Consider the following 50,598-nt stretch of genomic DNA (forward strand, 5'->3'; position numbering starts at 1 on the left):
TTCATCCATGGTAATATGGGTGTAGGTCATGCATGATCACTCCTATGATTTCTTTTGTCGGAAAACCATTTTGAGTGTATCATGTGTGACCGTTTTATGTGTCTAGCTTAATTTTACAATCGGCGATACATGATTGGTATAGGGCTATATTGTATCCAATCAGTGCAATTTAACATCTAATATTTTTGTTATTTCTTAATTTTTTGCAATAAGAATTTAAGGTTTAAACTTTTTCAATACATTTACTATATAACGATCGATTTGTTGAGCAGACTAATTACATAACCGATAACAACATCTCATTATAAGAAATAAAATGAAAAAACTTTAATAATCTGATCGTAATATATATTTAATTAGAATTCTAAGGACATTGTCCACTGCTAGGAAAAGGACTATAACCCAAAATAATCCTCAGTTTCTTAGTATCACACTCCCTACCCATAATGAATGACGCCACCGTATTGGTGGTGTAAAATTAAAACAACAGATGATCTTTGATTCCATCAATCAAGGGGTGAGCATGATGATAGAAATAAATGGTCTGACTCAGGAGTTTTCCAATGGAAAAGGCATTTTCGATGTGACATTCAATGTCGAGGATGGTGAAGTGTTTGGCTTCCTCGGACCGAATGGCAGCGGGAAGTCCACGACGATCCGGCATCTGATGGGATATATGAAGGCACAGAAGGGCTATGCCAAGATCAAGGGGCTGGATGCATGGCATCAGCAATCGGCAGCACGCAGCCATATCGGCTACCTGCCGGGTGAAATTGCGTTTTTGGATGGCATGACGGGGCATCAGTTCCTGAATATGATGGCCGGACTCCAAGGCGTCCACAATAAGGCGCGGCGCGCGGACCTCATTGATAAGCTCCAATTTGATCCGAAGGATCCCATCCGGAAAATGTCGAAGGGGACGAAGCAGAAGGTCGGCATCGTGGCGACGTTCATGCATGACCCGGACATCTACATTTTGGACGAGCCGACATCGGGGCTCGATCCTTTGATGCAGAACCTTTTCATCGACCTGGTCATGGAAGAAAAGGCGCGTGGGAAAACATTTTTGATGTCTTCACACAGCTTCGCTGAGATTGAACGCACGTGCGACCGGGCGGCCATTATACGGAATGGCAAAATAGCCACAACCAAAAATATACATGAGCTCCAATCGATGCAGCGGAAGGCGTTCAATGTAACGTTGACGGAAAAGAAAGAAGTTGCCTCCCTCCTCGAATCCGAAATGCAGACGGAAAAAGTGGATGAGCTGACAGTGAAGATAGAATTGCAGGGCAATTATAGTGCCTTCATAGATACTCTGTCGGGTTACCACATTAAAAATATCAGTGCAGATGATCAAAGCTTGGAAGAGATCTTTATGGATTACTACAGCAGGGAGGAGGTGGAGTCATGAACATGTCCTTTTATACACAGATGATGAGGATCAACTTGAAGATGTTCCTCGGCTTCGGATTGGGCTCGGCCATATATGTCACCCTGATGACTTTAGTGTTCCCCCTGTTAAATGACAATATGGAAGAGTTCGACAAGATGATCGAACTCTTCCCGGAACCATTGCTCCGGGCACTGGGATTGGAGTCGCTGAGCAGCTATGGCCAATTCATATCAGCGGAATACTACGGACTTTTCTACTTGATCATTTTGGCCGTATTCAGTGTGATGAGCGCCATCCAACTGATAGCGAGACTCGTTGACCGCGGTTCGATGGCCTACCTGTTATCAACGCGCGTCTCCCGTACTCAGATCATTATGACGCAGATATTGGTTTTTGTAAGCGGACTCCTCCTCATCCACCTGATGACGTTCGCCGGTGGATATATCGCAGCAGAGTTTTTGGTTGATATCGAAAGCAACATCGCATTCGACCAGTTCTTCTTCATCAATTTTGTCGGATTCCTGCTCTTCTTTGCGGTGGGTGGCTATTCACTGCTCATTTCAGCGCTGTTCAATGACGAAAGAAACGCCTTTGCATTGGCAGGCGGCATCACCTTCCTCTTCTACGGCATGGATATGATCGGGAAGATAGTGACGGATATCGATTGGATCCGCAACTTCACTCCGTTCTCCCTCTATGAACCTGGCCGGATTGCGAATGGCGAGGCGGATATTCTGATGTCTTCGATCATCCTTGGATCAATCGGTGTAATCGCGTGCGTCCTGACACTCCTTATATTCAAAAAGAGGAATCTGCCGCTATAGGATTTCATGTAGCGGCAGATATTATCGCATGTGTTTTAGGCATCGATGCTTCTGCCAATTCGACACTGATGTCAATGCAGCGCTTATTCCTCTTTCGGTACATTCAAGTTCAAAAACAGATTGATTCCGAATAGAATGATGGCCAGCAGGAACATCGGTCCCCCGACAAACGTAAAGATATGCGCAACGCCAGGGTTCACCTGCACAAAAAATGTGCTGAACAGAAATAGCGGTACGCCAATGTGATACAGCCAGAACGTGGCGACACCGAGACCGTTTTTAGCGAGGTGCGGATAGATGGAGAGGACTGCGCCGATCCCAAGGGTCGACAACCATCCCACGACGTTGACGTGGGCATGGCCTGCCGCCCAGTTCAATTGAAGCGTCCATGACATGAACAATCCGACTGAAATGCCGATGACCAGATAGACTACGGACAATTTAATCCAAGTTTGTCCCATTTAATGACCTCCTTGATCCTTTCTCATCTAAAACATAACATCCATACAAATTATGTCAATTAAATATCTGAATAGTCAGATATATATAACCCAGTCAGATGTCCTGATTTCTCCAGGTCACTCAAAAGGTCTAGGACGCTGTGTATTGATGCTGCATTCATTTCATCCATTCATGGAAAATGCTATTCATTACCTGCTGTCCGGTCTAAAATAAATATATCTGACTGCGATCCGGCACTCATGGCATCGCCTTGTCCAGATCTGCATAATCGTTTAATCATAAGGGATATTCTCCTATCATGGTGAGTATCAGGAGGCTTTTTTATGTCTAACCGACTACATAGTTTTTTACATAATCATGCATGGGGCGCTTGGACCCTCGGCATACTCTTCACTTTCGCCATTGCCTTAGCCGGTTATCTGTTGGCATTGCTGCCTGGCTTCAACCAGATCGGACAACTGGCTTCCGCCATCATCATCGCTGTCATATACCGTCAATTTTTCGGCTATCCGGAAGCGATCCGTAGTGGCATTACCTTTTCGTCACAGAAACTACTACGATTGGCCATCATTTTGTATGGCTTGAAACTGAGCATCGATACGGTATTCCAGGACGGGCTGGGCCTACTTGCGCGGGATATCATCATCATCGCTTTTGCCGTGCTCTTTATGGTGTGGCTCGCCAAACTGCTGAAAGCGGATAAGATGATTTCCCTTCTGCTTGGCATCGGGACAGGCGTCTGCGGTGCAGCGGCCATCGCAGCCATCGCCCCGACCGTTAAGGCCAAAGATGAAGATACGGCCATCGGCGTCGGCATCATTGCCCTGATGGGCACGGTGTTTGCGATCGGCTATACCATCATCGGCCCGCTTCTGCCCATGTCCCCGGTGGACTACGGCGTCTGGTCCGGCACAAGCCTGCATGAACTGGCGCATGTCGCCATTGCTGCAGCGCCGGCTGGTGATGAAGCGCTCGCCATCGGGTTGCTGGCTAAATTGGGACGTGTATTTCTGCTGGTGCCGCTCGCTTTCATATTTATCTTCATCATGAAGCGTAAGAGTGATGGCAGCACCGGACAAAACAGCGTACCGTTCCCATGGTTTCTGATTGGCTTCATTTTAATGAGTGTCTTCGGCAGTTTTGTGCTGGGCAAATTTATTCCTGCACCGGCTGGCGTCATGGAGGGCATATATAGCGTGACGACATGGATCCTGACTGCTGCCATGGTCGGACTCGGATTGAATGTGAGTCTGCGGGATCTGCGGCACAGGGCAATGAAACCATTGCTCGCCATGACCCTCACATCTGTTTTTGTGTCCATCATCGCCTATCTGCTCATTTGATGGATCGTGAAGGAGTGTACCCATGAGCATGCTCGAAAAATATCAGACGGCCATCATCAACTTCATATGGTCGCCTATTTTGGCATGGGGTCTCGGCGCATTATTTCTCGCCGATCACCCTGCCCTATGGATCGGCTTCATCATGCTGATGGTCACGCCGTGTACCGACTGGTATTTGTTGTTCACTGCCATGGCTAAAGGCAATACTGCCCTCTCCACCACCATCCTGCCGGTCAATCTTATGCTGCAGATGGTACTTCTGCCCGTCTATCTGTATATATTCGCCGGTGCCATCCAGCCTGTCCCATTGTCGATTATCGGACAAAGCATGATAGTGGTCTTGGTCCTGCCCTTCGCCCTTGCCCACCTGACCCGCTATGCCTTGAGGAAGAAAGCACACTTACTTAATGACAGACTGATTCCATTTTTTACAAATGCGCAAATGATCTTCCTCTCTTTGGCGATTATGGCCATGTTCGCGTCACAGGGGAACCGTCTGCTCGATAACCTCGAAGTCATCTACATATTGATCCTGCCGATGGTGCTTTTCTTCTTCATCAATTTCATCCTTGCGCAAGTCATGGGGAGACACATGCAGTTCTCCTACGAGGATACGGCGAGTTTGAGCCTTACCATCATCGCACGCAACTCCCCTGTTGCCTTGGCGATTGCCGTCACAGCTTTCCCCGACGAACCGTTGATTGCATTGGCGCTGGTCATCGGGCCGCTCATCGAATTGCCCGTCCTGATGCTCGTCTCACAAATATTGCTTCTAGTGCGCAAAACTCATGTTGGCAGAGCATGATTATAACGAGGTGTCCGTTTAAGGGATGACACCATAAAAAGGCCTTGCTGAATACAGCAAGGCCTTTTTATCATTTCAACACTCTGTCGCTTCAATCCATCCGGTCGATGATCGTATGATACCCGTCACTTCCATAATCCAGGCACCGCTTCACCCGCGATACTGTCGCGCTGGAGGCACCTGTCTTATCCTGCACCTTGGAGTACGTCTGTCCTTCCTTTATCATCTTCGCCACCTGGAAACGCTGCTTAAGGGAAATCATTTCATTTGTCGTGCACAGATCATCAAAAAATTGATGGCACTCCTCCACCGTCTCAAGCTTTAATATCCCTTCGAACAGATCATCGAGTTCCTGACCCCTCAACTTGTCTATCTGCATATATTTCCCTCCATTTGAATACGTTCATCATATCAAAACACTTTAGTATTTTAAAGTGATGAACAAAATGTGCCCGAATCTCTTGTCACCCTCCATATATTTTGTTATTATCAGACTTATTGATTATTCTTTATTACGCTAAAGCATTAAAGGAGGCTTTGCATGCAAAATGATCTGGTCATAAGACGCTTGGAATTTGCCCTGGATTACACCCGGTTATTGGACGATGAAAAATATAGATTGGTGGACATGAACATGGTCGAGCCTTTCACCATCGAGGATAAACGCCATCATCCCTCCGCCATCATCCTCGAACGCAATGAGCAGCTGTTCTCCATACGGAGCGACTGGACGCGTTCATTGCTGAACTACAGCGAGAACTATCACCTTGATCAGCGCTTTTTCGGCTACTTCGGCCCAGTCGTGCGGGACTACGCTACAGTCCATCAGGCAGGAGTGGAACTGTACCGCCCTTCCAATGATGAAATTCTGGAGAGCATCGATATGCACCTGTCATTCATCACCGATAGATATGCGCAGTCGTTCCATTCCATCGTGGTCAACGATGATGCACTGCTCGACCTCTACCTCAGTAAATATGGACTGGACGGAGACATACGCCATCTTGTGCATGAGAAGAACCTATCCGAGCTGAGGAAATGTCTTGGAGTGGAGCATCCACTCTATGCACTCCTGTCTGCAAAAGTCAGCGATCAGATTGATCTGGTCAATGAAGAGTTTGCAGAACATGACATCATGCGCTTTATCGCGAGACTCAGGCAGACATTGGAGAAGTATGGAATGAAATTCATGCTGGACCTGTCGTTCCGCTCTCCCCAGTCCTACTACAACGGATTCTATTTCCAGGCATTCCTGGATCATGACCACCCGCTCCTAAGCGGCGGGGAATACAACAGCAGTGCTTTCGGCATTGCTGTAAACCTATCCGATGGAGGGTTATTATGATAACTGTGGCACTGACGAAAGGGCGCCTTTTCAAAGACTTCCTGAAATATATGAGTGAAAATGACCTCGCCGACTACAGCACTGCACTCGAAGATGAGACGCGTTCACTCTACACGATAGTGAACAATGTCAAATTCATCTTCGCCAAGGGACCGGATGTGCCGACTTATGTAGAGAGCGGTGTCGCGGACCTCGGCATCGTCGGCTCGGACATCATCACCGAGAATCCGTTCAACATATTGAATGTGTCGCAGCTGCCGTTTGGGGACTGCCATTTCTCTGTAGCAGCTCTGCCCGGCCAGGAAAGTTTCGGAGTGATCGCAACGAAATATACGAATATCGCAAAAGAGCACTTCAAAAACAAGAAGCAGGATATTTCCCTGATCCACTTGAATGGCTCGGTGGAACTCGCGCCGCTCCTTGGCCTGTCGGACGGCATCGTCGATATCGTCCAGACAGGCAGCACCTTGAAAGATAACGGCCTGGTCGAATATGAAAAAATCATGGATATCCATGCGCGCCTGATTGCGAACAAACGGACTTTCTATACAAAGGAAGATGAAATATATGGCTTCCTGACTGAGATTGGAGTGATTGAATGAATGCAGCGGCGTTTAAGGCCAACTTCAAAAAAGAACAGGAGACGGCCGGATTCGAAGGCTACAAAGGGGTCATGGAGATCATCGAACGCGTCCGTACAGAAGGGGATGCAGCGCTACTAAGCTATACCGAACAGTTCGACGGACAATCACCGGAGTCCTTCAAAGTGCCTAAAGAAAGGCTCGAGGAAAGTTATGATGCATTGTCATATGAGGAAAAAGAGGCGTTCGAAACAATCCGTCGGCGGATTGAGCAGTATCAGCTCAGCATCAAATATGAAGATAAAGCAGAGGGAGAATTCCAGTATGTCTATCACCCGCTTGAAAAGGTCGGGGTCTACATCCCGGGCGGCACTGCCCTTTATCCCTCAAGCGTACTGATGACAGTCGTGCCCGCGATTGCAGCGGGCGTTCAGGAGATCCATGCCGTCACCCCGACTTTCGAGTCGACCAACATCACGTTCGCCGCACTTTACGCATGTGGGGTAGAAAATGTCTATACGGCAGGCGGCGCCCAAGCGATTGCAGCACTCGCCTACGGTACCGAATCGATTCCAAAAGTCGACAAGATTGTAGGACCCGGCAATTACTATGTCGCACTCGCCAAACGCCTGCTGTTCGGCCAAGTCGGCATCGATATGATCGCCGGACCGAGTGAAATACTGATCTATGTGGACGATGCTGTGCATATCGATGCCATCGTGTATGATATTTTCGCCCAGGCGGAGCACGATGCCAACGCACGGACATTCCTCCTCAGTGAGGACCCGGCGGTCATCGATCGGATTGCAGAACGGATGGACGCGCTGATAGATCAGCAGTCACGCAGCAGCATCATCCACCAATCCATCGCCCACAACCACTACCGCATCGTCGATTCACGCGAGTCCCTAATCAGCCTGATCAATGATGTGGCCCCAGAGCACGTTTCAATCCAGCATAAAGATGCTGAGATGATCATATCGAACATCAAGTATGCCGGCGCCGTCTTCAATGGCTACTATTCACCTGAAGCGATCGGCGACTATGCGGCCGGACCTTCCCATGTACTTCCGACGGATGGCACAGGCCGCTTCAGCCATGGCTTGAACATCAATGATTTCCTGACGAGCCATGCTGTCATCTCCATCGAAAAAGACACTTACGGAACAATTGCACCACCGGCAAAAATCATAGCACAGCGCGAAGGCCTCGACGCCCATCACCAATCTTTGGATATCCGAATGGAGTGACGATATGATTCATATGGACCGCAACACGAGCCCCCTGCCACCGCTCAGCCATGAAGCCCTGATGGAAGCTGTAGGAGAAACTGCTTTAAATGAATATCCGAGCGTCGAGATAGGCCGCTTCAAGCGCCTCTACGCCGATTATTATGATATCGGCAGCGATACCGTCGAAGTCGCAAACGGCTCTGACGAATGGATCCAGAAGGCGATCATGACACTTGGCCAAGGCGGCGTCATGACGCTCGAACCTGATTTTGTCATGTATCACGAATACGCCCGTCAAATAGATGTACCTGTCCACACCATCCCGTGCGATGACGACTTCCTTTTCGATTTCTCGGCAGTCATAGGGGAAGTGGAGGCGAAACGGCCTTCCCTCTTCCTTATATCGGTGCCGCACAATCCGACCGGGCAGATGTTCAGCCCGGACGACCTGCAGCGGCTGTCGGACGCGATGGCGTCACATGGTGGTTACCTCATACTTGATGAAGCCTATTATGAATTCGCCTCGCCATATGTGCGCCCGACCGGCCAGCATGTACTGATCATCCGCACATTGAGCAAAATGTTCGGAGTGGCCGGACTGCGCATCGGCATCGCCATCGGCGAAGGGGAAGCATTCAGGAGGATTACACGGATCAACCACCCGTATCCCGTCAACGCGCTGTCTTTGAACATCGCCAGCCGCATTTTCGAAGATCGTGAGGCACTCGAGGCATTCATCGAGTACCAGTTGGAGTCAAAAAGACAGCTCGCGGCTGCCCTCGGCAATATTTCCGATGAAGTGGCCGTGCTCGAGTCCTCCACAAACTTCATCTTCACATACGGTGAGCATGCACGCGACCTCGGCCATTTCATGAAGACGCGCGGCTATCAGCCACGGATGTACGACACGGCACCACTCGATGAGGCGGTCAGATACTCCATCATAAAGCATGAAGACTATGACCGGTTCAACCAACTAATCAAAGAATGGAGCAATCGACATGATCAGCAAGGAACGCACGACAAAAGAAACGGCAATCTCAATAGCACTCGATGAGGAAAAGTCACCCGGCGCCTCTTCCATCAAAACAGGCTCCGGCTTCTTCGACCATATGCTGACCCTCCTCTCATTCCATTCGGGCCTTCATATGGAGATTTCAGCACAGGGTGACCTGGAAGTTGATGCACACCACACTGTGGAAGATGTCGGCATCATATTGGGGCAGCTCATCCGCGAATTGTATACGGCGAAGGCATCCTATCAGCGTTACGGCACCACGTATATTCCGATGGATGAATCGCTGGCCCGCGTGATACTCGACCTCTCCGGCCGCCCGCACCTCAATTTCCAGGCGGAGTTTTCAAAGTCGACAGTCGGAAACTTCGACACTGAGCTTGTGATGGAATTCTTTAATGCCGTCAGCATGAACAGCCGCATGACACTCCATATCGACCTATTGAAGGGCGGCAATACCCACCATGAAATCGAGGCCATCTTCAAGGCATTCGCCAGAAGCCTTGCCGCCGCACTGCAGCCGAGCAGCATGGGCGTCCCTTCATCAAAGGGTGTCATCGAATGATCGGCATCATCGACTATTCACTCGGCAATATACAAAACGTCAAAAACGCCCTTGATAAGTTGGACTACCCGAGCCTCTTTTCAAGCGACTACGTAGTGCTGAAGGAATGTGACACCATTCTGCTGCCCGGCGTCGGCCATTTCGGTCATGCCATGACACACATCGAGACTTCTGGCCTTAAGCCGACACTCCTTAAACTGGCTGAAAATAAGCCACTGATCGGGATATGCCTCGGCATGCAGCTCCTTTTCGAACACAGTACCGAAGGGAACGCCAACGGGCTGGGTCTGCTGCCTGGCGATATCGTGCGTATGGAGACAGAGCACCCGGTGCCGCACCTTGGCTGGAATACGCTATCCAGCCCTAACCAAGTCCTGGATGGCAAGGACGTCTATTTCATCCACAGTTATATCGCCACCCGGACCGATACCGTCATCGCAACATCAGAATACGGCATCGACATTCCGGCAGTCGTCAAAAAAGGGCACATCATCGGCATCCAGTTCCACCCGGAAAAGTCAGGACGCACAGGACTCGAAATCCTCAAACAAGCCATTGAAGGAGGCATATAGATGAACATCATCCCGGCAATCGACATCATCGATGGACAGAACGTCCGTCTCACACAAGGAGACTACGGCAAAAAGTCTGCGATGGCACGCACACCTGAAGCGGCCGTTAAATTCTACAGTGGTTTCAAGCAAGTTTCACGTATCCATATCATCGATCTGATGGGCGCTCTGAAGCAGGATGCCAAGGAAACGACCCTCGTCCAGAAGTTGAAACAAAAGACCCACCTGCCGATCCAGATCGGTGGCGGGCTCAGAAGCATTGACACGATTGAGCACTATGACGCGATCGGCATCGATCATTTCATCCTCGGCACCCGGGCCATCATGGATATGGAATGGCTCAAGTCGACAGTGGAGAAGTTCCCGGACAGGATCTTCGTCGGCATCGATGCCAGGCAGAACGACATCTATGTAAATGGCTGGACCGAAAACAGCGGCATCACGATCGATGATTACCTGACAGAAATTGAAGATCTGGCGCTTGCCGGCATCATCTATACGGATATCGCCAAAGACGGCATGGGCCAGGGTCCGAACCTTGAAAATACGGGCCGCATCAACGACTTGACGCACCACACCGTCATCGCAAGCGGCGGCATCCGGAACAAAGAAGACCTCGACGCGCTTGAGGCGATGGGCATCCATAACGCCATCGTCGGCAAGGCGAGCCACAATGATGACTTCTGGAGGGATATCACATGATTAAAAAACGTATCATCCCCTGTCTCGATGTGACAGAGAGACGGGTCGTCAAAGGGATAAACTTCGTCGGGCTGCGGGATATCGGGGACCCGGTTGAGCTCGCCACCCGTTACAATGAAGCCGGGGCCGATGAGCTCGTCTTCCTCGATATTTCAAAGACCCAGAAGGGCCATGATCTGATGCTTGACGTCATCAGGAATACAGCCGAAACACTCTTCATCCCCCTTACTATAGGCGGCGGCATTTCATCCGTTTCAGATATACGCGATCTTCTGAATGCAGGGGCCGACAAAGTCAGCATCAATTCCGCGGCAATCAAAAATCCGCAGCTGATAGAAGAAGCCAGCCGGATGTTCGGCAGCCAGTGCATCTGTGTCGCCGTCGATGTGAAATACGATGCTGAAGCTGGGGATTATTTCGTCCATACCCATGGAGGGTCCGTAAAGACTGAAATTCCGGCATTCGAGTGGATTGCGCAATGTGAATCACTCGGCGCCGGGGAACTGCTGATCACGAGCATCGACCATGACGGGGTGAAGGAAGGATTCGACATCGATTTTCTGACCAAGGCCAATGAATCAGTCCAGATCCCGATCATTGCGAGCGGAGGCGCCGGCAACCCGGAACATTTCATAGAACTCTTCAATGAGACGGATGTTTCTGCAGGGTTGGCCGCTTCCATCTTCCATAATGAAGAAGTAGAAATTGAAGATCTGAAACAAAAATTGAAGGCGAGCGATATAGAGGTGAGGATTATATGAAACCGGATTTCGAAAAGGGGGGCGGCCTCCTATCCGCCATTCTGCAGGACGCACATACAGGGCAGGTGCTGATGAATGGCTTTATGGACGAAACTGCATACCAGAAGACTCTCGAAGAAGGAATGGTCTGTTTCTACTCGAGGTCGAAGGGGCGCCTGTGGAAAAAAGGCGAGACGAGTGGCAATGTCCAGATTGTCAAAAGCATGGCACTCGATTGCGACTCGGATGCCCTGCTCATCCAGGTCGAACCAAAAGGGCCGACTTGCCACCTCGGCAGTCAAAGCTGCTTCGGGGATACGCATTTCAACCTGCAGACGCTGGATCGGATAGTTGGACGCAAGGTGGAAGCGCCTGAAGCAGGGTCATACACCAAATACCTCATTGAGGAAGGCACGGATAAGATCCTGAAGAAGTGTGGGGAAGAAATGACGGAAGTCGTCATCGCTGCAAAAAATAGCGATAGGGATGAGCTGATCGACGAGACGAGCGATCTGCTTTATCATACGCTTGTGCTTTTGAAAAATCAGGGTGTTTCCCTCAAAGAAGTGGAGGATAACCTGAAGCTCCGGCACGGCCAGGACCTCACCTATAAAGTGCGCGGGGAGATAGATGAATGGTAATGGAAAAAGCCTCTGACGAGAAGTCAGAGGCTTTTCCAGTGAGTAGGCACAGACCTTCAAATAAAGGGGCTGGTTCAAGTTTAAAAGCGCCGGAGACAAATCCTCCAACCCCTCTATACTTCTACGCTACGTGGCCCCAGATCGATTCTGGAAGGCAACATTCTACCATCCACGCTCCTGCATACGTTCTTCAGCGGACAGTTGCTTGATGTCGAGCCCTTTCATCGCTGTACCCAGTTCTTTTGAAAGCTGGCCGATCAGTTCATAATCCTGATAGTTTGCGGTCGCCTGCACAATGGCTCTGGCGAATTTCTCAGGCTGGTCCGATTTGAATATGCCGGAGCCGACAAATACGCCGTCTGCGCCCAGCTCCATCATCAGCGCAGCATCTTGAGGCGTGGCCACACCGCCGGCTGCGAAGTTGGTGACCGGCAGCCTGCCCGCCTCTTTTATCTGCTTAAGGATTTCATAGGGCGCACCGTGGTTCTTCGCTTCCGTCATCAGCTCATCATCACTCATGACGCTGATTTCACGGACTTGTCGGCTGACCATGCGCAGATGTCTGACGGCTTCTACAATGTTGCCGGTGCCCGGCTCACCCTTCGTCCTGAGCATCGAGGCACCTTCTCCGATACGCCTTGCGGCTTCTCCAATATCGCGGCAACCACATACGAACGGTACTGAATAATCATCTTTCTTCAAGTGGAACACTTCGTCTGCCGGCGTCAGTACTTCAGACTCGTCTATATAGTCGATCCCCATGGCTTCAAGGACCCTTGCTTCTGTGATATGGCCAATCCTGCACTTCGCCATTACCGGTATCGACACTGCATCGACGACTTGTTCGACGATCCCCGGGTCGCATGCCCTCGCTACGCCTCCGGCTGCACGGATATCGGACGGTACACGCTCTAGCGCCATAACCGCTACAGCGCCCGCGGCTTCGGCTATTCTTGCCTGCTCTGCATTGACGACGTCCATGATGACCCCGCCTTTTTGTATCTCGAGTTTGTTCCTGCTGCTGTCAGTTTGAATTTGTGGCATATGTAATGACTCCCCCTAAATTGATTTTCCATTAATTTAGTATAAAATTAAATCTGATCACTTATAAGTGCCACATTAAAACAAATTCAGGGGGTCAGATTATGCTTATCAATTTGGATAAAACCGCATGCCAACCACTTTTTGAACAGCTCTACACCATTATCAAATCCCAGATTCTAAACGGAGATCGTGGTGCCGATGAGAAGTTACCGAGCAAACGGCAGCTACAGGAGGACTTGTCGGTCAGCCAGACCACGATCGAACATGCCTACCACCTCCTGGTGGATGAAGACTTGATCTACAGCAAGGAAAAGAGCGGCTATTATGTATCAGCGATTGAACAGCTCAAGCAAACTGACACCCCGAGTGTGCCCCATATTGAGCGCCCCCGAAAAAAAGAATACCGGCTGCCGCTCGGCACCATCGATACGTCCCTTGTCCAAAGTGATGCTCTGAAGCAGATCGCACGGGAGATATACTCGGACGCCGAACTTTTGAATAAAGGTGAAGACAGCGGTGAATCCCGACTGAAGGCCCAGATACAGAAATACCTCCACCTGAACCGGGGGGTGACATGCTCCATCGACCAGATATTCATCGGCCCGTCGACAGAGTTCCTCCTCGAGCAGGTGCTCTATCTGCTCAAATACCCGCGTATGACGATTGAAGACCCGGGCTATCCTGTAATACAGAAAGTGCTGGAGAAATATGACGGCGGGATGGATCCCGCCCGGGTCTTTGGGGATGGTATAGATATTAATCAGGTGGCGGCCTATGGCAATCCTGTAGTGCATGTGACGCCTTCCCACCAATTTCCGAGCGGTGCGGTGATGTCGCTTAAAAAGCGCATCCAATTGCTCAACTATGCAGGGGACGAAGGCCATTACATCATAGAGGACGACTACGATAGTGAATTCCGCTATACAGGGCGGCCCCTCCCTTCACTGCAGGGGTTGGATCAGAACGACCGCACCATCTATATGAGCACTTTTTCCAAATCACTCTACCCTTCTCTGCGGCTGTCGTGCATGGTACTGCCACCAACGCTTGCAGAACTCTACTATAAAAGAGAGATGTCATGCAATGTGCCGCGGCAGAACCAGCATATCGTCGCGCGCTTCATGGAAGATGGCTACTTCAACCGTCACATCAACCGCATGAGAAAAGTCTATAAGAAGAAGATGGAAGAGATCACCAGCTGGGTACGCACCCATTACGCCGTCCACATCGAGGGGGAGCATACAGGAATGCACTTCATCCTCAAGCTCAAAGGCAAAAATATAAAAGACCAGGCCATAAAGCATGGGCTGGTCCACGGTGACGCCTATTCATATTCGAATCATCTGACCGACTCGGTCGTAATCGGTATCGGGGAAAAGGACAGTAATGAAATCATCAGCATCCTAAAGGCCTTCCTGGAAGATTGCGCGCGCTTATAATGCGGTACCTTTTAGGCCAAAAATAAAAGAGACATGAAATCCTCCATGTCTCTTGAGTGGGCCTAGGTGGACTCGAACCACCGACCTCACGCTTATCAGGCGTGCGCTCTAACCAACTGAGCTATAGGCCCCCGGTATATGTAATTGAAATATGGAGACTAGCGGGATCGAACCGCTGACCTCCTGCGTGCAAAGCAGGCGCTCTCCCAGCTGAGCTAAGCCCCCATGATATGATGAATCTAAAAGAGTCGGGAAGACAGGAATCGAACCTGCGACCCCTTGGTCCCAAACCAAGTGCTCTACCAAGCTGAGCTACTTCCCGTGGTTGCTGAGCGCGCCCGAGAGGATTCGAACCCCTAGCCTCCTGATCCGTAGTCAAGCGCTCTATCCAATTGAGCTACGGGCGCATAAGCAAAAAAAATAAAACGGCATAACCGCTTAATAAAAAATGGAGCGGAAGACGGGATTCGAACCCGCGACCCCCACCTTGGCAAGGTGGTGTTCTACCACTGAACTACTTCCGCAAATAAGTTTAACAGATATTACTTTATCAATTAATTCCCGGTACGTCAAGAGTAAAATGGTGCCGCCCAGAGGAATCGAACCCCCAACCTACTGATTACAAGTCAGTTGCTCTGCCAATTGAGCTAGAGCGGCTGAGTATGGACTTAAATGGTGGAGAATGACGGGTTCGAACCGCCGACCCTCTGCTTGTAAGGCAGATGCTCTCCCAGCTGAGCTAATTCTCCTAGATGATCATTTCACCATCAACCTTTTCCATCATACTCCATTTAGCATCATAAAGTCAACCTCCTTTACATTTTTAATGGAATAAAAATACACTCCAGAGTTTACTGGAGTGTATCCCATTACTATTTCTGTCTCATATAAGGGAATAGCAGGACATCCCGGATGGATGCAGAATCGGTCAGCAGCATTACCAGGCGGTCTATGCCGATGCCAAGCCCTCCTGTAGGCGGCATGCCGTATTCAAGCGATTCCAGGAAGTCTTCATCCATATCATGCGCTTCATCGTTGCCCGCTTCTTTCTCTGCAACTTGAGCTTCAAAGCGCCTTCTCTGATCGATCGGGTCGTTGAGTTCCGTGAATGCATTGGCGTGCTCGCGTCCGACGATGAACAGCTCGAAGCGGTCTGTAAACCTTGGATCGTCGGTGTTCTGTTTAGCCAGTGGTGAAATCTCAACCGGATGGCCGTAGACAAATGTCGGTTGAATGAGCGTCTCTTCCACTTTCTGTTCAAAGAACTCGTTCAATATGTGACCATACTGCATATTGTCACGCACTTCAATGCCGTGCTCTTTGGCGAGTGCGTGGGCTTTTTCATCAGATTCTACACTGTAGAAGTCAACGCCCGTCTTCTCTTTGACCGCCTCGACCATGTGCACCCGTTTCCATCTTGGTGTCAGATCGATTTCTTCACCACCATATTCGACGACTGTCGTGCCATTGATATTTTTGGCGATATGGGCAACCATCTCTTCCGTAAGATCCATAATATCATTGAAATCTGCATATGCTTCATACAATTCAATCATCGTGAATTCCGGGTTGTGGCGCGTTGAAATGCCTTCATTCCTGAACACACGGCCGATTTCGTAGACTTTTTCGAGGCCTCCAACAATCAGGCGCTTCAGATGCAGTTCAATTGCGATACGCATGAACAGTTCCATATCAAGAGCGTTGTGGTGCGTCACGAAAGGCCGTGCCTGTGCCCCACCTGCAATCGTGTGCATCATCGGTGTCTCGACTTCAAGGAAATTGCGCTGATTCAGATAGTTGCGCATTTCCTGGATGATCTTACTGCGTTTGATGAACGTCTCTTTTGAGTCTTCACTTGTAATCAGATCGAGGTAGCGTCTGCGGTAACGCTCTTCAACATCTTTTAGGCCATGGTACTTGTCAGGCAATGGGCGCAGCGCCTTAGTCAGCAGTGTAAACTCCTGTGCCTTGACGGATAGTTCTCCCGTGTTGGTCTTGAACATCACACCTTTGACCCCGACTATATCTCCAAGGTCAGCCTGCTGCCATATTTCAAAATCGGCTTCACCCACCTGATCCTTCCTGACATAGATCTGGATCTGGCCGTTGATGTCCTGGATATGCGCAAATCCGGCTTTACCTTTACCACGCTTGGTCATCAGGCGTCCTGCGATCATCGTTTCAGATTGGTCTTCCTTTTCAGCAAGCTCTTCTTTAGAGAATGCATCCCATTCTTCCTTCAGATCACTTGAGTATGCCTTACGTTCGTATTTCGATCCGAATGGATCCATGCCAAGATCGATAAGCTGCTGCATTTTTTCTCTTCTGACGTTTATCTGGTCGTTTATTTCTTCACTCACAGTTTCTCTCTCCTATACTATCAATTCTGTATTGTTTGCCTGATGTTCCGCTACGAATTCATCGAGCACTGCAACAAGCTGGGATCTCGTTTCAGATTGATTGATCCCTTTCCTTATCCGGCCATTGCCCTTTATATTCTTCATATACCAAGAAGCATGTTTGCGCATCTCCATAAGTGCCACCTTTTCACCTTTAAGGTCGATCAGACGGTCCATATGCAGTTTAAGTACATCCATCTTCTCTTTCAGATCGGGTTCCCCGATGAGTTCACCTGTTTCCAAGTAATGCACCGTGCGGTAGATCATCCACGGGTTACCAAGCGCCTCACGGCCGATCATGACTGCGTCGACCCCTGTTTCATCGAGCATCTTCTGGGCCAGCTCCGGCGACGTGACATCGCCGTTGCCGATGACCGGGATGTCCACCGCCGCCTTGACCTGGCGGATGATTTCCCAATCCGCTTGCCCTTCGTACATCTGCTCGCGGGTACGCCCGTGCATCGTGATCGCAGCGGCGCCTGCTTTTTCGGCCATTCTTGCGTTCTCCACTGCATAAATATGCGCGCTATCCCATCCGATCCTCATTTTGACGGTCACCGGCTTGGAGACATTCTGGACGACAGCATTGACCATGTCATATATCTTCGGGGGATCGAGCAGCCAACGCGCACCTGCTTCGCACCGGATGATTTTAGAAACCGGGCACCCCATATTGATGTCAATGATATCAGCTGAGGTGTTCTCATCCACATATTTTGCCGCCTCAACCAGCGTCTCCTTCTCGCCACCGAATATCTGGAGTGACATTGGATGTTCATTTTCATCGATATACAGCATGCGCTTAGTCTTTTCATTGCCGAACAGAAGAGCCTTATCACTGATCATTTCCGCACAGACAAGGCCAGCCCCGAATTCTTTCACAGTCAATCTGAAGGCCACATTGCACACCCCAGCCATAGGTGCAAGGACGACCCTGTTATTTATCTCGACATCACCGATCTTAAACATTGTGCCCACCTGCTTCAAGCTCTTTCTTCAAGGTGCCGATCGTCTTGCCGAAAGTGGGGTGGACGACATCTGCGGCGATTTCTGAGAGTGGGTTAAGGACAAAGTCACGCTTATGCAGCTCAACGTGCGGAATGGTCAACTCATCCAGTTCAAGCTCCAGATCTTCATAGAGCAGTATGTCGATATCAATTGTCCTGGGCCCCCAGACTTCTTCCCTGACACGCCCCATATCATGTTCGATGATGTGGATCAGTTCCAGAAGCTCAAGTGGTGAGACACGGGTTTTGATCATCAGACACATATTCAAAAAGTCAGGCTGATCCGTCTTTCCGTATGGCAGGGTTTCGATTATCGAAGAACGTTTTACGACTTCCACTTCTGGCTGCTCATCCAGTTTTTGGATGGCCATTTCCAGGTTATCGCTGCGTTTTCCAATATTGCTTCCCAATCCTAAATATACAACCGCCATTAATTTTCCCGCTTTCTATTCAGAGTGATGCTGACGTTTTCGTAGTGCCCTTCAATTGGAGGGTTCACTTTAGTTATCGTCACTTCTACTCCTACTATTTTATCATATCGGTCAAACAAGGTCTGCGACACCTTTCCCGCCAAATATTCTATAAGGTTGACAGGTTCTCCTGCAATCACATCTTCTATCAACTTATAGGCTTCGCCGTAATTGACCGTCAGATTGAGATCATCCGTCGTGGAGGCGGCTGTCAGATCGAGGTGCATGGTGACATCTGTGATGAAGAATTGTCCGAGCTGACGCTCCGCATCAAATACCCCGTGATACGCATATGTTTTAATGCCATTTATCTTAATGTTATCCATCCAGATCCTCCTTGAGCTTCATATAGGAATCGGCAATCTTTCTATTAAGCCGGACATTATGGACGCGCACCGCCCTGACGCCTTTATCAATACCGTAGATTGTCGTTGCGGCAGTGGCTTCGTCACGTTCGGCAGCGGGCAGCGCTTCAGCCATCAATTCTTTGATCATGCGTTTACGGCTTGTGGCCAAAAGCACAGGGTAACCTGTTGCCACCAGCTCCTCTAGGCGCCGCATGACCTCAAGCTCCTCTTCACGCGTCTTCGCAAAGCCGATGCCGGGGTCAAGCCAGATCTTATCCGCCTTGACACCGCGGGATTTGGCCATCTTAATGGAAGTCTCAAGTTCCCCGATCATATCCCGGACTACATCTCCGTACGTTGCATGGGTATTATTGTGCATCAGAAAAATCGGGACATTGTAGTCGCTCACGACATCGAATATCTTTTCATCGTATTGACCCCGCCACTGGTCATTGATCATCGTCGCACCAGCCTCCAGGGCACTTTTGGCGACTTCACTCCTGAATGTATCGACCGCTATATCCACTCCTATTCCGCGGATTGCTTCAATGACAGGAACGACCCTTTCGGTTTCTTCTTCTATACTGATTGCGCTGTGCCCGGGACGGGTCGAGTAGCCCCCGACATCGATGATGTCGGCACCTTCTGAGACCATTTCTTCAGCACGAGCGGCAGCATCCTCCACTGAATTATACCTGCCACCATCACTGAAAGAATCCGGCGTCACATTCAATATGCCCATGATTTGAAGGCGCTCCATACACTCACCCTTTTCCACAATATTAGGTGTAGTATATCACAACTTAAGCATGAAATATATTCCTCCTGAAGGCAAAATAAAATACCATATCCTATGTCGGATATGGTATTTCTTCAATTCCTCTAATCTTCAAAGTTGAATAGTGGGGTGGAAAGGTAACGCTCCCCGTTTGACGGCAATACTGTGATGACCGCCTTGCCTTCGCCAAGCTTCTTCGCCACGTCGAGGCTCGCTTTGATGGCTGCACCTGACGAGATGCCGCCCAATATGCCTTCTTCCGCGGCCAGCCTGCGTGCCCAATCCATCGCCTCATCATTGCCGATCTGCAGCACTTCGTCATAGATTTCTGTATCCAGGGTGCCTGGGACGAAGCCCGCGCCTAGGCCTTGCAGCTTGTGCGGACCAGGCTCACCGCCGCTCAACACTGCGGAATCTTTTGGCTCGACTGCATAGATGCCGATATCCGGATAGTTCTCTTTCAGGACTTTACCGGCACCTGATATCGTGCCTCCCGTCCCGATTCCAGCTACGAATGCGCCGACATCCAGGCCTTCAGCCTGCGCCACAAGTTCACGTCCTGTAGTCTTTTCATGGATCTCTGGATTCGCCATGTTCTCAAACTGCTGCGGCATGAAATAGCCATGCTTACCGGCGAGTTCTTCTGCCTTCTTGATTGCACCCTTCATGCCTTCAGCGCCTGGTGTCAGGATGAGTTCCGCACCATATGCCTTCAGGAGGTTACGGCGTTCCTTACTCATTGTGTCAGGCATGACGAGAACCGTCTTATACCCTTTACTTGCAGCAACCATCGCAAGTCCGATGCCGGTGTTGCCGCTGGTAGGTTCGATGATGGTCGTGTCTCCAGTCAGCACGCCGTCCGCTTCAGCACGCTCGATCATCGACAGCGCAATCCTGTCTTTGACGGAACTGCCCGGATTCATGAATTCGAGTTTGACATAGATGTCCGCCATGCCTTCACCGGTCAGCCGATTGAGCTTTACAAGCGGCGTATTGCCGATCACTTCAGAAATATTATTATACAGTCTGCTCATATAAACACTCCCCTATTCCTACTTATTGACTATGGATAATATACCATTTTATCCGTATTCAATCAATTTTAATGGGTCAGAAGCGCCTGCAGCTCTTCCTTCTCAATCCATACTTTGTTGCGGCAGAAATGGCAATCTGCTTCCGCCCCGCCATCTTCCTGTATCATCGCGATGATCTCTTTCGGATCGAGTGAAGCGATGGCGTTGAGGAAGCGTTCCTTTGAGCAGTTGCATTCAAATTTCACCGGTGATTCGTCAAGCACCCTCCAGTTCTCTGCGCCTATCGCTTCATCTATGATTTCTACAGGGGATAATCCGGCATCAATCAGCTTGGAAACAGGCGTCATCTCTTTTGCACGCTCATCCAAAAAGCGGACGGTTTCATCGCTTGCGCCTGGCATCACCTGGATGATGAAGCCACCGGAGGCCTTGATTGAGTTATCCGGATTGACCAACACACCAAGCGCTACGATGGAAGGCACCTGTTCACTCGTATAGAAGTAATAGGAAAAATCCTCCCCGATCTCTCCGGACACAATTTCCGTCGAACCGGTGAAGTGTTCCTTCAAACCGATATCTTTCGCCACACTTAAATAGCCATCTGTGCCCACTGCACGACTGACATCAAGCTTACCTTTATCATTAAGTGGAAAATGCACTTCAGGATTGCTGAGATAGCCGCGCACGGTTCCTTTGGCATTGCTGTCGACCACTATGGCGCCGACCGGCCCGCCACCTTGCAGCGTCAGTGTGACCTTCTCTTCATTTTTAAGCATTGATCCCATCATCAATCCTGCAGTCATGGAGCGTCCAAGAGCGGCAGCTGCCGTCGGCAATGCCCCGTGTCTGCTTACTGCTTCATTTACCGTTTCTGTAGTATCCACTGAAAAAATACGTATTTCATCATTCATTCCAATTCCTCTGACCAAGTGGTCCATCCAATTTCCTCCTATAAATCACCAAAAGTCGCCCTCAGGCGACTTTGGCATCAATTTCTTCAGTTATTCTGCCATCTAGTTATGTCCACGATCATTTCGATCACCGACAGATGCATCTTGTCCATTGCGATAACCTTTGTCATCGTCTGGCCCATCGTATTGTGAAGTTTCTTCCTGCTCCACCATTTCTTCCTCATCTTCTGACGAGTGGTGCAAGTTCTCCTTCACCTCTTTATAAGATGAACCTGGTTTTTCTTCTTTATCTTCCTGATCTTCGTCATAGACACGAACAGGGAGCTCACCATGATAGAAGAGTCCTTCAATCTGTTCACGGTCGAGCGTCTCTTCAGTAAGGAGCGTCTCCGCGATCAGGTTGAGCTGTTCCTGGTGTTCCGTCAATATCTGACGGCAGCGCTCGTACTGTGTCTTGACGATACGCTGCATTTCCTGGTCGATTTCATACGCGATATCATCAGAGTAGTTCGGATCTGACTGCATATCTTTACCAAGGAATACTTGGCCGTTCGAATCTCCAAATTGAAGCGGTCCGAGCTTTTCACTCATACCATACTCCGTAACCATGCTGCGCGCAATGCCTGTGGATCTCTGGAAGTCGTTATGGGCACCTGTGGATACTTCACCGAATGAGATTTCTTCGGATACGCGGCCACCGAGCAGCCCTACAATCTTATCCTCAAGTTCAGGTTTGGTCATGAAGTAGCGATCTTCCTTAGGAAGCATCACTGCATAACCACCAGCCTGGCCACGCGGTACAATCGTCACTTTGTGCACCATATCGGCGTCGTCAAGCACCATGCCGATGACGGTGTGACCCGCTTCATGATAGGCGACTATATTGCGTTCCTTCTCGGAGATGACGCGGCTCTTCTTGGCAGGTCCGGCGATGACGCGGTCTGTCGCTTCATCGATGTCCCGCATATCAATTTTGCGTTTATCGGATCTTGCCGCCACGAGAGCTGCCTCGTTCAGAAGGTTCTCAAGGTCTGCGCCGGAGAATCCAGGCGTTCTGGCTGCGATTGCACCGAGGTCGACGGATTCATCGAGCGGCTTGTTTTTGGCATGTACTTTCAGTACTGCTTCACGGCCTTTGACATCTGGACGGCCAACCGGAATCTGTCTGTCGAAACGGCCTGGACGAAGTAGTGCAGGGTCCAGGATATCCGGTCTGTTCGTTGCAGCAATCAGGATGATGCCTTCGTTTTCACCGAAGCCATCCATTTCGACCAACAGCTGGTTCAATGTCTGTTCACGCTCATCGTGTCCACCACCGACGCCGGCACCACGCTGGCGTCCAACAGCATCAATCTCATCTATGAAGATGATGCATGGGGAGTTCTTTTTGGCGTTCTCGAACAGGTCACGTACACGGGAGGCACCTACACCGACGAACATCTCGACGAAGTCGGAACCACTGATGGAGAAGAACGGTACACCCGCTTCCCCTGCTACAGCTCTTGCGATCAATGTCTTACCGGTACCTGGTGGTCCAACCAGCAGCACCCCTTTAGGGATACGTGCACCGATACGGTCAAAGCGGCGTGGATCTTTCAAGAAGTCGACGACTTCCACAAGTTCAGCCTTTTCTTCATCTGCCCCTGCGACGTCATCAAAATGGACTTTCTTCTTGCTTTCGTCATAGAGCTTCGCTTTACTCTTGCCGAAATTCATCACACGGCCACCGCCGCCACCGCCGCCACCTTGTGCCTTACTCATCAGGAACAGGAAGAGGAAGAGGATAAGCAATAGCGGAATGAAAGTGAGCAGCATGCTTGTCCAAGGACTCTGCTCTTCGGCAGGTTCAATGGTAAAGTCCAAGCTTTCTTGCGCTTTTGCACTTTCCAGTATCTGATCGAGGTCCGACGTGCTGTTATATGGAATGACCGAAGTGAAAGACTCCTGCTCATTCTGATCTGCCAGACGCCCCTCGACGAGATATACGTTCTGCTCGGGCTGGAGCGTGAGCGATTCTATGTTGCCTGCATCCAGCTCCTCGAGGAATTCTCCATATTGAAGCTCTTCTTCAAGAGCTGAATCACCATTAAAACTTTGAAATATACCAAACATTATAACTGATAAAATCAATATCAGCACGATGTTACGGCCTATATTCTTAGGCATTCGTAAACCTCCATTTCTAATACAACTAAAAGGAATAGTACCATAATTTCATAGCAATATTCCACTTTTTTGATTTATTTTACCGACTTGTATAATTCCGGTTTCAAAAGACCGATATAAGGCAGGTTGCGGTACTTCTCATCGAAATCAAGTCCGTATCCCACAACGAAGCCGTCCGGAATTTCAGTGCCCACATATTTGACATCCACTTCAAGTTTCCTGTTTACCGGCTTATCAAGCAGGGTCACAATCTCAAGTGATGCTGCGTTGCGGTATTCGATCAGATCGACTATGGAGTTCAACGTCGTCCCCGTCTCAATGATGTCTTCAACCACCAGTATATGGCGCCCATCCACAGAGGTCGATAGATCCTTCAATATCTTGACTTCCCCTGAAGATTCAGTTCCCACATAGCTCGAGACATCCATGAAATCAATTTCGAGATGCGTGTCTATGTACTTGACCAAATCACCCATGAACATAATCGAACCTTTCAGCAGTCCGACCAGTATCGGGGTTTTTCCTTCATAATCTTCAGTAATCTTCTTACCGAGCCGTCTTGCTATATCCTGTATTTCTTCTTCAGATAATACAATTTCGCTAATATCATTTCTTAGGCTCATCAGTAAACTCCTTCTCAATAAGTAATCGACTATCTTTTTCCTTGTCATCCATTATATTATAAATTTCACCCAGTGCAATGATTTGATCATCCTGATCCAGGATGACCGGCATCTCCTCCCTGTCGTCAGCAGGGACCTTCTTATCGATGAAGATGCGGGATAGTTTTTTTGTGCCTGTGCCCGGCACGCGCATCCGATCCCCTGGCTGCCTCGTCCTGACGGTAAGTGGATAATGCTCTGGGTGGAGGGTGGCGGTGATCCTGTAGCCATTGAACATGTATGTGCCACCATAATCGATCACCAGGGTATCTTCGGTATACACTTCCCCGGATGCAACCATCACTTTTTCATATGCAATGACCAGACGTACATCCCCGATATCGAACGAAGCGTTCGATAGATCTGATGCCACGATTCCAATAATCTCTTCGGCATGGCGCCTTCTTACGGTAGCGCCGTACCGCTTCAACCATTTCACCAGAATATAGAACTTTAGAATGGCGCGCTGGCCATTGAAGCTGGAACGATTAAGGCCCTGCTCCTGCCCTGTAAGGAAATCCTCTGCCATTTCCGAAAGCATGGCGTCGATTGCCCCCATGTCTTCCTTGATCTGGAGAAGATGACTCACATCAAGATGATTGCTCGCTTTGATCGGCGGTATGATATTGTGCCGGATGTAATTCCTTGTATAGTCGCTGGCACTGTTTGTTTCATCTTCGAAGAATGTAATGGCGTGCTCGGTGCAATAGGCTTCAATCGTTCTGCGGGAAACGCCGATCATCGGCCGGACGATTTCATATGAATCTGACCTCCTGATATCCGGAATCCCCATCGCACCCGGGAGATGACGCCCGGACAGCAGACTGTGCAGCACCGTTTCATACTGATCATCAAGATGATGTGCAGTAGCCAGTACCCCGGCGCCATGCTTTTTCATCATTCTGTCGAAGAAACGGTAACGTTCGGCCCTGGCCACCTCTTGATTGAATGATGCTTCCGGGATATCCAGAGTGACCATTTCAAATTGATGGCCATCGCGCATAGCCATATCACCGATATACTCTGCCTCGTACAACGATGCCTCACGCTGTCCGTGGTTGACATGAAAAAGCACGAGCTTCTCCTGCCTGTCTGCATAGCGTGTATGCAGCAGGTGATAGAGCACCATCGAATCGACTCCACCCGATATGGCAAGCCCCACCGTTTCATCCTGATGCCAGGGTATGAAGAGTTCCATAGCCTCATCCTTCTCAAAATAAAATAAGACGATTACAGGAATCGTCTGATTATATATTTATCTTTTGCCGCCTCGGCGTGACTCCGTCTGCTTCTTGATTGTCGAGAGGCGATCTTCGCTGTCTTTCATGAAGCTTGAGAGCTTCTTCTCGAAATCCTCAGGAGATGATTCCTTGCGCGGCTTGGGTTTAGGTTTCTGTTCTTTTGCCTTTTTGATGGACAGGCTGATTTTACCGTCGTCACCAACGGATAGGACTTTCACTTCTATTTCTTCGCCCACACTAAGGTGTTCGTTGATATCTTCCACATACTGATCTGCAACCTCACTGATATGCACAAGTCCTGTCTTGCCTCCCGGTAATTGTACGAACGCACCGAAATTCTTGATACCTGTGACCTTACCTTTTACTTTACTGCCCACTTCAACTGACATCTTGATATATGATCCTCCCAATTAGCATTTAATCTCCTACCATCATACCATTAAATAGAAAAATAATCATTACAATATGCAATGATTATTCTTCATGTTCTTTATTTTCTTTTGGCTCTTCTTTTGTTCCATTCTGTTCTTTGACATCAGGGAGATTGAATATGATTTCCCCTTCTTCCGATAGGGAAAACTCACTCCTTGCGATGCGCGCTATATAATCATCATCATTCAATTGCTTGATCTGCTGTTCCAGATCTTTGGATTCTTCAATGCGCTCTTCCAAGACCACCTGGGCCTGGACCCGCTCCTCGTGGAGCAGTTGATTCTCGTTTTTCTGATTGAAGGCGATAAGAAGCATCACGCCAACGACAAGAAGCAGCAGACTGCCGATGACCATCGTACGTTTTTTGACGACGCGGTCCTCCGCCCGTTCCACTTTCTTCTCTTTCTCGCGCCTTTTTGTGTAATTGTTGATTACTTTAACAACTTTACTCACGGCAACACACCCTTAATTTGTCCGTTCTCTATCTTTAAAATACACCATAAGGGCGCCGTTTGCTAGAGAAAATCAGAATCTCTTTCAATTTTCTGTTCTTTTATTATTTCATACATACGCTCGGCATCTTCTTTCTTTGCATGAGCACCGAGCTCCATGACCTTCAAAGTTACAATTTTACGACCGAATTCAATTTCGACGATGTCGCCGACGGATAGAACAGTACCCGCTTTTGCCGCCCGGTCATTCACTTTCACCCTGCCGTCATCACTGATTTCCTTGGCCAACGTACGGCGCTTGATGACTCTGGCCACTTTCAGGAATTTATCAAGTCTCATTTTTGTATCCTCCTTCCTTCAGGATCTCGTCCAGAGCTTTACCTTCATGGATCGTTTCCTTCATCCAGCCCAAGACAATTTCCCCGTATGCTTTCTCGTGCTTGATCTTTTCGCGCTTGCCTTCCTTCTGCTTTGCACGAGCCCAGACACGGTCGAGGTCTTCACGGGTCTCCACAATTTCTTCACCGAAGACATGAGGGTGCCGTCTGATGATCTTTGCCGTCAGGCTCTCCAGCACATCATAGAAATCGAAGAAGCCATCTTTCTTACCGATTGCGCTATGCAGGGCCACCTGAAGCAGGATATCACCAAATTCTTCGACGATGGCTTCATCATCCTCGTTTTCAATGGCTTCTATCACTTCATATGTTTCCTCTATAAGGTGCCGTTCGAGCGATTCGTGCGTCTGTTCCTTATCCCATGGACATCCATCTTCCCCGACGAGCACATCGAAAACTTCGACCATATAGTCGATATCACGCATGTCGAGACGTTCGTCATCCACTTTCGGGATATACAGACACAACAGGTTACCGGCTATGCCGCCATGGTCTATTTCGTGGAGTGCTGCGTCATATATCTTTTGCTCGGGACTGCCTGCTGCATCTACAACCCGGACTGCTGTATCGGCCGGATAATATTCCAGCAGGGAGAGTTTAGCTTCCCCAAGGCTATGCTGATCATACACTTGTGTGACCAAGGTGTGCTGACGATGGTTCAAGTCCTTTGTGGTGATGTTCATGCCATCTATGACTTGGAAGCCTTCATTCACAGGTATTTCAAGTGCCGTGACAACTGCATCGATGAAGCTCTGCCCGCCGGTTATCTTCAACTCGACTTCGTTAGCCGCAGCATGTTGCATAAGCAGTTCAGTAGTCGTTTCATAAAAGAGCGGATGTCCCGGGACTGCGTACAATACATCAGCCTCCGTCGCCGCTTCAAGCAGCGCATCCACTATATGCCGGTACGTCCCCTCAAAGGATTCATGCTGTTCATATACCCCATCAAAATCCAACAGCACCATGCCCTCTTCTTCCAGTGCCTGCACTGCCGGATGGTCTTTAGTGCGCAGATGGATCTTTTCCGCCTGCGTCAGTCGCTGCCAGATGCCAAGCGGCATCTGGGCAAGGTCCGAACTGCCCAGACCGATCACTTCTATTCTTTTCATAGGACTTCCTCCATTCTGCTTTCCTGTATCACTTCAAGGATCTTGACCAGTTGGGCGACATCCCGACTTTGGATGGTAATCTTCATTTCACCGTTCTGCACAGAAACCTTCATGATGCGCCCGAATTCCTGGGTATCCATGAACAGTTTCTGCCCATCAATCTGTTCTGTCGATTTCTTCGAGACATACAGATAGAAGTGACGTTTGTCTTCCTTCACCTGATAGATGCCGAACATGAGGGCGTAGACTTTAATCCGCACCAGTTGCAGGAGCCGCTCTACCTCTACTGGATATTCACCGAATCGATCGAGCAGTTCATCCTCGATATCACGGATTATCTCTATCGATTCTGCACGCCTCAGACGTTTATATATATCTATTTTCGATTGTTCATGCGGAATGTAGGTCGCTGGAATATAGGCATCCAACGTGACATCGATTGGGATGTTCACCGGTTCTGATTCAGGCTCCATCCCCTGCTTTTCTTTGACTGCCGTCTCCAGCATCTCAGAGTAGAGCTCATAGCCCACCGAGTCTATGAACCCGGACTGGTGTTTACCCAACAGATTTCCAGCACCCCGTATATTCAGATCTCGCATAGCAATTTTGAAGCCGCTGCCGAGTTCTGTATATTCTTTGATTGCCTCCAACCGTTTTTCGGCCACTTCCGTCAGAACCTTATCCGGTTGATGGAAGAGATAGGCATAGCTGATCCTGTTGCTTCGTCCAACACGGCCACGTAGCTGGTAGAGCTGGCTTAGGCCGAAACGATCTGCGTCTTCGATGATCAATGTGTTGGCATTCGGCACATCGACGCCCGTTTCGATGATCGTCGTCGTCACCAGGACATCATATTCGCCGTTGACGAAGGCGAACATGGTCTCTTCTATCTCCTTCTCATTCATCTTGGCGTGCATGACGCCGACTTCGGCATCGGGTACGAGTGCTTCCACATGTGCCTTCTTCTGATAGATTGTATCGACCCTGTTATACAGGTAGAATACTTGGCCGTTCCTGGCCACTTCCCGTTCTATCGCCTCCCGGACGAAGTCCGCCTGGTATTCGAGGACATACGTCTGGACGGGGAAGCGGTTCTCCGGAGGTGTTTCGATGACCGACAGATCCCTGACACCAGACAGACTCATATGCAGCGTACGGGGGATCGGAGTAGCCGTCAGCGTCAATACATCCACATTCGTCTTCAATTGCTTGATCTTTTCCTTGTGCTTTACCCCAAAACGCTGCTCCTCATCTACGACAAGCAGGCCAAGGTCTTTGAATTGGACATCTTTCGACAAAATCTTATGTGTGCCCACCACAATATCGACGGTGCCTTCTTTGAGTCCTTCCCTTGTCTTTTTCAGCTGCGCCGGCGTCCTGAAGCGGCTCATCATTGCCACGTTCACCGGAAAGTCCTCTATACGCTCGATCAGGCTTTCGAAATGCTGCGCTGCAAGGATGGTGGTCGGGACCAGAAAAGCCACCTGCTTGCCATCCTGGACGGCTTTAAAGGCGGCCCGGATCGCAACTTCCGTCTTGCCGTATCCTACATCCCCGCAGAGCAGACGGTCCATCGGCTGCTCTGCCTCCATGTCTTTTTTGATTTCATTGACTGAAGCATACTGGTCGGGCGTCGGTTCATATGGGAAGCGTTCTTCAAAAGACATCTGCATATCATTGTCCTCGGCAAACGCGTACCCTTTCGCCTGGCTGCGTTCCTGGTAGAGCTTGATCAGCTCATCCGCTATCTCGTTGACATTGGCCTCGACCCTGGCTTTCGTCTTCTTCCACTCCGTACCGCCGAGCTTGTGCATTCTAGGTTGGCCATCGTCACTCGCCACGTATTTTTGGACAAGATCCATCTGATCGACCGGAATGTACAGCTGGTCGGTCCCTTTATACTGGAGTTTCATATAGTCGTTATGGATGCCGGATACTTCCATCGTTTCAATGCCAAGGTAACGGCCTACACCATGGTGGAGGTGAACGACGTAATCGCCTACATTCAACTCCTGATAGGATTTGATCTTTTCGGCGTTGGAGAGCTTCTTTTGGCGCTTCTTCTTTCGGCTGGTCTTGTTGTACAGTTCCTTTGAGCCGAGTACCGCCACCTTCATGAACGGCAATATGAAGCCTTTAGGGAGTGCCCCTTCCGTAAGGACGATCCCGGAGTCCACGGGGATCTCCCGGATATAGCTCGGTATCTTCAAGTCTTCAAGAAGTTGACGTGTCTTCATGATCTCATCTTCATCACGGAGCACGATGTTTATCATATAGTCATCCTGGAGCATGCGGTTCAAATTGGACGCCAGAATATCATACTGGCCGTAATAGATTTCAGTCGGACGCACCGAAATCTTCACTATATGTCCGATGTCGACGGGCATGCTTTTAGTGAAGAGCGTAAAGTAGGTCGCACCTTTTATCGACAGCATGCGTTCATACTGGCCTTCAAGGAAGTTCCCACCACCTTTGAACATCCGCCCTGCGGCAACCATCGACTCATAATAGCTGCTTACCGATGTGAATTCCGCCTCGTACGCTGAAGCCATATTCTTCACTTCGTCGACGATTACACGGTGGTCCTCTGTAATATAGTCGATGATGGATATCGGCCGTTCAAACAACAGATGGCTGTACTGGACCAGATGATTGAACGTCTGATCCGGATGCGTGACGGTATCATAATATTCATCAAGTGCTTCTTTCCCTGCCTGGTCGAGCTGTTCGCGTGTCTCCTGGTACAGCTTTTCGATCCTTTCGAGTAGCTGCTCCCGCTCTTGCCGCTCGATGATATGCTCTGCATGGGGCTCCATCGTGATTGCATCGATATTTTCGATGGAGCGCTGCGTTTCAGGATCTATGGATCGGAGTGAATCAACTTCATCGTCGAAGAACTCGATCCGTACAAGTCGCTCTGACATATAGACGTCTATGATGTCTCCGCGCACCGCAAATTCACCAAAATGGACTGCCTGATTCATCCTCCTGTACCCGAGGCTTACAAGATCTTCTATGAACTGGTCATAATCGATTACACTGCCAAGCTTGATGGTCTTCTCATAGCTTAGGAGCTTATCCTTCGGCATGACCGGCTTGAGAAGCCCGTGTACAGGCACGACGAATAAGCCCGGTTCATTGTGGGCCAGAGCAAATAGGCTGCTCATGCGCGACTTCATGAATTCAGGGCTTTGTTTGGCATGGTTTTCCACCATGATATCGCCGACCGGGAACGTATGGACATTATCCATCATGTCCATCAAGGGGTTGGCCAGTTTTTCCATCTGATGGTTATTCTGAACGAATATTACAATCGGACGCTTTTCAGCTTGCGCGAGTTCGTACAACAGGGCAGGTTTAAAGTCATCGTTGATGCCCGTCACCATCATGTTGAGGGCATCCCGATGATTCGCCACTTCCAAGAAGCGTTCATCTTCCTGGATGCGCCGGGATATATTCTTATTCATCTACATCACCATTATATTCTGTCATGATTTCCTGGAAGGGATCTGTAACAAATGCAGCTGAAGCTGCTCCAGACCGCTGAATGACTTTATCGAGCAGTTTGTGCTCAGCCTTCGGAAATTTGTCCAATACGTAATTCGGGATCGAGGAGCCGGGAGCCGGCCTGTCAATGCCAATCCTGATCCTGTTGTACTTTTCGGTACCAAGATGTTGGTTCAGCGATTTTATGCCATTATGGCCTCCACCACTCCCTTTTTGCCTCAGGCGTAATCTGCCGACAGGAAGGTCCAGATCATCATACAGCACCAAGATATCCTCCGTCTCAATATTATAATAGTCAAGGAGGGGTCTGACACCTTCACCGCTTAGGTTCATGAAAGTTTGAGGCTTTACCAGCATCACTTTCTGACCTTTATGATAACCCACACCAAAGTGGCACTTAAACTTTTTGTTCGACAGTTCTATACCAAGGTCATCCGACAGGTGATCGATGACCATAAACCCAATATTGTGACGCGTACCATCATATTTCTTTCCGGGGTTTCCAAGACCGATGACACATTTCATATACTCACCTCATACAACGTGAAAAAAGGCGATGGGAAATCCACCGCCATGTTCATTCACATTATTATTCTTCGTCTTTCTCTTCTTCAGCAGCTTCTGTTTCTTCACCTTCAGCAGCTTCTTCGTCCTCTTCAGGTTCCTCTTCTTTTTGAGGAGGTACCACTGTGACAAGCGCTTCATCATCTTCATTTTCGATGGTGAAGTTGCCTTTTTCACGGATATCTGAAACGTAGAGTGTATCTCCGATTTCCATTTCCTCGACATTGACTTCGATGGATTCTGGAATGTTGTCCGGAGTTGCTGTTACAGAAACTTCGAATATCGGCTGCTCAACGATGCCGCCTTCTTTAGTTCCAGCTGCTTCACCCACTACTTCAATGGTTACTTCAACCGTCACTTCAGACTTCATGTTGATTGCGATGAAGTCGATGTGCGTGATCTGGTTCTTCAAGGAATCGAACTGATACTCAGTAACCATCACTTTAGTTGTATTTCCGTCGATATCAAGGTCGATGACACCGTTACGTCCAACTTCGCGTATTACTTTGATGAATTCGTTCTCGTCTACTGCAACAGCAGTATTTTCCACTTGATAGCCATAGATGACCGCCGGGATTTGTCCCGTTCTGCGCAGTTCAGTAACTTCTGAACGCTTCGCTTTGCCTTCTCTATGCTTTGAGGCCAATTTTGCCATGGTATATTTCCACCTTTCATTTACAGACAGTTGTTTTAGCATTGCCTAATTTAACACATAGCCATGGATAATAATAGCATATTACCATGGTGTTTGTAAAAAATCTTGTGATATTCAGTTAATTGTCGAACAGGATACTTACAGATTCCTCTTCATAGACACGTACAATTGCCTGAGCCATCAACTCGCCGACTGATAGTTCGACAATCTTGCTGCTCTTTTTCTCTTCAGGCATTTGAATGGAGTTGGTGACTACAAGTTCCTTGATGACAGACTCTTCGATCCTCGAAATGGCCGGGCCTGACAATACAGGGTGTGTACAGCATGCATAGACTTCCTTGGCGCCTTTATCGAGTAACGCCTGAGCTGCCAATTTCATCGTGCCGCCTGTATCGATGATGTCATCAATGATGATTGCCGTCCGGCCTTCGATTTCCCCGACGATGTTCATCACTTCTGCAACATTCGGTTTCGGCCGCCTTTTGTCGATGATGGCAATCGGTGTCTTCAGACGATCCGCCATCTTACGGGCGCGGGTCACACCGCCGTGGTCCGGGGAAACTACGACTACTTCCTCAAAGTCCAGACCCTTATGCTCTACGAAGTAATCACTGAGGATCGGAACGCCCATGAGGTGGTCTATCGGGATATCGAAGAAACCTTGCAGTTGCGGGGCGTGCAGATCGAGTGAAATGACGCGGTCCGCTCCAGCTGTTTCTATCAAGTTTGCAACAAGCTTCGCCGTAATCGGTTCGCGGGATCTGCTCTTTCTATCCTGACGGGCATAACCATAGTAGGGCATTACAATATTTATCGTTGCTGCAGAGGCGCGCTTCAATGCATCAATCATAATAAGCAATTCCATCAGATGTTCGTTGACCGGCTGGCTTGTCGGCTGTACTACGAAGACGTCGCAGCCGCGGACACTCTCTTCTATATTGATTTGGACTTCCTCATCCGAAAACCTGTTGACCTGGCATTTGCCGAGGGGAATGCCGATGTGGTCTGCAATTTCTTTTGCAAGTGGTTCGTTGGCCTTCAGGGAGAAGAGACGCAGATTCGAGTTTTTGTATTGATTGCTAGAAGCTAACATGTTGATCCTCCAATTAATTGTCTTTTTTTAAGTATCCTTCTTTTGTCGTCTGTCTGTTACGCGCAATGGCCAAGCTATCTTCCGGCACTTCGTCTGTAATCGTCGATCCTGCGGCTATGAAGGAGCGGTCCCCGATCTTCACCGGTGCCATCAGATTGGAGTTGCACCCGATGAAGGCATCCGCGCCGATTTCAGTCTTGAATTTATTTTTGCCGTCATAGTTCACTGTAATTGTACCACAACCGATGTTCGACCTCGCACCAATTTCAGCATCTCCTATATAACTGAGATGCGACACTTTCGCCTCATCCGCAAGCTGTGATTTTTTCACTTCGACAAAATTGCCGATCTTGACTGATTTGCCGAGTTCAGAGCCTGGCCGCAGTTGGGCGAATGGACCGACAGTTGTGCCTTTGCCGACTTTAGAACCAAGCACAACCGAATGCTTGACCTCCACCTCATCGTCGATGAACGAATCTTTGATTTCAGAGCCTGAAGAAATGACTACATTTTCTCCAACTCTGGTCCGCCCTCTGAGCACTGCTCCAGGATATATGATGGTATCAGGACCGATTTGCACCTCTGCGTCTATATAAGTGGCGTTCGGATCTATCAAGGTGACACCATTTTGCATATGCTGCGTATTTATCCGCTCGCGTAACACCTCTTCCGCCTTCGCCAACGCCATCTTGTCGTTGATGCCGAGCACCTCTTCGAAATCGGGTGTGAGATATGCTTCCACACGGGCACCCCTGTCGCGCATTATCGCTATGGCATCCGGCAGATAGTACTCATTTTGTGCATTATCATTATCCACTTTCTCCAATGCTTCAAACAGTAGTCTATTATCAAAAATGAAGGTTCCTGAGCTTACTTCCTTGATTTCCTGCTCGGCGGGATTTGCGTCCTTCTGCTCCACAATCCTTCTGACCGACCCATTCTCTTTCCTTATGATTCTGCCATAACCATAAGGTATTTGGGTCCTTGTTGATAAAATCGTCGCCTTTGCGCCTGACTCCAGATGATATTTCATGAATGTCTGCATTGTCGTCTCGCTGATCAACGGCGTATCTCCGCATATGACCATCGTCTGTCCGTCGGTACCGCCAAGTGCTTCTTGCAACTGCTGTACTGCATGTGCAGTTCCAAGCTGTTCTTTTTGGATCGTAGTCTTGATGTCGTCATCAAGACGATCCCGCACAACTTGCGCTTCATGCCCCAGCACAGCGTGGATCTCTTCTATCCCTGCTTTTCTCAAGTTGTCGATGACGTGCTGGATCATAGGGACTCCGCCCACTTCATGCAGCACTTTAGATTTCTCTGATTTCATCCGTGTACCTTTTCCGGCTGCCAAGATTATCGCTCTCGTCTGCATAATGTCCCCCCATTTTATAGCTACATTCAATTATATTTTAGTAACCTTCCAGTTTCAAGGTTTAACCGTCATCATTCCCATACTTTCGGAACCTAAAAAACCCACAAAGCGGGTACTTTGCGGGTTCAGGCTATTCTTCTTCTTTTATCTGGGCCTGTCCGGCCTCGTCAGAATCTGTTTCGCGTCGGATCGTCTCCTGTTCAGAAGGGTCCACGATTGTCTCCGACGTTTCATCGGATGCTTCCCCTGCGGGTTCAGGATCTTCCGTTTCCTCATATACCCGCATCACTTCTTCCTGCACATGCTGCCGCATTTCAGAATTGATCGGATGGGCGATATCACGGAACTCTCCATCCGGTGTACGTTTGCTCGGCATCGCGACGAAGAGTCCGTTGTTCCCTTCTATGACTCTGAGGTCATGGATTACAAAAGCACCCTCAAAAGTGATTGATACAAGTGCTTTCATCCGAGTGTCCTGGTTGTTTACTTTACGCAGTCTTACGTCTGTTATCTTCATTATCCGCTTCCCCCAATAATAATTATTGTTGGATCGTATGTGTACTGCTTCAGTCAACCATATTGTTAAATCACATCAGATGCAATGACTTCTATTTCCACTTTGACATCCTTCGGTAAACGACTGACCTCTACACATGATCTTGCTGGTAGTTTACCCGTAAAATAACGTCCGTAAACTTCATTGATCTGTGGGAAGTCATTCATGTCATTGATGAAGATCGTCGTCTTGACCACGTTTTCATAACCGAGGCCTGCAGCTTCGAGGACATGGCCGACATTGTCCATGACTTGCTTAGTCTGGGCCTGTACTTCCTCGGAAATCACCTCGCCCTCCAAATTGAGCGGAATCTGTCCCGATGAATAGAACATGTTGCCTACCTTGACGCCGTGGCTATAGGGACCGAGTGCTTCCGGTGCTTTTTTTGCATTAATTGGTTCCATATATTTCAAAACTCCTTTTATTGTTATGACTGATGTTCCTCAGTATCATTTTCAATATACTCCAGACAATTGCCTTCTTCCACTACAAAGGATTGGTTGAATTCATCAATCTCCGATACTTTGAGCAATGATGTATAATCGTTGAATCTCCGGTTCTCCACCTGCTTGGCTTCAACCAGGACACTTACACCGACGACTTGGGCCGAAAATTCCTCCATAAGATTGATGACGCCTGTAATAGACCCGCCTGCCCTCAAGAAATCATCGACTACAAGGACTTTCGCTCCTTCCTTCAAAGTCCGCTTCGATAAGACCATCGTTTCTATTTTACGAGTCGATCCCGATACATAGTTGACGGAAACAGTGGATCCTTCAGTCACTTTGTTGTCTTTGCGTATGACCGCGACCGATACATTAAGTTCCCTTGCCACAGCGTTTGCCAGTGATATCCCTTTTGTGGCGACGGTGACGACGGCATCGATGGACGCCCCTCCATACATCGTGGCGATCAATTTTCCGATGTCGGACATCATATGGGGATCCCCCATTATATCCGACATGTAAAGGTAGCCTCCAGGCAGTAGCCGATCTTTAGTTTTAAGCACTTCCATGAACCGCTCAACGATCTCCACTGAGCGTACATGATCGATCTTTGGACGGAATGTCACGCCTCCGCCAGCTCCTGCGGTAGTTTGAACCAGTCCGATACCCTCTGTTTCAAAGACATCTTTGACTATTTTAATATCTTCACTGATGGAAGATTTAGCCTGACTGAACTTATCGACAAAGTAGGTCAGTGGGATCAACTGGTTCGGATGTGAAGTGAGATGCTGGGTCATGAAGACCAGCCGTTCACTGCGTTTGAATTTCATACACTGACTCCTAAACCGTATTTAATATAGTGATTTTAACATAAAAGTTCGGTTTTTAGCAATCATCCCAACAATCTGACTTTATATACTTCATTACAGCATCCTTTGATCGCATTATAGAGATGGATCGCCTGCCGTTCTTTCTGGACCAGGCCGAAGACCGTGGGGCCGCTACCACTCATCATGGCGCCTTCAGCACCGTTGCGCAGCATCGTATCTATAAGCTTATTGACCTCGGGGTAATTCTTTACAGTCACTTCTTGCAGATCATTTTTCATCAGGCGCATCATCTTTTCGTGATCCCCTGCACGGAGCGCTTCTGCCATAGCCGTTGAAACCGCCGCATTTTTCCCCGGCTCCAATGCCTGGTAGATTGTTTTAGTCGACACTTTCATATTTGGCTTCGCGAGCACGACCCAACCCTTCGGAGGCTTCGGCAGGCGTTCCACCTGCTCGCCCCTGCCTGTTGCCAATGCAGTCCCCCCGTATACACAAAATGGAATATCAGACCCGAGTCGACTGGCTAGATGGGCCAGGGTATCGATGTCTATGCCGAGTCCAAAGAGTGCGTTGATGCCCCTAAGCGTTGCCGCAGCATCTGCAGAACCACCGGCAAGTCCGGCAGCGATGGGAATATTTTTATCGATAGTTATCGTAACGCCCGCTTCAATCCCATATTCCCGGAACATCAGTTCAGCAGCCTGATAGGCCAGATTCCTCCGATCCAGGGGAACATGCCGATGTTCCGTATGGATTACGATCTTCCGGTCATTGCGCTTCTCGAACGAGAGCTGATCATTCAGATCGACTGTCGTCATGACCATGTTCACTTCGTGGTAGCCGTCTTTTCTTTTGTACAACGTATCCAGAGTCAAGTTGATTTTGGCGGGTGCCGTTTCAAAATGCATAATTTCACTTCCATCATACGGTCATTTTTTTATCAGTTTATCATAAAAAGCATATATAAAATATGACTTTATGATATATGAAGCCACAACACGCCGCTTCGCAGACAAAAAGGTTGCACTAATACGAATTTGAGATATTATTATAAACGGTAGTTACTTTTTAATAGTCTACTGCGTAAATTGATAATATTTTATGATGGAGGCAATTGCAATGGTTAAAATAGGTATCGTAACTGGTAGTACACGCCCTGCTCGAGTCAATCTCCAGGTGGCAGAATGGGTCAAGGATTTTGCAGAAAAAATGGATTTGGAAGCTGAATTTGAGATTGTGGATATAAAAGAATATGATTTTCCGATGTTCAATGAGGATCTGCCGCCGGCAATGGCTAACAAATCCTACTCTAAAGATACAGTTAATGCATGGTCAAAAAAGATTGATGAGTTGGATGGCTTCATATTCATCACTCCTGAATACAATAAAAGCATCACTTCATCACTCAAGAATGCCATTGACTACATCGGTCCTGAGTGGGGGCATAAAGCCGCCGGCATCATCGGTTATGGTTCGACGCTTGGCGTAGCAGCTTCTCTGTCGCTGCGCCAAATACTCGGCAACCTTAATGTTGCGACCGTAACACCTTTTGGAGCATTCAGCCTATTCACCGACTTTGAAGATATGAAGACATTCAAACCGAACCCTATCCATAATGCTACGGTGGAGAACGTCATCACTACAACGGTAAACTGGTCGAAAGGCCTGAAGACAATCAGATAAAATAAAAATAACGGACAGCCATCGGCTGTCCGTTATTTTTATTATCATGCATAAAGCTGCCATCAAAGATAGCAACTGCGTTCAGTTACTGGATTACAAATGCTTCTTTTTCTTCGTTATAGAATGTCACTTCAACATTGGATGTCAATACATCTGTATATGTATATGACACTGTTTCAAAGCTGTGCTCCTCCTGGTCTAATTCCACGACGAATACAGAAGGGTACGTTTCTCTAAGAACACCTCGTCGCTCAATCAATTTCTTGCGCCCTCCATTTGCACGGAGTAAAACTGGGTTACCCAATTGACAATCAAGAATTTTTTTGATGTCGATCAAAGTTTTTGGCATTTGGCCCACCTCACTAAAACCATTATAGCAAGTTTACATGAATTTGTCAAAATTTCATGGTAATTGCGACAGTTTTATGCTTTAGGTGCCAATTTCAATTCAGTAAACGATTCCAAAGCTTCATATATGCGTGCAAAATCCTCGATCGCCAGGCTCTCCCCCCGCCTTTTCGGATCGACATCTGCCTGTGTCAGCATAGCCTCAATTCTGGCCTTATTCTCTTTTCCTTCTTCAAACAGCATCGAATAATTGTTCAGTATCGTCTTTCTCCTCTGCGCAAATGCACCCCGCGTCAGCGCAAAGAATAATTCTTCGTCTTCAACCGCAACTTTGGGCTTCGTCCGCGCAACCATTTCCACAATGATGGAATCGACATTAGGAGGCGGCATGAAGACTGCCTTAGGTACATTACGGATGATTCTGGCTTCTGTGAAATAATCGATGGCGATCGATAATGAGCCATACGCCTTACTGTTCGGACGTGCGCTGATGCGTTCCCCCACTTCTTTCTGCATCATGACATAATAGCGCGAAATCGGTAGATTCCACTCAAGGAAGTGCATCAGTATCGGTGTCGTAATATAGTACGGCAAGTTTGCCACTACAATGACCTCTTCACATCCGTCGAATTCTGTTTTGATGACGGCTTCGATATCTGCCTTCAATATATCTTCATTGATGACTTTTACATTGGGATAAGGCGATAGCGTATCGTCAAGCACCGGAATCAGCCGCTGGTCTATCTCGAAGGCTACTACTTTCTGCGCCCTTTTCGCCAGTTGCTCAGTCAATGATCCGATGCCAGGCCCCACTTCGATGACGCCCGTCTTATCTGAAATGCCAGCCTTATCGAGTACTTCCCTGATTACATTCAAATCCACAAGGAAGTTCTGGCCCAGGCTCTTCTTGAATTTAAAACCATGGTCAGCCAGTATCTGCTTCGTTCTTCCCGCCGTTGCGATATCTTTCATCTTATTCCCCTTCAATTGCTTTTAATATATCTTCGATCTGTTCATGCTGAATGCCATACCGGTTTAATTTCTTCCTCAGCTGTCCGGCATTTGCATAGCCGATATTCAATTCTTCACACAGACGAGTGCGCTTTACAGCGGCTTCCTGACTGCCGGATAGCCCCCAGCCCACCATGTCACTGATGGTGATGTGGGGGGTATAATCAGAAACACTCGTGTAGACCTTTGATAGGCTCTCGATGATGCTTTCTTTTGAAGCATGTTCGATGCCTATGCTGCCATTTCTGCCTCTTGCCTTAGTCCTCGAGACAAACGCTTCTTTTATGTCAGGGAAGCGTTCAAGAATGGTATTTCTGATCTTCTGGCCCGGATAATCGGGATCTGTAAAGATGATGGCCCCTCTTGTATTCAGCGCCACTTCTATTTCCTTCAGCACAACCTCATCTATGGCCGACCCTTTTGTTTCGATCGTTTCACAGGAAACAGCTTCATTCAACCGTCTCGTATCATCCTTGCCTTCCACGATGATGACTTCCTTTATGACTGGTTTCTCCATGTCTGCACCTCTTTTCATAATATCATATTTGCACTGCAAAAAATAAAATCACCGCCGGGCGGTGATTTTATCTATATGCCAAAAAGACGTTCGGCATTAAGTGTAGTCTGCTTAGCCAGTTCTTCATAGGAGATCTCCCTGAGATCTGCAATCTTCTCCGCGACCAATTTGACGTGTGCAGGCTCATTACGCTTGCCACGGTATGGATGCGGTGCAAGATAAGGTGCATCCGTTTCGACCAATAGACGATCCAACGGGACATGCTTCGCAATCTCTTTAGGCTCCTGTGCATTCTTAAAGGTCACAGGTCCGCCTAAGGATACATAAAAGTTCATATCAATGACTTCATCTGCCACTTCCGGTGATGCGCTGAAAGCATGCATAATGCCTCCGATTTCGTGCGCCCCTTCAGATTTGAGGATCTCCACACAATCTTCTGTGGCTTCGCGGTTATGGATGATAATCGGCAGATCGACTCGTTTTGCGAGTGCGATCTGTTTTTTGAATACTTCCTTTTGGACGTCATGGGGTGATTTGTCCCAATGGTAATCAAGACCGGTCTCGCCGATGCCGACTATCTTCTCATGTTCGGATAATTTTTCAATCCATGCCAGATCTGCTTCAGTACAATCGATCGCGTCGACTGGATGCCAGCCTATTACGCCATAGACATTATCGTATCGCTCAACCAACTCCATGGTCCGTTCAATCGTCTTGCGGTCGAAACCCACCACCACCATCTTTTCGATGCCAGCAGATTCTGCCCGCTCCAACACTTCTTCCAGATCATCATCATATTGGTCGGCGTTCAGATGAACGTGTGTATCTATAAGCATAAATAACCCTCCTGTCTACTTGACTATGCTGCCGTTCTCAATGCCACTCGGTACAGAGATCAATGTAAGATGATTGCCTTTTTCTGCTGTCAGGATCATTCCCTCGGAAAGTTCTCCCCTGAGCTTAACCGGTTTGAGGTTTGTAACGACGAGCACTTTCTTGCCGATGATCTCCTCAGGCTCATAAGATTCCCTTATGCCAGAAATAATCTGACGCTTCTCTTCTCCAAGGTCCACTTGGATCTTAAGAAGTTTATCCGCTTTTTTGACCCCTTCGGCGTTGATGACTGTAGCGACTTTCATTTCTACTTTGTCAAAATCATCTATCGTAATTTCAGTCGCTTCTGACGCCGGCTCTTCCGGCTCCTTCGGCGTCATCAATCCTTTAATATGCGCCACTTCTTCTTCTACATCCAATCGCGGATAGATTGGCTTTGGCTTCTCAACCATTCTGCCTGCAGTTTTTATGCTGCCGTAATCCATGATCGAATCGAAAGTCTGCTGCTCCGGATCCGTTATGTTCATCTGCCTGAAGATTTCTTCCGGACCATGCGTCAGGTAAGGTTTCAACAGGATGGCGATGATGCGTATGTTCTCTGCAAGGTGGATCATGACATTGCCGAGCGCATCCCTTTCAGAGTCGTCCTTCGCAAGTATCCAAGGTGCCGTTTCATCAATATACTTGTTCGTGCGGCTGATGATGGTCCAGACTGCCCTGAGTGACTTGTTGAACTCCATATCCTCCATGCCCTCTTCATAGAGCTTGACGTTGTCGTATACTGTCTGTTCAAGGTTTTCGTCCAGCGCGCCACCATGACCGCCATATGCCGGCAATTCACCATCAAAGTATTTGTTGATCATGGAGATGGTGCGGTTGACCAGATTTCCGAGATCATTGGCTAGATCGTAATTGGTGCGGTTGACGAATGCTTCAGGTGTAAATACGCCATCTGAACCGAATGGAACTTCACGCATCAAGTAGTACCGTAGCGCATCAAGCCCGTAGCGCTCAACTACCATTTCGGGATAAATGACGTTTCCTTTGGACTTGGACATTTTGCCATCCTTCATCACAAGCCAACCATGCCCTACAATTTTTTTGGGCAGAGGCAGATCCAGGGCCATGAGCATGATCGGCCAGTAGATTGCGTGGAATCTTACGATTTCCTTACCAATCATATGGACGTCTGCAGGCCAATACCTTTCAAACATTCCTTCGTCATCAGAAGCATAGCCTAAAGCAGTGATATAGTTGCACAGCGCGTCAATCCATACATAAACGACATGCTCGGGGTTCGATTTTACTGGGATGCCCCAGTCGAATGTCGTACGGGAAACCGCAAGATCCCCGAGCCCCGGGCGGATGAAGTTATTCAGCATTTCATTTCTGCGTGCTTCAGGCTGGATGAATTCCGGATGATCTTCATAATATTTCTCAAGACGGGCTGCGTATTTGCTCATCTTGAAGAAGTAGCTTTCTTCTTTGATAAGTTCCACTTCATGACCACTCGGCGCAACGCCACCGATCATGTTGCCGGCTTCATCCTTATATACTTCCTCCAGTTGTGTTTCTGTAAAGAATTCCTCATCTTGAACGGAATACCACCCTTCGTATTCCCCCAGATAGATGTCACCCTGTTGGTACAGCTTGTCGAATATTTTCTGGATGGCTATCTTATGGCCTGCATCCGTCGTGCGGATGAACTGATCGTGGGTGATTTCAAGAAGGGACCAGAGCGCTTTCATACTATCTGCCATATCGTCTACATATTTCTGCGGCGAGATACCCATTTCATCGGCTTTCTGTTCAATTTTTTGGCCATGTTCATCAGCACCTGTAAGATAATAGACATCGTAGCCGCGCATGCGTTTATATCTCGCAGTGACATCACATGCAATTGTTGTATAGGCATTACCAATATGTAATTTACCGCTTGGGTAATATATCGGCGTCGTGATATAGTAAGTTGGTTTTTCCATGCTCTTCCTCCTATTTGTTCATTCTTTAAATATAACTAATTTAAGGATTCTTTTCAATGAAATGGATACTTTATATTGGCTTACACAACGGCGATATGCTATAATCATCAAGAATTAGACAAAAAAACCCAATATGTTTATTGACTTTAAAGCATAATTATGGCAAACGAACAAACTAGGCCCATTCCCGGAAATAAAGTTGTCCGCAACTTAATTCTTCTCCATAATGTTTTCTCTTCATTATGAGGTGGAATGAATAGTCGTATGCAAAATGAGAAAATGGAGGGAAAGGCTATGAAATCAACTGGCATTGTACGTAAAGTAGATGAACTCGGACGTGTGGTTATACCTATAGAACTCAGACGCGTGCTTGATATCGAAGTTAAAGACGCACTTGAAATATATACAGATGACGATACGATCATCTTGAAAAAGTATAAGCCACAAATGACATGTGCTGTAACGGGAGACGTTTCCGAGCAGAACATGCGTCTGGCTGACGGCCGCATCATTTTGAGTCAAGAAGGTGCAGAACAGCTCATCAAAGAAATCCAATCGAAAATGAATTAATCAAATAAGCGGCCTCGGGCCGCTTATTTTTTTATATCATGAAATTCATCGTATACATCCTGTTTTTTCAAACTTCTTGCTTCTGCTACTTTCTTGATGGCTTGTTTCGGTGTTAGTCCTTCTTTCACTAACGCCTCCACATGCTCTTTTACGGGAATGTCGAAAGTTTCTTCTTTAGGAGCTGCGCCCTCCACCACAATGACAAATTCTCCCTTCAGCGGTATTTCCTCTTCCATCTTATCCAGAAGCATCTTCACCGGTTGACGGACATGCTGCTCAAATTTTTTAGTGATTTCCCTGGATATGCTGACTATCCGCTCAGGATCGATCGCGTTTATCTCCGTAAGCGTATCTTTAATCTTATGCGGTGATTCATAGAGCACTGAAGTCGATTGTCGCGCCATTATCTCTTGAATCTTATTCTTCTTTTTACTGCGCGATTTCGGGAGGAAACCAAAATAGGTAAATTCATACGAAGGAATACCACTTGCGACCAAGGCCATTGTGAAAGCAGTTCCCGAAGGGATAATGACATATTCCAACCCCTCCATCTGCATTCTTGATACAAGCTCAAAGCCAGGGTCCGAAATGACCGGCATGCCAGCATCGCTGACGAGAGCGAAAGTACGGCCGTCCTTCATTTCTTCGATAATCTGATCCTCGACACTCTCCTTATTGAAGTCATGATACGCCCTAAGCGGCGTATCAATCTCGAAATGGTTCGTCAACTTACGGGTATTGCGAGTATCTTCACACAATATCACATCAACTTTCCTGAGCGTATCGACTGCACGGAAAGTCATATCATCAAGATTCCCAAGCGGTGTCCCTGTAATATACAGATGCATGTCATTCCCTCCTGATCAACTTCAATTTTTCGTGCCGCGATAATTTTTTTATGGCATATTCCCGTTTTAGGGCCTCACTCTTCGTCTCATAAACTTCTTTGTGGAGCAGATGAACCGGACGCCTGTTCCGTGTATATTTGGCCCCTTTGCCTTCATTATGCATTTTAATTCTTCTGGACACATCTTTTGCGTAACCTGTATACAATGTACCGTCACGACATTCTACGATATACACGAAATGCTCAGCCATAATAGACCTTCATCATTTCATCAGTGTAACGGCCTTGCTGATCATAGATATAAAGGGGTGGCAGGATATCTGCATACGCATGGCTATTAAACACCGCTTCAATCAGAACGAACAGTGCGGTTCGTGCAGATTTATCATTATAGACGTATTGGACACGTCTCACACGAAAGCCTGCCTTTGACAGTTCATGCGCGACTTCCATACTTCTTTCTGCCCGGTGGACCATATGGAGCCTGCCCTTATTCCTGATGAGGAAACGCGCTGCTTTTATGACGCCTTCAAGGTCGATATGTATCTCGTGCCGTGCGATGCTGTGTGGTCCTTTTTCCTTTAAGGGTTGATTATTTGTGAAATAAGGTGGATTCACAGTAATAACGTCATAGGAAGAATGTTCGTAGAGTGATCTGACTTCTTTCAGATCACCCATCCGGATGTCGATCTGTTCTTCCTTACCATTCATGGTGATGCTTCTTCTGGCCATATCTACGAGCTGGGGTTGAAGTTCCAATCCATCTATCGGCAAAGCCGTGCGATGGGATAAAAGAAGCGCGATGATGCCATTTCCTGAGCATAGATCGATGATATGTTTATCCCGTTTCAAAAATCTTGTGAAATCAGCCAGCAGCAATGCATCTACTGAAAATGAAAAAACCTCGCTGCTCTGGATGATCTGCATGGATTCCCGGAACAATTCATCCACTCTTTCACCTTCTTGCAACATATATCCACCCCCAATAAATAAAGCGGCCGAAGCCGCCTAGTTGTTTCGATGTTGGAGAAAGCCCTGACAAAACAGGCAATCTTCCCCGTGCCGATGCGTACCGAAGTGGACGCTGCATACGTGGAACCCTTCCTCATACAAGTTATTCAATGTGTTCTGCTTGAAGGATGCCCCTTTCTCTGAGGCTTCTTTCGCCAATAACTGTTCATAATTTTCCTTTTCCATCTGAAGACTGACATTCTCCTCAACGAGTCGGACAGAAAGCTCCTTCAATGTCTGAAGATCTTCATACATGAGGTCCATATCTGCTTCCATCTTGCTTATATGCATAAATAGGCGCTCACGTTCCATCACTGCACCCCGCCGACTGCGTCCAGTTCGTCGCAATGGAATTCACGTATATAATCATCTTTATATTTCACCTTCACCACAAGGTCCAGAATGTTCATGCCGATTACCAAACCTCTACCGTCAGGCGTCTCGATCATCTGACCGACATCCGGTAATGCTTCACGTGCATTCTCATAATATTCATCCTCATAATTCAAGCAGCACATCAGACGTCCGCACGCGCCTGATATTTTGGTGGGGCTGAGCGAGAGGTCCTGATTCTTTGCCATCTGGATGCTGACTGGCACAAAATCCCCAAGGAAGGTCGAACAGCAATGTGCACGGCCACAGGGACCAATGCCACCGAGATACTTCGCTTCATCCCTTACCCCGATTTGACGGAGTTCGATGCGTGTCTTGAAACGGTTCGCAAGAATCCGGACGAGGTTACGGAAATCCACACGTTCATCCGAAGTGAAATTAAATATGAGTTTTTTGCGCTCCAGCGTATACTTGGCATTGACGAGCTGCATATCCAATTTCTCTTCAGAAATGGCTTTTCTACAGAACTGAAGCGCTTCTTCTGCACTCGATTGGTTTTCATGGAACTTTTCCATATCTTTATCAGTCGCAGCCCGGATCAATTTGCCATCCGGTTCCACAATATCATCTTCAGGAACCTGATAGTTCGGCTTCACCACCCGCAACATTTCTATACCGCGCTTTGTCTCAGCGATGATATAATCGTCGCGTTCCGTCGACTCTCCATTAACTTGCAAATATATATTCTCAAAATAATCCAACTGCGTAGCAGTAATGAGTTCTATCATAATCATTCAACCTTTCGAGCATATGACCATACTCTCAAACACAAGCATAGGATGCACGTTAGATGACAACATGCGGTTTGCAGTCTGTATCTCTTCCAGCATGCGTGCCAGATGTTCAACACGCTGTCCTACCCCGGTGTTTCCTGTTTCATTGCCGTATGGCCTAAAATCTTCCAGCTCCAGTACTTCATGCATGCATTGTCTTACGAATCCATCAATCAACTGCAGTAACAGCGCATGGTCTTTTCTGTTTTGGCAGATATCCAGCATTGATTTTATTTCTATCAACACGAGTGGATGCCCTCCGACCCATTTTCTCGAAAAGTCCATTGCTGCCTGGCGTAAACGGGGGAACACTTCACCCAGTTCCTTTACATGTTCGGCATTGAGAGCCAGTATATCCACTGTTTGTAGTTCCGCCTCATTCAAATCCTCAAGCATTCCGATCCGGTCATCCCGTTCCCCCCGAATATGAATATGTTGGGCCCTTGAATGGATGGTCGGCAATATACTGCTTTTATCTATCGTCAAGAGAATGGCCACAGTCCTGGCTGGAGGATCCTCCAAAAACTTAAGGACACTATTCTCAGCCTGCGGCGTCAGTTTTTCAAATGCCTCTATCACGTACACCTTATAGTCCGACTCGGTTGGTTTGCGGTTCATCCTGCGCACAAGATCCTCTACAGCTTCCTTTTTGATGGCCGTCTCTGCAGTCGCAAGATAAAAATAGTCGGGATGATTCCCTTCAGAGATTAATCTGGCATTACGGGCTGTGTCGCCGAGTATGTTTAGGGCAAAATATTCACTGTAGCGTTTTAAGGTTTCTATGGCGTCCCCTTCAAACATGTAGGTATGGCTGAGCCTGTCGTTTTCTATGATTTTATCCAATTGGTATTCAACAGTGTAGTTTTCAGCTGTCATTACTGCTTCACTTAAAATCTTTCAAATTGTTCAATAGGCAATACGAATACTGTCGCTCCGCCGACTTCCACTTCTACAGGGTATGGAATATAGGAATCTGCATTTCCACCCATCGGGGTGACGGGTGCGACCGTCTGCTCCCTGTTTCCACATGTGTTATCGATGAGCTGAAGCAATTCATCGACGCGCTGATCTTCAACACCACATAGGAAAGTTGTATTTCCAGCTCTTAGGAATCCGCCTGTAGTCGCAAGCTTGGTGTTCCTAAAGTCATTTTTAGTTAGACGATCAGCCAACCTTTGACTGTCATGATCTTGTACGATTGCAATTACCATTTTCATGATTGGTTCACCTCTTGATTCAGATATTGTTCAATTATGTCCATTGCGTCTGCAAAAACCTTTTCGGGGCTTTGTGCTGCATCGATCATTCGAATTCTTTCGGGATATTCTTCCCTCAATTGATTATACCCCATGACCACTGATTCATGGAAATCCAATTCTTCGCCATCAAGTCTGTTGTCGTCGCGCTTGTTGCGTTTAATACGCTCGAGACCGACTTTAGGGTCCAGTTTAAGATACAGTGTCAAATCAGGCATGTGATCTTCTATCGCAAAACGGTTGATTTCCATAACAGCATCAGAGCCTATATTACGCGCAACTCCTTGGTAGGCAATCGAACTGTCGATGAAACGATCACATAGTACGATATTGCCGTTTTCGAGTGCCGGCAGTATCTTTTCAACAAGATGCTGCCGCCTTGAAGCTGCAAACAATAATGCTTCTGTGCGTTCATCCATATCATTGCCTTTGGAGAGAAGTATTTCCCGGATCATTTCACTGATGCCGATCCCCCCGGGTTCACGCGTCGTAACCACTTTATGAGTCTTCGACAAATGAGCATGGATTGCTGAAATCAACGTTGTCTTACCGGAGCCTTCCGGACCTTCAAACGTAATGAAATGACTCATTGCTTCTCCTTACCCGTATAGTACGCTATATTTTGTTTTATACCTTCTATTCTAACATGATTCATTAAAGCATGTGCAATCGATTTTAGATGCTCACTGGTAATGACTTCTCCCTCAAAAACAATCGGAATTCCGGGAGGATAGGGAATCATGGTCCTCCGGCATACTTTGTCCCTTAAGAAGGAAAGGTCCAGTGAAGGATCATTTTCCACATCTTGAAATACGAGTAATTCGATGCGCGACAGAAGAAGCTCAAACGGATAGCGGTCACCTTCATGGAAGAGTGGCAGACAGAGAAGCACACCTTCATCTGTGACCATCTCTGGATAAACCGAAGCATCGACGAAGGCATCGTAAACTGTATAGGGTGAGTGCCTAACATGATTGATGAGCAGTTTCGAGGGGTCATCCATCTCTGTTACTTCCAATTCCGTTTCACGAAGCTTATTTATCAGCACTCCCCTCTTCTTATGGAACTGTTCATCTGAATAGGATATATAGAAATCATGGGCATGTTCCATCGAAAGCATAAGCATATAGGAAGGACTGGATGTTTCAAAGTAATCTATATATTTAAGGATTGCCTCATAAAATTCGGACTTCATAAAAATGACAGAGGACATCGTCAAGGCAGGGAGCATCTTATGGTAAGACTGGACTGCGATGTCTGTGGAATACTTCATAGACGAAGCTGGAAAAGCTCCGGTAATGTCCAGATGGGCGCCATGTGCTTCGTCTGTGACGACCACACCATTCCCTGCATGCACATGATCTATAAGTGCGCCTATATCAAAACATTCTCCGGTATATGTAGGGTAAGTGATGACAGCAGTATCACGCTCGGTAAAGTTATAGGAGAAGAAAACTTCTTTTGAAACGACTTTATAAGAGACTTCGGCAATTTCAAGCGCATGATGAACTGACTTGTGGGCACCTTCCAAAACAATGAAATGCGTTCTGTTTAAATGTTTAAGGCCATATATCGCAGATAAAATACCATTCGTCGTGCCATTCACCATCATCTGAGAAATGTAACCTGGATACTTTGCAGAAATCTTTTCATTGAGCTGATGGAGGACCCCATCTGCTTCATGTAGATCATCGAGTCCATTGATTTCTGTCATGTCATATCTGAAATCAAAGGAATCAAGTTGACCAATCGTATTGTTTTTATGTCCTGGAACATGCATGGAAATCGAGTCGTCTTCTAATAGTTTTGTAATCGCCTGATACAGTACCATCAAACCGATCCTTTCAGTATAAAGGTATAAAAAAAAGAGACCTATAAAGGTCTCAATGCGGCTCATCGCATCCATAATATAATGCTGTACATACTGCCCGGCGGCGTCCTACTCTCACGGGACGTCAGTCCAACTACCATCGGCGCTGGAGAGCTTAACTGCTGTGTTCGGCATGGGAACAGGTGGAACCTCTCCGCGATTGCCACCGGACAATATGGAATGCTTGAATGCCCCTTGGACATTCAAAACCGGATAGAAGCAATGCGTTGCGTAGAAGACCATACACGGTTTTCTTCATTTGAATAAGTCATCGATCGATTAGTATTCGTCCGCTCAATGTGTCGCCACACTTACACGCCGAACCTATCTACCTCATCATCTCTGAGGGATCTAATGGGGAAATC

Annotated in this window: 56 protein-coding genes, 7 tRNA genes and 2 rRNA genes; 16 read left to right on the forward strand and 49 right to left on the reverse strand. The window is 47.9% G+C overall.

All coding sequences use genetic code 11. The features are described from left to right. Nucleotides 1-526 precede the first annotated feature (526 nt). On the forward strand, nt 527-1,414 hold the full coding sequence (locus ABD734_RS09320) for an ABC transporter ATP-binding protein (RefSeq protein WP_344703757.1): 888 nt from the start codon (nt 527-529) through the stop codon (nt 1,412-1,414). Further along, complete coding sequence (locus ABD734_RS09325) at nt 1,411-2,220, forward strand: ABC transporter permease subunit (protein ID WP_344703651.1); 810 nt, start codon at nt 1,411-1,413, stop codon at nt 2,218-2,220. The genes ABD734_RS09320 and ABD734_RS09325 overlap by 4 nt, the downstream gene beginning before the upstream one ends. A gap of 83 nt (nt 2,221-2,303) precedes the next feature. Here the strand turns inward: ABD734_RS09325 and ABD734_RS09330 are convergent, their stop codons facing one another. After that, entirely contained in the window at nt 2,304-2,681 is a 378-nt protein-coding gene (locus tag ABD734_RS09330; protein WP_344703653.1) for a hypothetical protein, read from the reverse strand. 324 nt (nt 2,682-3,005) lie between these two features. On the opposite strand from ABD734_RS09330, the gene ABD734_RS09335 reads away from it, so the two are divergent. Both ABD734_RS09335 and ABD734_RS09340 read left to right on the forward strand, forming a co-directional pair. After that, nucleotides 3,006-4,025, forward strand: coding sequence for a YeiH family protein (locus tag ABD734_RS09335; RefSeq protein WP_344703655.1), 1,020 nt, complete (start codon nt 3,006-3,008; stop codon nt 4,023-4,025). Nucleotides 4,026-4,047: 22 nt separating this feature from the next. Then, the gene (locus ABD734_RS09340; RefSeq protein WP_425568404.1) at nt 4,048-4,830 is read left to right on the forward strand and encodes an arsenic resistance protein; all 783 of its coding nucleotides are present in this window, start codon (nt 4,048-4,050) and stop codon (nt 4,828-4,830) included. A gap of 91 nt (nt 4,831-4,921) precedes the next feature. Here ABD734_RS09340 and ABD734_RS09345 read toward each other — a convergent pair whose 3' ends face one another. Then, entirely contained in the window at nt 4,922-5,209 is a 288-nt protein-coding gene (locus ABD734_RS09345) for a YerC/YecD family TrpR-related protein (RefSeq protein ID WP_344703657.1), read from the reverse strand. A gap of 162 nt (nt 5,210-5,371) precedes the next feature. Between ABD734_RS09345 and ABD734_RS09350 the strand changes: the two genes are divergently transcribed. From ABD734_RS09350 to hisIE, 9 genes are read left to right on the forward strand one after another with little or no spacing between them, the layout of a single operon-like run. Beyond that, nucleotides 5,372-6,175 carry an ATP phosphoribosyltransferase regulatory subunit gene (locus ABD734_RS09350; RefSeq protein WP_344703659.1) on the forward strand — a complete coding sequence of 268 codons (804 nt, stop codon included), beginning with the start codon at nt 5,372-5,374 and terminating at the stop codon, nt 6,173-6,175. Further along, a complete protein-coding gene (gene hisG / locus ABD734_RS09355) occupies nt 6,172-6,777 on the forward strand; it encodes an ATP phosphoribosyltransferase (RefSeq protein ID WP_344703661.1) in 606 nt (201 codons plus the stop codon). Before ABD734_RS09350 ends, hisG begins: the two co-directional genes overlap by 4 nt. Continuing rightward, nucleotides 6,774-8,006 (forward strand): histidinol dehydrogenase, encoded by a 1,233-nt coding sequence (hisD, locus tag ABD734_RS09360; RefSeq protein WP_344703663.1) that lies wholly within the window; start codon nt 6,774-6,776, stop codon nt 8,004-8,006. Before hisG ends, hisD begins: the two co-directional genes overlap by 4 nt. 4 nt (nt 8,007-8,010) lie before the next feature. Continuing rightward, nucleotides 8,011-9,045, forward strand: coding sequence for a pyridoxal phosphate-dependent aminotransferase (locus ABD734_RS09365; protein ID WP_344703665.1), 1,035 nt, complete (start codon nt 8,011-8,013; stop codon nt 9,043-9,045). Beyond that, entirely contained in the window at nt 8,990-9,568 is a 579-nt protein-coding gene (gene hisB, locus ABD734_RS09370; protein ID WP_344703667.1) for an imidazoleglycerol-phosphate dehydratase HisB, read from the forward strand. Before ABD734_RS09365 ends, hisB begins: the two co-directional genes overlap by 56 nt. Continuing rightward, nucleotides 9,565-10,140, forward strand: a complete 576-nt coding sequence (gene hisH, locus ABD734_RS09375; RefSeq protein ID WP_344703669.1) for an imidazole glycerol phosphate synthase subunit HisH — start codon at nt 9,565-9,567, stop codon at nt 10,138-10,140. The genes hisB and hisH overlap by 4 nt, the downstream gene beginning before the upstream one ends. Continuing rightward, complete coding sequence (hisA, locus tag ABD734_RS09380; protein ID WP_344703671.1) at nt 10,141-10,842, forward strand: 1-(5-phosphoribosyl)-5-[(5-phosphoribosylamino)methylideneamino]imidazole-4-carboxamide isomerase; 702 nt, start codon at nt 10,141-10,143, stop codon at nt 10,840-10,842. Continuing rightward, the gene (hisF, locus tag ABD734_RS09385; protein WP_344703673.1) at nt 10,839-11,603 is read left to right on the forward strand and encodes an imidazole glycerol phosphate synthase subunit HisF; all 765 of its coding nucleotides are present in this window, start codon (nt 10,839-10,841) and stop codon (nt 11,601-11,603) included. Before hisA ends, hisF begins: the two co-directional genes overlap by 4 nt. After that, nucleotides 11,600-12,223 (forward strand): bifunctional phosphoribosyl-AMP cyclohydrolase/phosphoribosyl-ATP diphosphatase HisIE, encoded by a 624-nt coding sequence (gene hisIE / locus ABD734_RS09390; RefSeq protein WP_344703675.1) that lies wholly within the window; start codon nt 11,600-11,602, stop codon nt 12,221-12,223. The genes hisF and hisIE overlap by 4 nt, the downstream gene beginning before the upstream one ends. Before the next feature lie 162 nt (nt 12,224-12,385). Here the strand turns inward: hisIE and pdxS are convergent, their stop codons facing one another. Next, nucleotides 12,386-13,267: a pyridoxal 5'-phosphate synthase lyase subunit PdxS gene (pdxS, locus tag ABD734_RS09395; protein ID WP_344703677.1), complete on the reverse strand. Its 882-nt coding sequence runs from the start codon at nt 13,265-13,267 to the stop codon at nt 12,386-12,388. 101 nt (nt 13,268-13,368) lie between these two features. Here pdxS and pdxR point away from each other — a divergent pair, with 101 nt between their 5' ends. Next, complete coding sequence (pdxR, locus tag ABD734_RS09400) at nt 13,369-14,706, forward strand: MocR-like pyridoxine biosynthesis transcription factor PdxR (protein ID WP_344703679.1); 1,338 nt, start codon at nt 13,369-13,371, stop codon at nt 14,704-14,706. Between the two features lie 57 nt (nt 14,707-14,763). Here the strand turns inward: pdxR and ABD734_RS09405 are convergent. From ABD734_RS09405 to ispE, 30 genes are all read right to left on the reverse strand, one after another. Beyond that, a tRNA-Ile gene (locus ABD734_RS09405) sits at nt 14,764-14,837 on the reverse strand. Nucleotides 14,838-14,858: 21 nt separating this feature from the next. Beyond that, nucleotides 14,859-14,931 (reverse strand) — tRNA-Ala (locus ABD734_RS09410). A gap of 23 nt (nt 14,932-14,954) precedes the next feature. Then, a tRNA-Pro gene (locus ABD734_RS09415) sits at nt 14,955-15,028 on the reverse strand. Between the two features lie 11 nt (nt 15,029-15,039). Continuing rightward, a tRNA-Arg gene (locus ABD734_RS09420) sits at nt 15,040-15,113 on the reverse strand. Nucleotides 15,114-15,155: 42 nt separating this feature from the next. Further along, nucleotides 15,156-15,230 (reverse strand) — tRNA-Gly (locus ABD734_RS09425). Nucleotides 15,231-15,287: 57 nt separating this feature from the next. After that, nucleotides 15,288-15,363 (reverse strand) — tRNA-Thr (locus ABD734_RS09430). Between the two features lie 16 nt (nt 15,364-15,379). After that, nucleotides 15,380-15,455, reverse strand: a tRNA-Val gene (locus ABD734_RS09435). A 123-nt stretch (nt 15,456-15,578) separates the two neighbouring features. Then, a complete protein-coding gene (lysS, locus tag ABD734_RS09440) occupies nt 15,579-17,066 on the reverse strand; it encodes a lysine--tRNA ligase (protein ID WP_344703681.1) in 1,488 nt (495 codons plus the stop codon). 12 nt (nt 17,067-17,078) lie between these two features. Next, nucleotides 17,079-18,074: a tRNA dihydrouridine synthase DusB gene (gene dusB / locus ABD734_RS09445; protein ID WP_344703683.1), complete on the reverse strand. Its 996-nt coding sequence runs from the start codon at nt 18,072-18,074 to the stop codon at nt 17,079-17,081. Next, nucleotides 18,067-18,543 carry a 2-amino-4-hydroxy-6-hydroxymethyldihydropteridine diphosphokinase gene (folK, locus tag ABD734_RS09450; protein ID WP_344703685.1) on the reverse strand — a complete coding sequence of 159 codons (477 nt, stop codon included), beginning with the start codon at nt 18,541-18,543 and terminating at the stop codon, nt 18,067-18,069. Before folK ends, dusB begins: the two co-directional genes overlap by 8 nt. Beyond that, complete coding sequence (gene folB / locus ABD734_RS09455) at nt 18,543-18,908, reverse strand: dihydroneopterin aldolase (protein ID WP_344703687.1); 366 nt, start codon at nt 18,906-18,908, stop codon at nt 18,543-18,545. The genes folK and folB overlap by 1 nt, the downstream gene beginning before the upstream one ends. Beyond that, nucleotides 18,901-19,689, reverse strand: coding sequence for a dihydropteroate synthase (gene folP / locus ABD734_RS09460; RefSeq protein WP_344703689.1), 789 nt, complete (start codon nt 19,687-19,689; stop codon nt 18,901-18,903). The genes folB and folP overlap by 8 nt, the downstream gene beginning before the upstream one ends. Nucleotides 19,690-19,811: 122 nt before the next feature. Next, the gene (gene cysK, locus ABD734_RS09465) at nt 19,812-20,741 is read right to left on the reverse strand and encodes a cysteine synthase A (RefSeq protein WP_344703691.1); all 930 of its coding nucleotides are present in this window, start codon (nt 20,739-20,741) and stop codon (nt 19,812-19,814) included. 68 nt (nt 20,742-20,809) lie between these two features. Then, complete coding sequence (gene hslO, locus ABD734_RS09470; protein ID WP_344703693.1) at nt 20,810-21,679, reverse strand: Hsp33 family molecular chaperone HslO; 870 nt, start codon at nt 21,677-21,679, stop codon at nt 20,810-20,812. 75 nt (nt 21,680-21,754) lie between these two features. After that, entirely contained in the window at nt 21,755-23,818 is a 2,064-nt protein-coding gene (gene ftsH / locus ABD734_RS09475; protein WP_344703694.1) for an ATP-dependent zinc metalloprotease FtsH, read from the reverse strand. 74 nt (nt 23,819-23,892) lie between these two features. Then, nucleotides 23,893-24,441, reverse strand: a complete 549-nt coding sequence (gene hpt, locus ABD734_RS09480; protein ID WP_344703696.1) for a hypoxanthine phosphoribosyltransferase — start codon at nt 24,439-24,441, stop codon at nt 23,893-23,895. Next, nucleotides 24,425-25,678, reverse strand: coding sequence for a tRNA lysidine(34) synthetase TilS (tilS, locus tag ABD734_RS09485; protein ID WP_344703698.1), 1,254 nt, complete (start codon nt 25,676-25,678; stop codon nt 24,425-24,427). Before tilS ends, hpt begins: the two co-directional genes overlap by 17 nt. Nucleotides 25,679-25,735: 57 nt before the next feature. Then, the gene (locus ABD734_RS09490; protein ID WP_344703700.1) at nt 25,736-26,110 is read right to left on the reverse strand and encodes a S1 domain-containing RNA-binding protein; all 375 of its coding nucleotides are present in this window, start codon (nt 26,108-26,110) and stop codon (nt 25,736-25,738) included. An 85-nt stretch (nt 26,111-26,195) separates the two neighbouring features. Beyond that, on the reverse strand, nt 26,196-26,606 hold the full coding sequence (locus ABD734_RS09495; RefSeq protein ID WP_344703702.1) for an FtsB family cell division protein: 411 nt from the start codon (nt 26,604-26,606) through the stop codon (nt 26,196-26,198). Between the two features lie 62 nt (nt 26,607-26,668). After that, a complete protein-coding gene (locus ABD734_RS09500; RefSeq protein WP_344703704.1) occupies nt 26,669-26,944 on the reverse strand; it encodes an RNA-binding S4 domain-containing protein in 276 nt (91 codons plus the stop codon). After that, entirely contained in the window at nt 26,934-28,112 is a 1,179-nt protein-coding gene (locus ABD734_RS09505; RefSeq protein WP_344703706.1) for a MazG nucleotide pyrophosphohydrolase domain-containing protein, read from the reverse strand. The genes ABD734_RS09500 and ABD734_RS09505 overlap by 11 nt, the downstream gene beginning before the upstream one ends. Next, the gene (gene mfd / locus ABD734_RS09510; protein ID WP_344703708.1) at nt 28,109-31,579 is read right to left on the reverse strand and encodes a transcription-repair coupling factor; all 3,471 of its coding nucleotides are present in this window, start codon (nt 31,577-31,579) and stop codon (nt 28,109-28,111) included. Before mfd ends, ABD734_RS09505 begins: the two co-directional genes overlap by 4 nt. Beyond that, nucleotides 31,572-32,144 carry an aminoacyl-tRNA hydrolase gene (gene pth / locus ABD734_RS09515; RefSeq protein WP_344703710.1) on the reverse strand — a complete coding sequence of 191 codons (573 nt, stop codon included), beginning with the start codon at nt 32,142-32,144 and terminating at the stop codon, nt 31,572-31,574. Before pth ends, mfd begins: the two co-directional genes overlap by 8 nt. Before the next feature lie 64 nt (nt 32,145-32,208). Then, the gene (locus tag ABD734_RS09520; protein ID WP_344703712.1) at nt 32,209-32,838 is read right to left on the reverse strand and encodes a 50S ribosomal protein L25/general stress protein Ctc; all 630 of its coding nucleotides are present in this window, start codon (nt 32,836-32,838) and stop codon (nt 32,209-32,211) included. 118 nt (nt 32,839-32,956) lie between these two features. After that, the gene (locus ABD734_RS09525) at nt 32,957-33,931 is read right to left on the reverse strand and encodes a ribose-phosphate diphosphokinase (RefSeq protein ID WP_344703714.1); all 975 of its coding nucleotides are present in this window, start codon (nt 33,929-33,931) and stop codon (nt 32,957-32,959) included. Between the two features lie 13 nt (nt 33,932-33,944). Beyond that, nucleotides 33,945-35,306 (reverse strand): bifunctional UDP-N-acetylglucosamine diphosphorylase/glucosamine-1-phosphate N-acetyltransferase GlmU, encoded by a 1,362-nt coding sequence (gene glmU / locus ABD734_RS09530; protein ID WP_344703716.1) that lies wholly within the window; start codon nt 35,304-35,306, stop codon nt 33,945-33,947. 130 nt (nt 35,307-35,436) lie between these two features. Beyond that, a complete protein-coding gene (gene spoVG, locus ABD734_RS09535; protein ID WP_344703718.1) occupies nt 35,437-35,823 on the reverse strand; it encodes a septation regulator SpoVG in 387 nt (128 codons plus the stop codon). A gap of 65 nt (nt 35,824-35,888) precedes the next feature. Further along, nucleotides 35,889-36,266: a RidA family protein gene (locus ABD734_RS09540; RefSeq protein ID WP_344703720.1), complete on the reverse strand. Its 378-nt coding sequence runs from the start codon at nt 36,264-36,266 to the stop codon at nt 35,889-35,891. Between the two features lie 23 nt (nt 36,267-36,289). Next, nucleotides 36,290-37,138, reverse strand: coding sequence for a pur operon repressor (purR, locus tag ABD734_RS09545; protein ID WP_344703722.1), 849 nt, complete (start codon nt 37,136-37,138; stop codon nt 36,290-36,292). Between the two features lie 62 nt (nt 37,139-37,200). Next, nucleotides 37,201-38,046: a 4-(cytidine 5'-diphospho)-2-C-methyl-D-erythritol kinase gene (gene ispE, locus ABD734_RS09550; RefSeq protein WP_344703724.1), complete on the reverse strand. Its 846-nt coding sequence runs from the start codon at nt 38,044-38,046 to the stop codon at nt 37,201-37,203. Nucleotides 38,047-38,257: 211 nt separating this feature from the next. Between ispE and ABD734_RS09555 the strand changes: the two genes are divergently transcribed. Continuing rightward, a complete protein-coding gene (locus ABD734_RS09555; RefSeq protein WP_344703726.1) occupies nt 38,258-38,821 on the forward strand; it encodes an NADPH-dependent FMN reductase in 564 nt (187 codons plus the stop codon). An 85-nt stretch (nt 38,822-38,906) separates the two neighbouring features. On the opposite strand, the gene ABD734_RS09560 is transcribed toward ABD734_RS09555, so the two are convergent. The 5 genes from ABD734_RS09560 to metG form a co-directional block, all read right to left on the reverse strand. Further along, a complete protein-coding gene (locus ABD734_RS09560; RefSeq protein WP_344703728.1) occupies nt 38,907-39,170 on the reverse strand; it encodes a Veg family protein in 264 nt (87 codons plus the stop codon). A 74-nt stretch (nt 39,171-39,244) separates the two neighbouring features. Further along, nucleotides 39,245-40,141 (reverse strand): 16S rRNA (adenine(1518)-N(6)/adenine(1519)-N(6))-dimethyltransferase RsmA, encoded by an 897-nt coding sequence (gene rsmA / locus ABD734_RS09565; protein WP_344703730.1) that lies wholly within the window; start codon nt 40,139-40,141, stop codon nt 39,245-39,247. A 1-nt stretch (nt 40,142) separates the two neighbouring features. After that, nucleotides 40,143-40,697, reverse strand: a complete 555-nt coding sequence (rnmV, locus tag ABD734_RS09570) for a ribonuclease M5 (RefSeq protein WP_344703732.1) — start codon at nt 40,695-40,697, stop codon at nt 40,143-40,145. 71 nt (nt 40,698-40,768) lie between these two features. Next, the gene (locus ABD734_RS09575; RefSeq protein ID WP_344703734.1) at nt 40,769-41,533 is read right to left on the reverse strand and encodes a TatD family hydrolase; all 765 of its coding nucleotides are present in this window, start codon (nt 41,531-41,533) and stop codon (nt 40,769-40,771) included. 15 nt (nt 41,534-41,548) lie between these two features. Beyond that, a complete protein-coding gene (gene metG, locus ABD734_RS09580; RefSeq protein WP_344703736.1) occupies nt 41,549-43,513 on the reverse strand; it encodes a methionine--tRNA ligase in 1,965 nt (654 codons plus the stop codon). Nucleotides 43,514-43,807: 294 nt separating this feature from the next. Here metG and abrB point away from each other — a divergent pair, with 294 nt between their 5' ends. Further along, nucleotides 43,808-44,083 carry a transition state genes transcriptional regulator AbrB gene (gene abrB, locus ABD734_RS09585; RefSeq protein ID WP_344703738.1) on the forward strand — a complete coding sequence of 92 codons (276 nt, stop codon included), beginning with the start codon at nt 43,808-43,810 and terminating at the stop codon, nt 44,081-44,083. 23 nt (nt 44,084-44,106) lie between these two features. Here the strand turns inward: abrB and rsmI are convergent, their stop codons facing one another. The 11 genes from rsmI to ABD734_RS09640 form a co-directional block, all read right to left on the reverse strand. Then, nucleotides 44,107-44,931: a 16S rRNA (cytidine(1402)-2'-O)-methyltransferase gene (gene rsmI, locus ABD734_RS09590; protein WP_344703740.1), complete on the reverse strand. Its 825-nt coding sequence runs from the start codon at nt 44,929-44,931 to the stop codon at nt 44,107-44,109. A gap of 1 nt (nt 44,932) precedes the next feature. After that, on the reverse strand, nt 44,933-45,181 hold the full coding sequence (locus ABD734_RS09595) for a GIY-YIG nuclease family protein (RefSeq protein WP_344703742.1): 249 nt from the start codon (nt 45,179-45,181) through the stop codon (nt 44,933-44,935). Continuing rightward, nucleotides 45,174-45,902, reverse strand: coding sequence for a tRNA1(Val) (adenine(37)-N6)-methyltransferase (locus ABD734_RS09600; RefSeq protein ID WP_344703743.1), 729 nt, complete (start codon nt 45,900-45,902; stop codon nt 45,174-45,176). The genes ABD734_RS09595 and ABD734_RS09600 overlap by 8 nt, the downstream gene beginning before the upstream one ends. A 36-nt stretch (nt 45,903-45,938) precedes the next feature. Then, nucleotides 45,939-46,253, reverse strand: coding sequence for an initiation-control protein YabA (locus ABD734_RS09605; protein WP_344703745.1), 315 nt, complete (start codon nt 46,251-46,253; stop codon nt 45,939-45,941). Continuing rightward, nucleotides 46,253-47,062 carry a PSP1 domain-containing protein gene (locus ABD734_RS09610; protein ID WP_344703747.1) on the reverse strand — a complete coding sequence of 270 codons (810 nt, stop codon included), beginning with the start codon at nt 47,060-47,062 and terminating at the stop codon, nt 46,253-46,255. Before ABD734_RS09610 ends, ABD734_RS09605 begins: the two co-directional genes overlap by 1 nt. A 6-nt stretch (nt 47,063-47,068) precedes the next feature. Continuing rightward, entirely contained in the window at nt 47,069-47,983 is a 915-nt protein-coding gene (locus ABD734_RS09615; RefSeq protein WP_344703749.1) for a hypothetical protein, read from the reverse strand. Between the two features lie 11 nt (nt 47,984-47,994). Further along, nucleotides 47,995-48,324 (reverse strand): cyclic-di-AMP receptor, encoded by a 330-nt coding sequence (locus ABD734_RS09620; protein WP_344703751.1) that lies wholly within the window; start codon nt 48,322-48,324, stop codon nt 47,995-47,997. After that, nucleotides 48,321-48,953: a dTMP kinase gene (tmk, locus tag ABD734_RS09625; protein WP_344703753.1), complete on the reverse strand. Its 633-nt coding sequence runs from the start codon at nt 48,951-48,953 to the stop codon at nt 48,321-48,323. The genes ABD734_RS09620 and tmk overlap by 4 nt, the downstream gene beginning before the upstream one ends. Then, entirely contained in the window at nt 48,950-50,194 is a 1,245-nt protein-coding gene (locus ABD734_RS09630) for an Orn/Lys/Arg family decarboxylase (protein ID WP_344703755.1), read from the reverse strand. The genes tmk and ABD734_RS09630 overlap by 4 nt, the downstream gene beginning before the upstream one ends. 95 nt (nt 50,195-50,289) lie before the next feature. After that, a 5S ribosomal RNA gene (rrf, locus tag ABD734_RS09635) occupies nt 50,290-50,404 on the reverse strand. Between the two features lie 88 nt (nt 50,405-50,492). Next, nucleotides 50,493-50,598 (reverse strand): 23S ribosomal RNA (locus ABD734_RS09640); the annotation flags it as partial.

This window comes from Salinicoccus jeotgali, from assembly GCF_039538805.1.
Taxonomy (GTDB): domain Bacteria; phylum Bacillota; class Bacilli; order Staphylococcales; family Salinicoccaceae; genus Salinicoccus; species Salinicoccus jeotgali.

Bases quoted from the DNA above. Each gene is read 5' to 3' on its own strand.
- ABD734_RS09350 (WP_344703659.1), top strand. From the start codon at position 5,372: ATGCAAAATGATCTGGTCATAAGACGCTTGGAATTTGCCCTGGATTAC.
- ABD734_RS09330 (WP_344703653.1), bottom strand. From the start codon at position 2,681: ATGGGACAAACTTGGATTAAATTGTCCGTAGTCTATCTGGTCATCGGC.
- ABD734_RS09505 (WP_344703706.1), bottom strand. From the start codon at position 28,112: ATGAAAAGAATAGAAGTGATCGGTCTGGGCAGTTCGGACCTTGCCCAG.
- ABD734_RS09500 (WP_344703704.1), bottom strand. From the start codon at position 26,944: ATGAGACTTGATAAATTCCTGAAAGTGGCCAGAGTCATCAAGCGCCGT.
- mfd (WP_344703708.1), bottom strand. From the start codon at position 31,579: ATGAATAAGAATATATCCCGGCGCATCCAGGAAGATGAACGCTTCTTG.
- ABD734_RS09540 (WP_344703720.1), bottom strand. From the start codon at position 36,266: ATGGAACCAATTAATGCAAAAAAAGCACCGGAAGCACTCGGTCCCTAT.
- purR (WP_344703722.1), bottom strand. From the start codon at position 37,138: ATGAAATTCAAACGCAGTGAACGGCTGGTCTTCATGACCCAGCATCTC.
- ABD734_RS09615 (WP_344703749.1), bottom strand. From the start codon at position 47,983: ATGACAGCTGAAAACTACACTGTTGAATACCAATTGGATAAAATCATA.
- rsmI (WP_344703740.1), bottom strand. From the start codon at position 44,931: ATGCATCTGTATATTACAGGGACACCGCTTGGGAATCTTGATGATATG.
- hisIE (WP_344703675.1), top strand. From the start codon at position 11,600: ATGAAACCGGATTTCGAAAAGGGGGGCGGCCTCCTATCCGCCATTCTG.
- ABD734_RS09525 (WP_344703714.1), bottom strand. From the start codon at position 33,931: ATGTTAGCTTCTAGCAATCAATACAAAAACTCGAATCTGCGTCTCTTC.
- ABD734_RS09595 (WP_344703742.1), bottom strand. From the start codon at position 45,181: ATGGCTGAGCATTTCGTGTATATCGTAGAATGTCGTGACGGTACATTG.
- ABD734_RS09340 (WP_425568404.1), top strand. From the start codon at position 4,048: ATGAGCATGCTCGAAAAATATCAGACGGCCATCATCAACTTCATATGG.
- ispE (WP_344703724.1), bottom strand. From the start codon at position 38,046: ATGCATTTTGAAACGGCACCCGCCAAAATCAACTTGACTCTGGATACG.
- spoVG (WP_344703718.1), bottom strand. From the start codon at position 35,823: ATGAAGATAACAGACGTAAGACTGCGTAAAGTAAACAACCAGGACACT.
- ABD734_RS09630 (WP_344703755.1), bottom strand. From the start codon at position 50,194: ATGGTACTGTATCAGGCGATTACAAAACTATTAGAAGACGACTCGATT.
- hpt (WP_344703696.1), bottom strand. From the start codon at position 24,441: ATGAGCCTAAGAAATGATATTAGCGAAATTGTATTATCTGAAGAAGAA.
- cysK (WP_344703691.1), bottom strand. From the start codon at position 20,741: ATGAGCAGACTGTATAATAATATTTCTGAAGTGATCGGCAATACGCCG.
- ABD734_RS09365 (WP_344703665.1), top strand. From the start codon at position 8,011: ATGATTCATATGGACCGCAACACGAGCCCCCTGCCACCGCTCAGCCAT.
- ABD734_RS09575 (WP_344703734.1), bottom strand. From the start codon at position 41,533: ATGCTTATAGATACACACGTTCATCTGAACGCCGACCAATATGATGAT.
- pth (WP_344703710.1), bottom strand. From the start codon at position 32,144: ATGAAATGTGTCATCGGTCTTGGAAACCCCGGAAAGAAATATGATGGT.
- dusB (WP_344703683.1), bottom strand. From the start codon at position 18,074: ATGTTTAAGATCGGTGATGTCGAGATAAATAACAGGGTCGTCCTTGCA.
- hisD (WP_344703663.1), top strand. From the start codon at position 6,774: ATGAATGCAGCGGCGTTTAAGGCCAACTTCAAAAAAGAACAGGAGACG.
- rsmA (WP_344703730.1), bottom strand. From the start codon at position 40,141: ATGAAAGATATCGCAACGGCGGGAAGAACGAAGCAGATACTGGCTGAC.
- ABD734_RS09620 (WP_344703751.1), bottom strand. From the start codon at position 48,324: ATGAAAATGGTAATTGCAATCGTACAAGATCATGACAGTCAAAGGTTG.
- ABD734_RS09520 (WP_344703712.1), bottom strand. From the start codon at position 32,838: ATGGCAAAATTGGCCTCAAAGCATAGAGAAGGCAAAGCGAAGCGTTCA.
- ABD734_RS09610 (WP_344703747.1), bottom strand. From the start codon at position 47,062: ATGATAGAACTCATTACTGCTACGCAGTTGGATTATTTTGAGAATATA.
- ABD734_RS09555 (WP_344703726.1), top strand. From the start codon at position 38,258: ATGGTTAAAATAGGTATCGTAACTGGTAGTACACGCCCTGCTCGAGTC.
- abrB (WP_344703738.1), top strand. From the start codon at position 43,808: ATGAAATCAACTGGCATTGTACGTAAAGTAGATGAACTCGGACGTGTG.
- hisF (WP_344703673.1), top strand. From the start codon at position 10,839: ATGATTAAAAAACGTATCATCCCCTGTCTCGATGTGACAGAGAGACGG.
- glmU (WP_344703716.1), bottom strand. From the start codon at position 35,306: ATGCAGACGAGAGCGATAATCTTGGCAGCCGGAAAAGGTACACGGATG.
- ABD734_RS09345 (WP_344703657.1), bottom strand. From the start codon at position 5,209: ATGCAGATAGACAAGTTGAGGGGTCAGGAACTCGATGATCTGTTCGAA.
- ABD734_RS09600 (WP_344703743.1), bottom strand. From the start codon at position 45,902: ATGTTGCAAGAAGGTGAAAGAGTGGATGAATTGTTCCGGGAATCCATG.
- hisB (WP_344703667.1), top strand. From the start codon at position 8,990: ATGATCAGCAAGGAACGCACGACAAAAGAAACGGCAATCTCAATAGCA.
- hisG (WP_344703661.1), top strand. From the start codon at position 6,172: ATGATAACTGTGGCACTGACGAAAGGGCGCCTTTTCAAAGACTTCCTG.
- folB (WP_344703687.1), bottom strand. From the start codon at position 18,908: ATGGATAACATTAAGATAAATGGCATTAAAACATATGCGTATCACGGG.
- hslO (WP_344703693.1), bottom strand. From the start codon at position 21,679: ATGGACCACTTGGTCAGAGGAATTGGAATGAATGATGAAATACGTATT.
- tmk (WP_344703753.1), bottom strand. From the start codon at position 48,953: ATGAGTCATTTCATTACGTTTGAAGGTCCGGAAGGCTCCGGTAAGACA.
- ABD734_RS09335 (WP_344703655.1), top strand. From the start codon at position 3,006: ATGTCTAACCGACTACATAGTTTTTTACATAATCATGCATGGGGCGCT.
- folK (WP_344703685.1), bottom strand. From the start codon at position 18,543: ATGGCGGTTGTATATTTAGGATTGGGAAGCAATATTGGAAAACGCAGC.
- hisH (WP_344703669.1), top strand. From the start codon at position 9,565: ATGATCGGCATCATCGACTATTCACTCGGCAATATACAAAACGTCAAA.
- ftsH (WP_344703694.1), bottom strand. From the start codon at position 23,818: ATGCCTAAGAATATAGGCCGTAACATCGTGCTGATATTGATTTTATCA.
- rnmV (WP_344703732.1), bottom strand. From the start codon at position 40,697: ATGGAGAAACCAGTCATAAAGGAAGTCATCATCGTGGAAGGCAAGGAT.
- folP (WP_344703689.1), bottom strand. From the start codon at position 19,689: ATGGAGCGCCTTCAAATCATGGGCATATTGAATGTGACGCCGGATTCT.
- pdxR (WP_344703679.1), top strand. From the start codon at position 13,369: ATGCTTATCAATTTGGATAAAACCGCATGCCAACCACTTTTTGAACAG.
- metG (WP_344703736.1), bottom strand. From the start codon at position 43,513: ATGGAAAAACCAACTTACTATATCACGACGCCGATATATTACCCAAGC.
- ABD734_RS09560 (WP_344703728.1), bottom strand. From the start codon at position 39,170: ATGCCAAAAACTTTGATCGACATCAAAAAAATTCTTGATTGTCAATTG.
- ABD734_RS09490 (WP_344703700.1), bottom strand. From the start codon at position 26,110: ATGTCAGTTGAAGTGGGCAGTAAAGTAAAAGGTAAGGTCACAGGTATC.
- pdxS (WP_344703677.1), bottom strand. From the start codon at position 13,267: ATGCCACAAATTCAAACTGACAGCAGCAGGAACAAACTCGAGATACAA.
- tilS (WP_344703698.1), bottom strand. From the start codon at position 25,678: ATGGAACTCTTCATACCCTGGCATCAGGATGAAACGGTGGGGCTTGCC.
- hisA (WP_344703671.1), top strand. From the start codon at position 10,141: ATGAACATCATCCCGGCAATCGACATCATCGATGGACAGAACGTCCGT.
- ABD734_RS09325 (WP_344703651.1), top strand. From the start codon at position 1,411: ATGAACATGTCCTTTTATACACAGATGATGAGGATCAACTTGAAGATG.
- ABD734_RS09605 (WP_344703745.1), bottom strand. From the start codon at position 46,253: ATGGAACGTGAGCGCCTATTTATGCATATAAGCAAGATGGAAGCAGAT.
- ABD734_RS09320 (WP_344703757.1), top strand. From the start codon at position 527: ATGATAGAAATAAATGGTCTGACTCAGGAGTTTTCCAATGGAAAAGGC.